We start from the raw sequence: 40,411 nt of genomic DNA on the forward strand, positions 1-40,411 counted from the left end.
GATCACGTGGTCGTTGGTCAGAATGTGTCCTCCGGACCGGATGATCGAACCGCTGCCGTTACCACCGGTCGACCCGTTGGACACCATCAATGTGACCACCGCGGGCAGCACGTCCTCGGCGACGGTGGAGGCCGCGCAGGAGGTCACGGCGCCGCCGGCCGCCGCCTTGCTGTCGGCCGTCCAGTGCACGATCGCGCCACCCAGCAAGCCCGAAACGAGCGCGATGCCGGCCCCCGCAGCGGCCAGACTCCACATCGGCAACGGGCCACGTCTGCGAGCCGGTGGCACCGGTGCGGCACCGGTATCCGAAGTTGTGCTCGACGATGTTCCCATCGACCCACTCTCGACAGACAACGCATCCGCCGCCTCGCCCCCGTCGGGTGATCTGCAGGGTGTGACCGGCCGTGCGGTAGGCCGGTGTCGTGGTCCGCGTGCCGGGCCCGTGACGGCCCGGCACGCGTCACCCCCCTCACCCCCGGCGAACGACCACCTTGCGGAGCTCCTCCAGCCAGAGGACGACGGATCCGGCCGCGACGCACAGCCAGAACTGGCCTCCGGTCAGGTACGCGGCCTCGAAGAAGTGGCGCAGCCACTCGACCTTCACGATGGCCAGTTGCGCGGCGGCGACCGAGAGCACCGAGATCCACAGGTACCGGTTGGTGAAGAAGCCCGAAAGGAACGTGGACGTGCGTTCGCTCCGCGCGTTGAAGACGTTGAACAACTGGGCGAGCACGAACGTCGTCCAGCCCATCGTGGCGGCCGTCGCCGCGTCGTAGGCGTGCTCGGCCCAGGCGACCACGCCGAGCGTGCACGCGCCCATGATGCCGGCGAGCCACAGCAGCACCAGCAGCCGCGTCCCGGAGAGGATCTGCGCGCTCTTCGGACGCGGCGGCTCGTCCATCGCCTGCGGACGGGGCCGGTCGACGCCCAGTGCCAGCGCGGGTGGCCCGTCACAGATGAGGTTCACCCACAGGATCTGGATCGTCGTGAACGGCGCCGCCATGCCGAGCAGCACGGTGGCGAGCACCGTCCCGATCGCGCTGAGGTTCGTGGAGAGCTGGAACCGTACGAACTTCACGATGTTCTCGTAGATCGTGCGGCCCTCGCGGACCGCCGACACGATCGTCGCGAAGTTGTCGTCCAGCAGGATCATGTCGGCGGCTTCCTTGGTCACCTCGGTGCCCGTGATGCCCATGGCGACGCCGATGTCCGCCTTCTCCAGCGCCGGCGCGTCGTTGACCCCGTCGCCCGTCATCGAGACCACGAGGTCGAGCGCCTGCAGGGCGCGCACGATGCGCAACTTGTGCTCGGGCGCGACGCGGGCGAAGACACCGATCTCGCGGACGCGCGACGCCAGCTCCGCGTCGTCCATCGTTTCCAGGTCGACGCCGCGGACGACGTCACCGGTGATGCCCAGCGCGCCGGCGATCGCGTGCGCGGTCGTCGGGTGGTCGCCGGTGATCATCTTGACCCCGATGCCGGACCGGTGGGCCGCCGCGATGGCGTCCTTCGCCGCCTCGCGGGGCGGGTCGACGATCCCCACGATGCCCAGGAACGTGAGGCCCGTCGCGGCCTCGACCAGGGTGCCGTCGAGGTCTCCGGCCGGGCCTCCGTCGAGGTCCCCGCCCGGGTCTCCGCCCGGGTCTCCGCCGGGGCCTCCGGCCGGCTCGACGCGGGAACGCGGTACCCAGTCGCCGGCGGCGGCGAGCACGCGCTGGCCCTGGCCGGCGAGGTGGTCGACGGCCGCCCGGATGGCGGCGCGGCCCTCGTCGGTGAGCGGCTCGCGGTTACCGTCCCGGTCGGCGAGGTGGTCGACGCGCTGCAGCACGCTCTCGACCGCGCCCTTGACGCACACCAGCACCCGATCCGGATGCTGCCCGAGACGGTCCTCGTGGAAGGTGGCCATGTACTTGGTGGCCGAGTCGAACGGGATCTCGCCGACCCGGGGCAGCCGGTCCCGGGCGCCGGCGACGTCGATGCCGGCCTTCGCGCCGAACACCAGCAGCGAGCCCTCGGTGGGGTCGCCGATGCAGGCGCCGTCGCGGATGACCGCGTCGTTGCACAGCAGCAGCACGGCCGCGAGCTGGCGCAGGTCCGGTGGACCCCGGTCGATGTCGGGCGACGTGATGCGTCCCTCGGCCGCGTACCCCTGCCCCTCGACCGCGTACTCCTCCGCATCGCGGACGACCGACCGCACGGTCATCTGGTTAAGGGTCAGCGTTCCGGTCTTGTCGCTGCAGATCACCGACGTGGACCCGAGCGTCTCCACGGCGTGCAGCCGCTTGACGACCGCCCGCCGCCGGGCCAGCCGGCCCATGCCGATCGCCAGGGTGACGGTGACCGTCGCCGGTAGCGCCTCCGGAATCGCCGCGACGGCGAGCGCGATCGATCCGACGATCAGCTCCTCCACGTCCTCGCCGCGGATCAGCCCGATCACGAACAGCAGCACCACGGCGGCGCCCGCGATCATCGCCAGGCGGTGCCCGAGTTTGGTGGTCTGGCGCTGCAACGGCGTCGGTTCCGGCTCGACCTCGCCCATGAGCGTGGCGAGCTTGCCGATCTCGGTGGACATGCCGGTACCGGTGACGATCAGTTCGGCGCGGCCCGCGGTCACCGCCGTGTGGGTGAACGCCATGCCCGTCCGGTCGGCGAGGACGGTGTCGGCCGGAACCGCCCCGGTGCCCTTGTCGACCGGTACCGCCTCACCGGTCAGCGCCGCTTCGGCGATCGCCAGGCGGTGGGCGGCGGCGAGCCGCCCGTCGGCCGGGACGGTGTCGCCGGCTTCGAGCAGCACGATGTCACCCGGAACCAGGTCCTCGGCGGGCACCTCCTGCGTGATGCCGTTGCGGCGCACCCGGGTCAGCGGCACCACCATCGCCTCGATCGCGGCGAGCGACCGCTGCGCCTTCGTCTCCTGCCAGAAACCGAGCAGCCCGTTGAAGACGAGCAGCGCGGTGATGAACACGGCCTCCTCGATCTCGCCGATCACGAACGACAGCACCGCCGCGCCCAGCAGCACCAGGATCAGGCCCTCGGTGAACTGGGCCAGCAGCAGCTTCCACCACGGCGGCGGCGGTGCCGACACCAGGCGGTTCGGACCGTGCCGGGCCCGGCGGGCCGCCACCTCGTCGGGCGGCAGCCCGCGCAGCCGGTCGACCGACAGTGCCCGGGCCACCTCCTCGACGGTCATCGCGTACCACCGGTCCCGGCCCGCGCCGGCGACGTCGGGTTTCAGGTCGACCGACATCACGGTCCTTCACCGGCGGGCGCGGCCCTCGGCACGGGAACCGCCAGGCCCCGGGCCACCAGCATCAGGGCGTAGCCGATCACGCCGATCAACACGCCGATGCCGGCCGCCATCGCCGCGATCCCGAAGGCGACGACGGAGGTGAACAGCGACGCGCGCAGGAACGACGCGTTCATCACGGTGGCCCGGGCCGGATCGGTGCGGTCGAGTTCGGCGTAGGTCTTGCCGCCACTGGCTTCGAGCGCGTGCTTCTCGATGACCTCGGCCTGCGCGTAGGCGGTCAGCGGTCCGTCGACCTTCTCCCCGGCGAAGTTCGCGGCGTCCTCGGACACCGTGATGTTCTCGTCGGCGAGCTGGTTCTGCACGGTGATCCAGGTGACGACGCCGGCCACCAGCAGCACGGCACCGGCCACGATCAGCAGGACGCCGAGGAGGCGCACGGCACGGGCCGGACCCGGGCGCGGGCCTCGTTCGTTGCTCATCGGAACCTCCGGTTCTCCTGTCGCGGGCTCACAGCGGTGGTTTCAGGTCGTTCGCGCCGCCGTAGTCGCCGGCGGGCGTCACCACGGTGCCCGCCTTGCCGGTGAGGATCAGTTCGGCGTCGGCGAGCGCGCCGATGCCGGCCATGTCGCCGGTGATCTCGACGAACCGGCACACGGCTTCGACCTTCGGGCCCATCGAGCCCGCCGGGAACTGCTCCCGGCGGAGTGCGGCCGGCGTGGCGCGCAGGATCGGCTCGGCCTCGGGGGTGCCGAACCCCCGCATGACGGCCGGAACGTCGGTCAGCAGCAGCAGCGCGTCCGCCTCCAGCGACTCGGCGAGCACCGACGTGGCGAGGTCCTTGTCGACGACCGCCTCGACGCCCTCCAGGTGGCCGTCCTCGTTGCGGACCGCCGGCACGCCGCCGCCGCCCGCGCACACCACGACGGCGCCCGACGAGAGCAGGAGCCGGATGATGCGCGTCTCGACGACCCGTTTCGGCGCGGGTGACGGGACGACGCGGCGCCAGTACGCGCCGTCGGCCTTCACGTGCCAGCCGCGCTCGGCCGCCAGCCGATCGGCGGTCGCCTGGTCGTAGACCGGGCCGACGAACTTCGTCGGGTTCTCGAACGCGGGGTCGGCGGCCGACACCAGCGTCTGGTTGACGATGGCCGTCACCTGCCGGCCGGGAAGCGCGTTCTGGAGCGCCTGCAGCAACCAGTAACCGATCATTCCCTGCGTCTGCGCGCCGAGCACGTCCAACGGGTAGGGCCGTTCCAGGGCCGGGTCGGCCGCGCTCTCCAGCGCGAGCATGCCGACCTGTGGCCCGTTCCCGTGGGTGATGACGAGTTCGTGCCGGGCCGCGAGCGGCGCGAGCGCCTCCACCGCCCGCATCGCGTTGGCCCGTTGGGTGGCGGCCTCCGGCTTCTGGCCGCGTTCGAGCAGGGCGTTACCGCCTATCGCGATGACGATCCGCATGGCCGGTTCACCCGCCGAGGGTGGCGACCATGACGGCCTTGATCGTGTGCATGCGGTTCTCGGCCTCGTCGAAAACGATCGAGTACGGCGACTCGAACACCTCGTCGGTGACCTCCAGCGCGTCGAGCCCGGTGTGCTCGAAGATCTCCTCACCGACCTTGGTGCGGCGGTCGTGGAACGCCGGCAGGCAGTGCATGAACTTCACCCGCGGATTCCCGGTCGCCCGGATCATGTCCATGTTCACCTGGTACGGGTGCAGTTGCTTGATGCGCTCGTCCCACGCGTCTTTGGGCTCGCCCATCGACAGCCACACGTCGGTGTAGAGGAAGTCGACGCCGCGCACGCCCTCCTCGACGTTGTCGGTCAACGTGATCCGCGCGCCGGTGGTCTCGGCGAGCTGGCGGGCCTCCTTGACGACGTCGTCGGCGTTCCAGCGCGTGTTCGGTGCCACGATGCGGACGTCCATGCCCATCATCGCGCCGGTGACGAGCAGCGAGTTGCCCATGTTGTTGCGGGCGTCGCCGAGGTAGGCGAACGCGACCTCCGAGTCGTGCTTGTCGGTGTGCTCGCGCATCGTCAGGATGTCGCAGAGCGTCTGGGTCGGGTGCCACTCGGTGCTGAGACCGTTCCACACCGGCACACCCGCGTAGCGGGCGAGGGTCTCGACGTTCTCCTGGCCGAAACCGCGGTACTGGATGCCGTCGTAGAAGCGGCCGAGAACCCGTGCCGTGTCGGCGATCGACTCCTTGTGACCGAGTTGGGTGCTGCCGGGGTCGAGGAACGTCACGTGCGCGCCCTGGTCGTGGGCGGCCACCTCGAAGGCGCACCGGGTGCGCGTCGAGGTCTTCTCGAAGATGAGGGCGATGTTCTTTCCCCGCAGGCGGGGCTGCTCCGAGCCGGCGTACTTCGCGATCTTCAGCTCGGCCGCGAGATCGAGCAGGAACCGCCATTCGGCGGGCGTGAAGTCGAGTTCCTTGAGAAAGCTGCGGTTGCGCAGGTTGAACGGCATCTGTTCGATCTCCTAGGCTGCGTCGCGTTCGATGGGGCAACTCATGCAGCGGGGACCACCGCGGCCGCGACCGAGTTCGCTGCCGGCGATCGTCACCACCTCGATACCGTGCTTGCGGAGGAACGTGTTGGTCGTGACGTTGCGCTCGTAACCGAAGATCACGCCGGGCTCGACAGCGAGGAAGTTGCTGCCGTCGTCCCACTGCTCGCGTTGCGCGGCGCGCTCGTCCTCGTCGGTGCGGAGCACCGTCACCCGGTCGAGACCCAACGTCTCGGCGATCGTCGCGAACAGGTCGTCGTTCTGCACGACCCGCAGCCCGTCCGCCTCATCGGGCAGCACGGTCCACGACCGCAGGTCGTCCTTCAGGTACGGGTACATGACGAACGTCTCGCGGTCGATCATCGTCATCACCGTGTCGAGGTGCATCATCGCGTGCGAGTGCGGCAGCTCGATCGCGATCACCTTGGTCGCGCCGCCCCGGGCGAACAGGGACCGGGCCAGGTTCTCCACGCCCATCGGCGTGCTCCGCTCGCCCAGGCCGATCATCACCGCGCCGTGGCCGAGCACGTGCATGTCGCCGCCCTCGAGCGTGGCGGGTTGGTGCGACGCGTCGTCGTCGCCGTACCAGATCTGGAACTCGCCCTTGGCGAACATCGGGTGGTACCGGTAGATCGCCGTGCTGTGCACCGACTCCCGCATGCGCGCGGGCATCGCCATCGGGTTGATGCTGACCCCGTTGTAGAGCCAGGCCGAGTTGTCCCGCTGGAACAGGTGGTTCGGCAACGGCGTCAGCACGAAGTCGTCCGCGCCCATCAGCTCCCACCGCAGGCTCCGCGGAGACACCAGCGGCGCCAGTTCGCTCTTCAGGACACCGCCGATCATCAGCTCGGCGAGACGGCCGGCGTCGGCCTGGTCGGCGATGCGATGCAGCGGATCGACGAGGGTCGGTCCGACCGTGTCCTCGGTGATGACCCGCTCGATCACCCAGGTGCGGCCGTCCGGCTGGCTCAGCACCTCGGCGAGCAGTTCGGCGAAGTAGTGCACGGTCACCCCGCGGTCGCGGAGCGCCTGTGCGAACGCGTAGTGCTCCTCGCGGGCCCGCTTCGCCCACAGGATGTCGTCGAACAGCAGATCCCGGACGTTGTCCGGGGTCAGCCGGCTGAGTTCGAGGCCCGGCTGGTGCAGGATCACCTGTCGCAGCCGGCCGACCTCGGAGTCGACATGGAATGTCATCGCGGTCATCAGTCCTTTGCTGGAAACGGCGTTCAGCGGTAGGGCGGGACGGGTGGTGGTTCGGCCATCCGGGTGCGCATCGCGAGATAGACCGGGACGCCGATGAGCAGGGCCACACCGGCCATCAGGAACGGGCCCCAGACCTCGTACCAGTTGTCCTGGCCGGTGTTCCGGGAGTAGTAGATGAACAGGATCGAGAAGATCAGCGCGACGACGGCCACCCCGGCGTCCCGCGCGAACCTCGGTGTGTGCAGCTCCTTCCGGTCCCGCAACCGCCATTTCAGTTGTGCGAGCGCCGAGAACGCGTACGGGATCGCCGCGGTGATGCCGCTCATCAGCACCAGCGTGTTGAACACGCTCGCGCCGCTCGTCCCCATGAAGCTCACGGCCATCGCGACGCTCGCCAGAACGGTGGACGCCACGATCCCGACCGCCGGTACCCCGCGGCCGGACAGCCGGCCGAAGACCCCCGGGAACAGGCCGTCCTTCGCCGCCGCGAGCGGCATCTCGGCGCAGATCATCGTCCAGCCGTTCAGCGCGCCGAACCCGGAGATGATGACCGCGATCGCCACCGCGGTGCCGGCCCAGGAGCCGCCACCCACCATCGCGTCGGCGGCCGCCGAATACGACGCCTTGTTCTCGTCCTTGGCCAGGTCCGTGGTGGGCATCGAACCGAACACGGCGATCATCGACAGCAGATACACCACCGCCGCCGCCAACGTCCCGAAGACGGTCGCCTTCGGGATGTTCGTCTCCGGGTCGCGGACCTTGGCCGCCGCGACCGCCGCGGTCTCCACACCGAGGTAGCTGAAGAGACAGATGGCCATCGCGCTGCCGATCGCCGACACGGTGGAGTCACCGCTGACGTTCCACGGCGTGAAGTTGCCCGAACTGATCGCCAACAGGCCGACCGTCGACATGATGGCCAGCGGCACGAACTTGATCACCGACGTCCACAACTGGACCGCGCCCATGTTCTTCACGCCGGTGAGGTTGACCAGCGCCGGGATCCACAACCCGACGAGCGCGATGAGGATCGACCACATCGAGGCGTGGTCCTTGTTGAGGAACTTCTCCACGTAGAAGACCCACCCGGTGACGATCGCCGCGTTGCCGGCCCAGGCGGTGATCCAGTACGACCAGGCGTTGGTGAAACCGATGCCGTTGCCGAAAGCGGCGCGGGCGTACGCGTACGGACCGCCGTCGGCGGGCAACCGCCGCGACAACGCCGCGAACATGAGCGCCAACGCGAGGGCGCCGACCGTGGTCAACGCCATCGCGACGATGCTGATGGGTCCGATCGACGCCAACGAGTACGGCAGGTTGAAGATGCCGACCCCGATGATGCTGCCGAGAATGAGCGCGGTCGCCTGCGGGAGCCCGAGCCCCGGTGCGGTCCCCTGTCTCGGCGGCGCGGATCCGGTCCTGGACATTTACTCCTCCCGACTGGTGTCGTTGACGGTCCGCGTCCGCGCCGAACGTCGTTTCCAGCCGAGGTCGATCCCCGCGCTGACCGCGATGATGCCCAGCAGGGCCGCCATCGAGGTCGGCGAGTGGATCAGATCGGTGAACACGAACGTCACCAGCACCACGCCGGCGGCGGCGATCGCGAGGACGAGCATGGCGGTGTTGGCACCGGTGTCGGCGCGCACGCGGAGGTGGGCCACGGTGACCAGGATGAAGATCATCAGCGCCACGGCGCTGCCGATGGACGCGATCGCGGTCAGCCGGAACAGCAGCACGAGCGCCAGGCACACGCCGGTCTGCACCAGCAGCCCCGCCGACGCCCGGCCGCCGAGCCGGCGCGCCATCACCGGCGGGAAGTGCCCGGTGACGACCAGCCGCTCGGACAGCCCGGAGGCCGGGTACAGCCCGGCGTTGGTGGCACCGGCGGTCGCGAACAGCGCGGTGATGGCCATCAGCGTGTAGCCGAAGTCGCCCAGGGACGGCTGCGCGGCGACGGCAAGCGCGGTGGCGCCGGCGTCGACCACCTCGTTCGCGGGCAGCGCGCCGAACACACCCAGCGCGATCGCGACGTAGATCGTCGTGGCGATGCCGAGCGCCAGGAACATCGCCCGCGGCAGCTGGTGTGCCGGCCGTTCCAGGTCCTTGGCGGTGAACGTGATGATCCCGAACCCCAGGAACGCGAAGAACGTCAGCGCCACGCTGGAGACGATGTCGCGCAGCGGCGGATACTCCGACGGCGCCAGCAGCGACGGGTCCATGTTCACGAGCGTGACGACGGCGAAGACCACCAGGATGCTGAGAACCACGTACACGATCACGGTCTGCGCCCGGGCGACCAGCGTCGATCCGACGATGTTCACCACGGTCATCAGGAGGATGATCAGAACCGCGAAGGCCTTGGACCAGGACGCGTTGTCGTCGGCGAAGACGGCACTGGCGTAGTCGCCGAACGACACCGCGACCATCGCCGTCACGATGGCGTTCGCCAGGTAGGTGAGCCAGGCGGAGATGCCGGTGAGGTGGCCGTCGCCGAAGCCCTTGGCGACGTACTCCAGCAGCCCGCCGGCCGTCGGGTAGCGCGCGCCCAGCTTGGCGAACGAGTAGCCCTGCAGTATCGCGACCGCACCCGCGATCAGGAACGACAACCACACCGCCGCGCCGGCCACCGAGCCCGCCGCACCGAGCAACGCGAAGATGCCCGCTCCGACCATCGATCCGACGCCGATGAACGCCGCCTGCCGGATCGTCAGATATCGCTGGACCTGCTGGTCCGGGGTCGCCATGTATCCACGATCGCGGACGCGACAGCGACCGCCTCACCCCGCGCGGATGACCCGCTTGCGAGGTTCGTGCCGGCCCGTGCTTCGTCCACAATGGACAGCTTGTTTGAGGTAGGTTTAGGAATTCTTGTCGTACATACGTGCGAACATTTCGGCATGGAGGATCGACTCGAACCCCTACTCACCGCCCACCCGTGGGCACTGTCACCCGACGACGTCGTCGCCGACCTCGACCTGCTCGTGCCGTGGCTCGTCCAGGCCGAGGCGGCACTCCTCGCCCGCGTCCGCGAACTCGTCGGCCAGGGCATCGCCCGCCGCGACGGTGCCACCTCGGCCGCCGTCTGGCTCCGCAACCGGTACCGGATGGCCCTGCCCAGGGCCCAACGCTACGTCCGGCTCGCCGCCGCCCTCGACACCGCAGCCACATCGGTCCAGGACGCCGTCGCCACCGCCGACATCAACCTCGACCAGGCCGAAGCCATCATCCGGGCACTCGACGCCCTGCCCAGCGACCTCGGCATCGAGGTCCGCGCGCTGGCGGCCAAGGAACTCGTCCGGGTGGCCGGCGACCTCGACCCCCACCACCTGACCATCGTCGGCCAACGCATCCTGCACATCGTGGCACCCGACGCGGCCGACGAAGCCGACCGCCGGGCCCTCGAACGCGCCGAAGCCAAGGCCCGCGAAGGCCGCGGGTTCACCATGACCCCCGACCCGTACGGCTTCGGCTACCGGATCACCGGCCGCCTCACCAACGAGGGCGCCGCCGTCCTCCGCGCCGCGATCGACCCGCTGTGCGATCCCGCCCGGAAGCACGACCCCGTCGAACCCGCCCGTGACGGCCGCACCGCCACCCAGCGGCGGGCCGACGCCCTCGTCGAGGTCGGCCGCCTCGCCCTGAACACCACCGAGCTGCCCCGCAACGGCGGCGACCGCCCGCAGATCGTGGTCACCATTCCCTACAACGTGGTCAAGCGGGAACTCGGCGCCGGCACGCTCGACAACGGCGACCGGGTCACCCCGGAGTCCGCCCGCCGCCTCGCGTGCGACAGTCGCCTGCTCCCGATCGTGTTCGACGGACCGGGCCAACCCCTCGACGTCGGCCGCACCAGACGCCTCGTCACCAGCACCCTCCGGCAGGCCCTCACCTTCAGGGACGGCGGATGCGCCTTCCCCGGCTGCGACCGCGGTCCACGATGGACCGAGGCACACCACGTCACGCCCTGGGCCGCCGGCGGGCCGACGTCGCTCGACAATCTGACGTTGCTGTGCGGCTTCCACCACGGCCTGATCCACGAACCCGGCGGCTGGACCGTCCACACCGCCGGTGACGGCCTCCCCACCTTCACCCCGCCCCACCACGTCGACCCGCGGCGGACCCCCCAACGGAACCGCTACCACCAACCGCCGGTCGGCTAGCCGAGAGCACCGCGCTCGCGGTGGCGAGAGCCGCGCCGGCGGCGAGCACGCACAGGGCCGGTCCGTAGCTGGCGAACCGGTCGAACGACGCTGCCATCAGCAGCTGGCTCACGAAACCGGCCACCCCGGCGACGGCGGTCACCACGCCGACGACGAGACCCACCATGTCGGCCGGCACCGTGGCTCCGATCTGGGCCAGCACGGCGGTGCTGGCGATGCCCAGCCCCACGGCGAGCACCGGCAGCGTGCCGAACACGACGACCGCCACCGGCGGCGTACCGGCCTGCACGGCGGTGGCCACGGTCACCGCGCCCAGGGCGACGGCCAGTGGCCGGGGCGGCGACAGGCGGTCCGCGAGCCGGCCGCCGACGGGCCGCATGAACACAGCCAGGAGCACGAACGCGGCCATCAGGTCGCCGGCCCGGGCGGCGGCGAGGTCGTAGGCGTTGGCCAGGTACAGCGGGAGGGCGTTGGAGAACGTGACGAACAGCGCGACGAGCGCCGAGTACCAGGCGGCGGCGTGCCAGGTGGTCCCCCACCGCAGCGCGGTGGCGAGCCGGCGCCGCACGCCCGGCGGCTGCCCCGGCTGGCCCGGCTGGCCCGGCGGGCGGGCCGGTCGCGGCGCGTCCCGCACGACGGAACCGGCCAGTGCCAGGAAGGCCACCAGGGGGACGGCCGTGACGAGGTAGGGCGCGACCATGCCGTGCGCCTCGGCCAGCCGCACGGCGGTCAGCCCGCCGATCGCGCTGCCGCACAGCCCCGTGCCGAGCACGCCGAGGGCCAGGCCGCGATGCGGGCCCGGAAACCAGGCGCTCACGAACGGCACGGCGACGGCGAACGTCGAACCGGCGACGCCTACCAGCACTGCTCCGGTCATCAGCCCCGGCACCGACCGGTGCCCGAACACCGCCAACTCCAGCAGGGCAACCAACGTCGCGGCCGCGACCAGCAGGAAGACGACCCGACCACCGAACCGGTCGGCCAACGCGCCGGCCGGGATCCGCCCCAGCGTGCCCACCACCACCGGGACCGCCACCACGAGCGCCTGCTGCAACGGACTCAGCCCGAGTGGCCCGCGCAGCAACGGCACCAGCGGGTCCACCAGCGCCCACGCCCAGGCGGTGACCAGATAGCCCAGCAGCGCGACGGCGAGCATCCAACGGCGGTCCGCGATCGACACAGCGCAATGTCACCGGGCGGCGGCCACCTCGTCAACCTTGTGCACCGTGTGCGTGGTCGTGGCGGCCGCGGCGGCGTAGTCGACGGCCCGCGGCCGGTGCATCCGGTGCCGGGCGGCGAGCAGGGCGACGACGATACCCACGGCGGACACGACGGTGAGCGCCAGGGACGCGCGCGAGAAGCCGTCGGCGAGCGCGTCGGCGTCCGCGGCGCCGGCCGAACCGTACAGGGCGGCCGCGACGGCGACCAGGACGGCCGCGCCGACGTAGCGGGCCATGTTCGACACGCCCGAGGCCGCGCCCACCTCGTCGGCCGGCACGGCACTCGTCGCGACCGACGAGCACGGCCCGTTCGACAGGCCCAGACCGACCGCCACGAGCACCATCGGCACCACAAACGCCAGGTACGTCCACGAGCCTGCAACGAAGCACAGCACGAGGAAGCCGGCGGTGCTCAGCGCGAAGCCGGCACCGACGACGGCGCGGACGCCGAACTTGTGGGCGAGACCCACCACCAGCGGCGCCGTCGCGACCAGCGCTGCGGTGAGCGGCAGCGTGGCCAGACCGGCCGCGAGCGGCGACATGTCGAGCGTGGCGGGGTCCTGGAAGTAGATGCTCAGCAGGAAGCCGAGCCCGTTGACCGTGCCGGCGCCGATGAGGATGCCGACGGTCGCCGTGACGAGCACCTTGTTGCGCAGCAGGGCCAGGTCGACCAGCGGCGCGGACACCCGACGCTCGGCGACGACGAACCCGTACGTCGCGGCGACCGTGACGACGAAGCAGCCGATCGTCGCGGGCGACGTCCAGCCCCATGCGGAGCCCTGGCTCACGGCGAGGATGAACGGTGCCAGGATCGCGGCGATCAGGACCGTGCCCAGCCAGTCGATGGAGCGCGGCCGGTTCGGGTCCCGCGACTCACCCACCGAGCGGAGCGTCACCGGGATGCAGGCGGCGGCCACCACCGCGTCGATCCAGAAGAGCCCCTGCCAACCGGTGAAGTCGACGAGCACGCCGCCGACCAGCGGGCCGGCCGCCGCCCCCACGGCGGACGCCGCACCCCACAGCGACACCGCGCTCATCCGTCCCTGACCGGCGGATCCCACGGTCAGCAGGCTGAGCCCGCACGCCAGGATCGTGGACCCGGCCGCGCCCTGGATCAGGCGCCCACCGATCACACCCGCCGCGTTGTTCGAGAGCCCGATCAGGACGCACGACGCCACGAACAGCACGAGCCCGAGAATGAAGACCTTCCGCCGGCCGTACACGTCGGCCAGCGCGCCCGACGTCACGATGACGGCCGCGCCGACGAGCGAGTAGCCGGTGACCGCCCACTGCAGCACGGAGATGGGCGAGCCGACGTCCTCGCTGATGGCCGGCAGCAGGATCGACACCGCCGACGTGTTGGCGTTGACCACGAGCGTCGACAGGCATGCGGTGAGCAGCAGCCCGCCGGCCGGGCGCCGGTCGACCGCCGCCTCCGGACGGTCCTTCCCTACCTCGGTCAACGACGCCTCCAGCCCTGCGGTGTGCGGCCCATCGGTCCGGCGATCGTCGCCCGGCACCGGGCACGGGGCATCGTCCGCGATGGGTGACCCCGGCCGGCCGCCGCGCCGGGTTCACCGGCACCGGCCGCTGCTCACCCTCGGCGGGTGATGACCACGGGACGCGCGGAAACGACTCTCGTCACACCCGATGCAACGGAGGCGGAACCATGGGATGTCTGTTCGCGATCTTCGCCGGAGTCTTCCCCCGGCTCGCCCTCTTCATGGTCTGGATCGTCCGGCCGAAGTTCGTGGACGCCGCGTTCGACACCTGGATCTTTCCGCTCCTGGGACTCATCTTCCTTCCGTTCGGGACCCTGATGTACGTCCTCTTCTACACACCCGGTGTCGGCCTGACCGGCTGGGAATGGTTCTGGGTCGTCATCGCGGGGATGCTCGACGTCGCACACCTCGCCGCCGGCGCCCGGCAGCGGATGCGCGGCGGCTGGAACTGACGACCGGTGACCGCCGCCGCACCGACCGGGCCCCGGGACCTGCACCGCCGCACGGTGCGGCGGATGGTGCTCCGGCCGCTCGGCACCGTCGGCCTGTCGGTGGCCGTCTACTACTGGCTGCCGCTGTCCGACCGGTCCGACGTGGCCACCGTCATGCTGCTCGTCGGCGGCCTGGCGACCGTGGGGGTCGTGCTCGCCTGGCACGTCCGGGCGATCATCAGGTCGGACTACCCGCGGATGCGGGCGATCGAGACGCTCGCGCTCGCGGCGCCCATGTTCCTGCTGGTGTTCGCCGCGGCGTACTACCTGATGGCCCGCTCGTCGACCGACAACTTCGGCTCGGCGCTGAGCCGCACCGACACGCTCTATTTCAGTGTCACCGTGTTCTCGACGACGGGTTTCGGCGACATCACGCCGCACAGCGAGGATGCCCGGCTGCTCGTCACCGGTCAGATGATCGGCGACATGATCTTCATCGGCTTCGGCATCCGCCAGCTCGCCACCGCGACCCGGGTGGGCCTGGAGCGGCGCGCGTCGGCGGTGACCGATCCGGTGACCGATCAGGTCGTCGATCCGGTCGCCGACGGCGAGCCTGGCCGGCCCGGTTAATCCACACCGGATGATGCCTGGCCCCGCGCGTCGCGCCCATGATGCCGATCAGCCGCACCACCCGAACGGAAGGGAAGCGACGTGAGCGAGGCGATCGCATGAGTGCGATGGAAACTCCCGCCCCCCGACCGGGATCCGTACCTGCCGAGGCGCAGGCCGCGGCCCGGCCCGCCCGCGCCACCACCACCAGGTACATCTCGTGGGTGGCGCTGGCCCTGATGACCACGAGTTCGGTCGCGAGCCTGCGACCGTCTCCCACCATGGCCGTGTACGGCCTCGCCTGCATCTTCCTCTACCTGATACCGGCCCTGGTGTTCCTGTTGCCGACCTCGCTGGTGTCGGCCGAACTGGCGTCCGGCTGGAGCGGCGGTGTCTACAACTGGGTCAGCGAGGGCATCTCCAAGCCGGCCGGTTTCCTCGCCGTCTGGTGCCAGTTCGCCATGACGATCTTCTACTACCCCAGCCTGCTCGGGTTCGTCGCGAGCACGCTGGCGTACGTCTTCAACCCCGACCTCGCGGCGAGCGGCGTCTGGACCGCGCTCGTCATCATGGTCTGCTACTGGACGGGCGTGTGGGTGTCGTCGCGCGGCACCAGCGGCGTCGCCGGCCTGGCGAGCGGCGGCCTCATCATCGGGACCCTGATCCCGGGCGCCCTGCTGGTGATCCTCGGCATGGCGTTCCTGGGACAGGGCAACGAGTCCGCCGCCCCGATGAGCGCCGACCACCTGCTGCCGGCGTGGGCGGGCCTGGCGAGCCTCGTGCTGATCGTCAACAACTTCCTGTCGTACTCGGGCATGGAGATGAACGCGGTGCACGTCGGGTCGCTGCGCAACCCGGCGAAGGAGTTCCCGCGGGCCATCTTCATGTCGATGGGTCTGGTGCTGGTCATCTTCATCCTGCCGGCGCTGGCCATCAGCTGGATCGTGCCGGCCGAGCAGTTGTCGTTGACGGCCGGGATCATGCAGGCCTTCGACGCCATCTTCGCCGAGTTCGGGTCGCAGTGGTTGACCCCGATCATCGGCATCATGCTGGTGATGGCCTCGCTCGGCGGCATGCTGACCTGGCTCGCCGGACCGTCCCGGGGTCTGCTGCTGATCTCGCGCAAGGAGGGCTACCTTCCTCCCTTCCTTCAGCGCCTCAACAAGCACGGCGTGCAGCAGAACATCCTGGTGACCCAGGGTGTCGTCACCACCGTCATCGCGATGGCCTACGCGTTCATCCCCGACGTCTCCAGCGCGTACTGGATCTTCTCGGTGATCACGACCCAGGTGTACCTGATCATGTACCTGCTGATGTTCGTGGCCGCGGTGAAGCTGCGGCGCAAGCACCCCGACCACCCGCGCGGCTACCGGGCACCGATGCTCGTCGGCCTCTGCGGCATCGGTTTCGCCGCCTCGCTGGCCGCCCTGCTGATCGGGTTCATCCCGCCGTCCCAGTTCGAGTCCGGCAACGCCGGCATCTACGTGGCGGTCGTCGCGGGCGGTGCCCTCGGCCTCGGCCTCCTGGTCCCCTACCTCTTCTACCGGGCCCGCAAGCCCTCGTGGAAGACCGTCGACGAAGGAGCGGAGGAGGTGACGGCATGACCGCCTGGGTGGACCACTCCGACCGAAACAGGAAGATCACCTACTGGGTGCTCGGACTCATCTTCGTCGTCATGGCGGGAACCGCACTGCTGATCTTCGATTCGTCCCGGGACCAGCAACAGGCGGAGGCCAAGGCAGACCAGCTCATCACCGAGCTGAACTCGGCCGGGCTGCGCTCGCCCTCGAAGGACCAGATCGTCGCCGTGCTCGGTGACGACGGCGGCGCCACCTGCGCCGACCCGGTGAGCGCACTCGGCCGCGGGACGGTGTACGGGATGATGACCAACGGCGCCGGCGGTCCCGGCACCCGGCCGGTCATCGCCGACAACAACATCCTCAAGGGACAGCTCCTGGTCATCAAGGTCTACTGCCCCCAGTACATCGAGGAGTTCCAGAAGTTCGCCGACGACCTCAAGACCGCAGACGTGGCGAAGGGGTGAGCCCCGTGGAGCTTCGGGAACGGGTCGCCGGGCTGATGGACCGGGCCCGGACGGACCTGGCGGAACTGGTCGCGCACCGGTCGGTGGCCGATCCGCGCCAGTATCCCGCCGAGGAGTGCGGTCGGGCGGCGCGGTGGGTCGTGGACCGGTTCACCGAGGTGGGCTTCACCGACGTGCGCCTCGTGGAGACGGCCGACGGCAGTTCGGCGGTGTACGGCGAGCGCCGGAGCGCCACCCCGGACGCGCCGACCGTGCTGCTGTACGCCCACTACGACGTCCAACCACCGCTGGACGAGCACGCGTGGCGGACGCCGCCGTTCGAGCTGACCGAGGTGCGGGGGCGCTGGTACGGGCGGGGAGCGGCCGACTGCAAGGGCAACATCGTCATGCACCTCACCGCGCTGCGCGCCCTCGGCGACGACGTACCCGTGAACCTCAAGCTGATCGTCGAGGGCAGCGAGGAGCAGGGCACCGGCGGCCTGGAGGACTTCGTCCCCCGTAACGCCGATCTCCTGCGCGCCGACGCGATCCTGGTGTGCGACACCGGGAACGCCGCCGTCGGCGTGCCGGCCGTGACGGTGAGCCTGCGCGGTCTCGTCAACGTGGTGGTCACGGTGCGGGCGCTCCGGTCGGAGGTGCACTCGGGCATGTTCGGCGGCGCCGCGCCGGACGCGCTCGCGGCGCTCATCCACATGCTGGCGTCGCTCCGCGACCGGGCCGGCAACACCACGATCGACGGCCTCGACTCGACGTTGACGTGGTCCGGCGAGGACTATCCGACGGACCGGTTCCGCGCCGACGCCGGCGTCCTCGACGGCGTCTCGCTGCTCGGTGACGGCGCGGTGCCGGACATGATATGGGCGCGTCCCGCCGTCACCGTGCTCGGCATGGACTGCCCGCCGGTGGTGGGCTCCGCGTCGGCGGTGCAACCGGAGGCGCGGGCCCGGCTCAATCTGCGGGTACCGCCGGGCATCGATCCGCACAAGGCGGCCGACGCCCTCGTCGCGCACCTGCACGCCGCCGCACCGTGGGGCGTGCGGGTCACGGTCGAGCGGGAGGGGTTCGGCGAGCCCTTCCAGGCCCAGACGGGCGGCCCGGCGTACGCGGCGCTCGCCGACGCGATGCGCCAGGCCTACGGCCGGGAGATGGCCTCGCTGGGGCAGGGCGGCTCCATCCCGCTGTGCACCGTGTTCGCCGACACCTACCCCGATGCGGAGATCATCCTCATGGGTGTCGAGGACCCGATGTGCCTGATGCACGCCCCGAACGAGAGCGTCGATCCCACCGAGATCGCCGGGATGGCGTTGACCGAGGCGTTGTTCCTTCGTACCTACGCCGACGGACGGTAGGACGGCGTGCGCGCGGTGCGGGCGTCCCGGCGTCCGCACCGGGCGATCGTCAGGACGACCATCCGGGCGACGGAACGGAAGCGGCAGGATCTCCAGCAGTTCCTGCTCTACCTCGGCAGCGCGTTGACCGCCTCCGGTGAGGCGGTCAACGAGATCGAGGACCACCTGGGGCGGGTCGCCCGCGCGTACGGCGCGCCGGACGCGCGGTTCGGCGTGCTGCCGACGTCGATCGTCGTCGCGCTGGATCCCGGGCGCCCGGTGACGCTCGAACCGACCGGCCAGTTGCGCGGCGGGCTGCGCCTCGACCAGACCTCGGCCGTGTTCCAGGTGCTGAAGTCGGCCGAGCGCGGTGACCTGTCGCCCCGCGAGGGAACCCGGCTGATCGGCCGCATCGTCAACAGCCCGCCGCGGTTCGGCCTCGCCGCCACGATCGTCGGCCACCTGGTGCTGACCGTCGGCATCTGCCTGGTCCTGCAGCCCACCCCCGCCGACCTCGCGCTGGCGGGGCTGTTCGGCATTCTGGTCGGACTCCTCAAGCGGGTCGGCCAGCGCTGGACGAGCACGCAGATGATCATGCCGGTCGGTGCCGCGTTCTTCGTCGCGGCGGTCACGTTCTTCCTGTCGCACCGCGGCTGGGCCGACGCCGACGTGCGCTCGATGGTGGCGCCCCTGGTGACGTTCCTGCCGGGAGCGACGCTGACGATGGCCGTCGTCGAGCTGTCGGCCGCCCAGCTCGTGACCGGTGCCAGCCGCCTGGTCGCCGGCGTCCTGCAGCTCCTGCTGCTCGCGTTCGGGATCGTCGCGGCGGCGCAGGTGGTGGGGCTGCCGGCGACGGACGAACTGGTCGACGACAAGACGAACCTGGTCGGCTGGTGGGCCCCCGGAGTGGGGGTGCTCCTCGTCGGGATCGGCAGCTACCTCTACAACTCGGCGCCGCCGCGCTCGCTGCCCTGGCTGTGCCTGGTGCTGTACGTCGCCTGGGCCGGGCAGTACGTCGGCGACCTGCTGTTGGGCGGCTACCTGAGCGGCTTCGTCGGCGCGCTCGTGATGACCCCGGCGGCGTACCTGGTCGCCCGCCTGCCGTCCGGGCCGCCGGCGCTGGTGTCGTTCCTGCCCGCGTTCTGGCTGCTCGTTCCCGGCGCCCTCGGGCTGATCGGGATCGCCGAGTACCTGGGCGAGGACGCCGCGACCGGCCTGCAGGACTTCCTCGGCATGATCGGGTCGATGATGGCCGTGGCGCTCGGTGTGCTGTGCGGGTACCCGCTCTACCGGTCGCTGGCGGCCACGCTCCGCGGCCTGCGGCGACAGGCTCAGCTGACCGTCAGGCCGTGGATCGGCTGACCATCAGGCGCCAGATCAGCTGACCGTCAGGCCACCACGTGCAGGTCGCGGCTGGTGTTGTTCAGCCGCTGCCCGCCGTTCGGCGTCACCGTGACGATGTCCTCGATGCGCACGCCGAACCGGCCCGGCAGGTAGATGCCGGGCTCGATGGAGAAGCACATGCCCGGCACGAGCGGCTGCTCCTCGCCCTCCACGATGTACGGCGGCTCGTGCGTCGTGACGCCGATGCCGTGCCCGGTGCGGTGAATGAACCGCTCGCCGTAGCCCGCGTCGGCGATCACGCGGCGCGCCACGCGGTCGATGTCCTGGCAGGTGGCGCCGGGACGGACGGCCTCGAACGCCGCCTGCTGCGCGCGCCGCACGATCGAGTGCACCGTGCGGACCTCGTCGGAGGGCTCGCCGACGCTCACCGTGCGGGTGGTGTCGGAGCCGTAGCCGTTCATCAGGCCGCCGAAGTCGAGCACGACGGTGTCGCCGGGCTCGATCGTCCGCGGGCCCGCCTCGTGGTGCGGGTTGGCCCCGTTCGGCCCGGATCCGACGACGGTGAAGTCGACCTGCTCGTGCCCGAACTCGCGCAGCAGGTCCGCCAGGTCCGCGGCGACGTCGAGTTCCCGGCGGCCGGCGAACGTCACCGAGACGATCCGTTCGAAGCTGGAGTCCGCCGCGGCGCCGGCGGCGGTGAGCCGCTCGAGTTCGTGCCGGTCCTTGATCGCCCGCAGCATCGGCATGCAGTCGGTCAGCGCGGCGAAGCCGGCATCCGAGCCGGTGCTGAGGCCGGCGTCGGCCCGGAGGCGCTGCAGGCCCAGCAGGTGCAGGGCCCAGGTGGAGTCGGAGACCCCGAACCGGCCGCCCCGGCCGAGCAACGGCCCGACCGTGCCGTACGGGTCGTCGCCGTCCCGCCAGTCCACAATGGACAGTGCGGGGGCGCCGACGGCGGCCTCGACGTCCGGGCGTTCCAGCGCCGGCACGACGATCGTCGGCTTCTGGTCGGGCGCGAGGACCAGCAGCGTGAGCCGCTCGGTGATCGCCGTGGGCTGGTAGCCGGTGAGCCAGACCAGGTCCGGACCGGGCGCCACGAGCACCCCGCCGAGTCCCGCCTCCCGGGCCGCCCCGGTCGCCCGCGCCATCCGCGCGGCGTAGTCGTCACTGGTGAACGGCGTCATGGTGACCTCCTGGACGGCGGGTCGTCGGTGGCCCACCCGGCACCGGTCTGTGCCCGGTAGGTCGCGACGGCATCCTCGATGGTGGGGAAGAAGTGCGCGGGATCGATCGTGCGGGTCAACTTGTAGCGGTCGATCTTCTCCCGCACCGGGTCCTTCAGTTCCGCGAACACCAGGGAGATCCCCTCGGCGTTGAGGTCCTCATCGAGGTCCTCGAGCATGTCCGCGGCGGTGGTGTCGATGTCGGTGATCGGCTCGGCCGCCACCACGATCCAGCGCGGTCGCGGATCGGTGCGGGAAAGCCGGCTGACCTCCTCCCGGAACGATCGGGCGTTGGCGAAGATCAGCGGCGCGTCGAAGCGGAACAGCACCAGGCCGGGCAGGCGTTCGGCGTCGGGGTAGGACCGCAGGTCGTGATAGCCGGCGACGCCCTCGGCCCGGCCGAGTTCGGCCTGGTAGGGCCACCACGCCCGGCGGAAGACGTTGAGGACGGACAGCGCGACGGCCACCCCGATGCCCGGCAGGACGCCGAGCAGCGCCACGCCGAGGAACGCCGCCATGCACAGGATGAACTCCACCCGCCGCTGCCGCCACAGCCGCTTCACACCCGACAGGTCAGCCAGCGACAGCGACGCGACGATCACCACGGCGGCCAGCGTCGGCTGGGGCATGTTCCGCAGCAGGCCGGGCACGAGGAGCAGCATCAGCAGGATCAGTGCCGCCCCCACCACGCCGGTCAGCTGGGTCTTCGCGCCGGACCGCATCGCGACCGCGGTGCGCGATCCGCTGGTGCTCACCGGGAAGCCCTGGAAGAACGACACCGCGAGGTTCGCCGAGCCGATGCCGATCATCTCCTGGTTGCCGCGTACCTCCTGGTGGGCTCGGGCGGCGAACGACGACGCGGTCGAGATCGTGTCGGTCACCGAGACCAGCGTGATGCCCGCGGCGCCCACGATCAGCAGCGGCAGGTCCGACCAGGACAACCAGGGGATCGTGAACGGCGGGAAGCCGCGCGGCAGCTCGCCCACCAGGTCGACGCCGCGCGAGCTCACGTCGAACACGACGGCCGCGGCGATCGAGGCGACGACGGCGACCAGCACGGCCGGCACCTTCGGCAGCCACCGTTGCAGGGCGAGCATGACGACGATCCCGGCGGCGCCGATGGTGACCGCCGCCGGAACCGTCTCCCCGTCGACCAGCCCGCGGACGAACCCGGCCGCCTCGGCGATCAGGCCGTCACCGTCGACCGAGAAGCCGAACAGCTTCGGCAGCTGGCCCACCAGGATCGTCAGCGCCAGCCCGTTCATGTAGCCGATCTGGGTCGGCCGGGACAGCAGGTCGGCGATGAAACCGAACCGGCCGATGCCGGCGAGCACCGTCATCAGCCCGACCAGCAACGCCAGCATCGAGGCCAGCGCCACCGCCCGGGCGGGATCGCCGCCCGACCCGACGATCGGGATGATCACCGCGGCGATCATCGGCCCGAGCGACGAGTCCGGCCCGAGGACCAGCACCCGCGACGGCCCGAACACCGCGTACCCCAGCAGGCAGAAGATCGTGGTGTACAGGCCCGTGATCGCCGGCAGGCCGGCCAGTTCCGCGTAGGCCATGCCCTGCGGCACGAGCAGCGCGGTCAGCACGACCCCGGCGATGATGTCGCGGGGCAGCCAGGCCGGCTTGTACGTCAGCACGGCGTCGAGACCGGGGATCCAGCGCCGCACGTCCGCGCGGCGCGAGGTGTCCGCGGTCACGGACCGGCCTTGTCGGTACGCATGGCGACCATCCTTCGGTGCGCGGCCCGCGCCCGCATCACCCGGCAGGGACGAGCACCGGAATCGCCCGTCCGGGATGAGCCCGTCACGGTCGCCGCCGGTGACTCTTGGTCCGTCCGATCGAGGTCGGACCCACGTGGACAGCCGCAACAGGGAGGACCGCGATGCCCAGACCGCCGACGACGGCAAAGACCGACCTGGAGGACCTGCTCCAGGCACTCAAAGACGACGGCGGCCCGGTGGCCGCGGAACTGGCCCGCCTGAACGCCACCGCGCTCACCGCGTCAGGGCTCGACGAGCGGACGGCGCTGCTCGTCAGGCTGGCCGCGCTCGTCGCGCTCGACGGGCCGACCGGGTCGTACGTGGTGCATCTCCGGCTCGCCGGGGACGCCGGGCTCGACCCGGCGACGATCCGGGCCGTTCTCGTGGAGCTCGCTCCCCTGGTCGGCTCCGCCCGGATCGCGTCGGCCGCCAACAAGGCGGTGCAGGCGGTGAACACCATCTGAGCGCAACGCGCCGCAGGCCGGTCCGGAACACCGGATCGGCCTGCGGCGTCTGTACGGATCGGTCACGCGTCGGCGGCGGTCTTCTCGCCGTGCAGGGCTGCCTGCAGTTCGGCCTCGGTCTCCTTGGACAGCGACGACTTGAGCACCGTACCGCCGTAGCGGGCCAGGCCCTCGACGGCCTTGTCCGGGGTGACCTTCTCGACGACGAGGAACAGCGCCGACGTGCCGGGCTGCACCAGGTCGCGCACCTGGTCCTGGAACTCCTTGTTGATCGCGCCCTTGGTCATCTTGCCCATGAGCGCGCCCATGCCGGCACCGACCGCCATGCCGAAGAACGGCACGAAGAACAGGAGGCCGAACAGGAAGCCCCAGAACATGCCCCAGGTCGCGCCGGCGCCCACCGCGTGGTGCGTCGTCGTGACGTGGAACTTGCCCTCCTTGTCGCGGATGATCACCGCGATCGCGTCGGGCTGGATGATGAGGTCCTTGGCCATCCGACTCGCTTCCAGCGATGCGGCGGTGGCGGTGGTCTCGTCGGGATACCCGATGGCGACCAGTGTTGCCATGACGTGCACTTCCCTTCGTTGCTTATCCCGGGGTACCGCCACCGTGCGGCGGCGACTGCGTTGCGCCGCCGTTCACCGCCACGGGGGAGACGGTGAACGGCGCCCGCCCAGTGAGCCACGGCCCCGACACCGCCCACCTCACTCCGGGGGAATGACCCTGACCGCGTCCCGGGAGGTGGGTGTCGAGCCCAGCCCGGGGGTCATCCACCCCGGATGAGGCACCGGCACCGCGCCTCACGGAGGGTCGGCAGGACGCCGTACGGAGGAGGACCGCATCATGTACGAACCCCAAGCGGCACCACAGCGCCCGTCGGTGAACGCGGGTCGGCTGTGGTCCGGTGGCCTGGCCACTGCCCTCGTCGCGGGGCTGATCTCCGTCGTCGGCATCCTCCTCACCCGGGGCCTGTTCGACGTGCCCATCCTCGCGCCGAAGGGTGAGGGCGTCTGGGGCAGCGCCAACACGTTCTGGTACGCGTTCGGCGCGGCCTGCGCGGCCCTCGTCGCGACGGGACTCATGCACGTGCTGCTGCTCACCACGCCGCGGCCGATGCTGTTCTTCGCCTGGGCGATCGGCCTGGCGACGCTCGCCGGCATGCTGGCGCCGTTCATGGTCGAGGCCGAGACCGCGTCGCGCGTGTGCACGTCCATCCTCAACCTGGTCATCGGAGCAGCGATCGGTTCCCTGGTGGCCGGTACCGCACGGGCCGCCATCCAACCGCCGACGCCGCGGGTGCGGCCCGTTCCCCGCGCGTACCCGTGATGACGCCCCCGACCACCAGCCGCCCTGCCCCACGCCTGACGCCCTGGGTCGGCTGGATCGTGTTCGCGGGTCTCGTCATGATCGCCGGTGGCGTGCTGAACATGATCCAGGGCCTCGTGGCGCTGCTCGACGAGGACTACTACGCCGCGCAGTCCGACCTGATGGTCGACGTGAGTTACCAGGTCTGGGGCTGGACGCTGCTGCTGTTCGGCGCGTTCGTCGCCGCCGCGGGTTATGAACTGCTGAGCGGACGGATGTGGGCCCGCTGGGTCGCCGTCGTCCTGCTGGCGTTCGACGCCCTGCTCAACTTCGCGTTCGCGGCCAGTTACCCGTTCTGGAGCGTCATCGCCATCAGTCTCGACGTCATCGTCATCTACGCGCTCGTCGTGCACGGACGCGAGGTGTCGCGATGACCTCCCCGGCCACCGACGTCGACTCCGACGGCACCGCCGACGAGGAACTGGACCGGTTACGCCTGGAGGTGTCCGCGTTACGGGCCAAGCTGGACACCCGCCAACGCCGCGCCGCGGTCGTTCCCGCGATCCGCCGGGTGACCGCCGCCGTGCTGGTCGCGATCGGCGCGTTCGCGCTGGTGCTCAGCACCGTCGGGGTGTGGGCGGCGAGGACCGCGTTCGACACCGACCGGTGGGTGGCGACGGTGGCCCCGTTGCCGCGCGATCCGCAGGTGTCCGCGGCCATGTCCGAGTACGCGACGACCGAACTGTTCCGCGTGCTCGACGTCGAGAACCGGTTACGCGAGGTGCTGCCCGACCGGGCCGCGTTCGTCGCCGGACCGTTGACCGGCCAGATCCGCGAGGTGGTCCGCAAGACGGTCAACGACGTGCTGGTCAGCGACCGGTTCCAGCGGATCTGGGTGGAGGCCAACCGGCGGGTGCACACCCGCGCGCTCGCCATCCTGAACGACACCGACGGGCTCGTGATCGTGCGCGACGACCGCATCGAGATCGACCTGCTGCCCCTGATCAACCAGGTGCTCCGCGAGCTGAGCTCGAACCTGCCCACGCTGTTCGGCAAACAGATCTCCCTGCCCGACCTCGGCACCAGCGAGATACCGGACAACCTGCGGACCCGGGTGGAGGACGCCGTCGGCGTGTCCCTGCCGCAGAACTTCGCCCGGTTCACCGTCTACGACTCGGGCAAGCTCGCCGCTGTGCAGGACGCCGTCGCCACCGCCCGGCGCGACCTCATCCTGTTCGTGGTCGCCACGATCGCGTTGCTGCTGCTGGCCCTGCTCGTGTCGCCGGGTCGCCGCCGCACGCTGCTCCAGTTCGGGCTGTGGCTCGTGGTGGCGGCCGTCGCGGTGACGGCGGTGCTCCGCCGCGTCCGCGGCGAACTGCTGCTGGAGGTGCCGGACGGCACCTACCGGAACGGCGTCGACGCGACGCTCACGACCGTCTTCGCGGGCCTGCGGACCCGGGGCACCCAGCTGATCTGGATCGGCGCCGTTCTTGCGGTGCTGATGTACCTGATCGGCCCCGGCCGCGCACCGGTGTGGCTGCGCGGACGGATCGCCGCGGCCACGCGGGCAACCGGTCGCGGACTCGGTCGCGGCTCCCGGGTCGCGGCCGCCCGTGGACCGGGATGGATCGCCCGGCACCTCGACGCGGTCCGCATCGGCGGTGTCGTGGTCGCCGCGCTGTTCGCGCTGATCCTGTCGTCCTGGATGTCGTTGCTGGTGATCATCGTCGTCGCGGCGGCCTTCGAGGTGCTGGTCACGGTGGTGGCCCGGCGGGCCGGGCCCGCACAGCCGGCACTGCCGGCGGCACCGCCCCCGGCGCCGCCGCCGTCGACGCCGCAGCCCTCCGCGGCGGGATGACCGTGGGGTGGTCGCCACGCCGCACCGGTCGGCGACACTTCATGCCCACCGGCGCGTCGGAGGAGGAGACCGCGGGGGGCATCTACGGGGTCATCGTGAGTGCCGCCGTCATGGCGGCGTCGCACGCCACCACGGCCATCGCGGTCGACCTCGCCGTGCTCGCCACGCTGATCGTCTACTGGTCGGCGGAACGGTTCGCCCGGCTCGTCGCCGAACGGATCCACCAGGGTCACCGCCCGGACGTGCGGAGCGTCGTCGCCCACCTCACCTCCGGCTGGGAGATCGTCACCGCCTCGTTCATCCCGCTGGTGGTCCTCATCCTGGCGCGCCTTCTCGGCTTCGCGATCGACACGGCGGTCCTCATCGCGTTGGCGAGCAGCACGCTCCTGCTCTGCCTGGCGGGCTGGGAGATGGGACGGAACGGGCAGCTCAGCACCGGCGAGCGCATCGGGGTGACGGCGGTCGCCGGAATGTTCGGGATCGTGCTGATCGGACTGAAGGCCCTCCTGCACTGAGGTCGCCGGTCAGATCAGGCCGCGCTCGCGGGCCCACACGACCGCCTCCCGGCGCCGCGTGACGTCGAACTTCCGGTAGATCGAGCGGAGATGTGCCTTGACCGTGTTCACCGACACGTGCAGGTCGTCGGCGATCTCCGCGGCGGTGAGCACCGTCGGCAGGTACCGCAGCACCTCCAGTTCGCGTTCGCTGAGGTCGGTGTCCGGGGACGCGGCCGGGGCCGCCCTCGTGACGGTGGTCTCGGCGAGCAGGTCGGCGACGAAGTTCGCGTTGTCCCGCACCAGCCAGCGCTGCCGTTCCAGCAGCGTGGCCACCCGCCGGTCGCCGAGGCTGACGAACGGCCGGCGGATGCCCTCCCGTTGCGCGATCCGCACCGCGCTCGCCAGCGCGTCGACCGAGCGGTTGCCGTGCCCCTGCGCGTCGGCCACCAGCGCCGTCACCGTCCACGCCCACACCGCCACCAGCTTGCCGGGCGACGCCGAGCGGGCCCGGCCGGCGAGCGCCTCGGCCAGGTCGAGGTTGCCCAGGGCCAGCTCGGCCCGGGCCAGGCACACGGTCTCGGCCGGCAGGAGGCTGTCGGTGTGCCGGCGGTAGCGCGCCACCACCGTCTCGGCGTGACCGGACGCCAGGTCGACCTCGGACTCGGTGAGCCGGTGCCACCGGTCGAGGGCGGGCGCCACCATCAACGGGTCCGCGTCCCGCCGGGCCTGCCGGAGCGCCACGCGGGCCGCCTCCAGGTCGGCCGCCGCGAGGAACAGCCGCGCCTCGACGATCGACGCGACGAGAACCTGGGCCGCCTCCGGGTCGGCGCGGTGCGTGTCGACGGCCTGCCGGAATTCGCGGTCGGCCTCGGCGACGTTGTTGTGCTCCAGTTCGACCAGCGCCAGGGCGAGCTGGCCGGCCACCGACTGCAGGGACTTCCGCACGCCGCGCCGCTCGGCGAGCTCGACCGCGAGGGTCGCGTGTTCGTACGCCTCGCGCAGCGATCCGCGGAGCACCGCGAGCAGCGCCAGGTGCCCGATCGCGTTGATCTCGACGAGGATCAGGCCGGCCGCCCGGGCCGCGGTGACGCCGGCCCACAGGTAGCGGTCGGCCCGGCTGATCTGCCCGGTCCACAGCAGGCCCACGCCCTTGTTGTTCAACGCGATCGCCCGGTACTGGAACAACGCCGGCAGGTCCGCGAACCGGGTGGCGGACAGCCGCCCGAGGACGTCGGTCGTCGCCGCCACCAGACCGGGCATGTCGCCGCGGACCCGGCTCACCACCGCCGCCTCGATGGTCAGCAGAGCGATGTCCAACGCGAGCCCCTCGCGGCCGACGGGCTCGGCGCGCAGCTTCCGGGCCGCCGTGATCCGGGCCGCCACGGTGGCGTAGTCGCCGGCGTTGAACAGCAGCAACGCGTCGGACAGGAGCAGTTCCGGGGTGGTCGACAGCTCGCTGCCCGGGATCTGCTGCAGCACGTGCACGAACGCGGCCCGGTCGGCCGACACCATCAGCGGAACCCAGCAGACCGCCTGCTGGGCGAGGTACACCCAGTCGCGAGCGGCGGCCGCGTGCCGCAGCGACTCGATCACCGTGTTCTGGTCGGCGTACCAGCGGGCGGCCGTCCGGTGCAGCTCCTGTACCAGGTCCGGTGACTCCACGGCCAGCTCGTTGCGCAGCACGTCGCGGAGCAGGGGGTGGTACCGGAACCACCGCGGGTGCGAGCCGAGGCCGTGGACGAACGCGTTCGCGCGCTCCAGCATCTCCAGGATCCGTTGGCTGTACCGTTCCCCGGTCACCGCGGTGGCCAGGTCGGCCGACACCTCGTCGAGGACGCTCGTGCGTACGAGGAACTGCCGGACGTCCTCCGGCAGGTCGGCCAGCACCTCGCGGGTCAGGTAGTCGGTCACGCCGTGGTCGGTGGGGAACTCCTCGATCCGCCGGCCCTGGCGGAGGAACGCGGCGGCCAGCTGCAGACCGGCCGCCCATCCCTCGGTCTGGTGCAGGATGAACGACAGTTCGTCGGCGGTCAGCCGCACGTCGCGGCTGTGCAGCAGCGCCGCCGCCTCGTCGGACCGGAAGGTGAGGTCGGGGGTCCGGATCTCGGTGACCTCACCGGCGGCCCGCAGCAGGTGCAGCCGCACGGTGGGTTCGGTCCGGGTGAGCAGCACCAGCCGCAACCGGTCGGGCGGGTACCGCAGCAGTTCGTCCAGGTCGTCGAGCACCGCGCCCGGTTCGAGCTCGTCGAAGTCGTCCAGGACGAGAACGACGGGGGTGGCGAGCGCGTCGAGCTCGTCGAGGATCTGGGTCAGGACCGCGTCGGTCACGCCACCGGCGGGTTCCAGCTCCGCCAGCAGGCCGCCGGAACCGGTGGCGCCCGACGCGCGGAGCGCCGCGACGACGTGCGTCCAGAACAGCGTGCGGTCGTTGTCCTCGGGCCGCAGCGTCAACCACGCCACGCGGTCGGTGCTGGTCGCGGCCCACGAGGCGACGAGCACGGTCTTCCCCCAGCCCGGACCGGCGCACACCAGCGTCACCGGCCGGTGCACGCCCGCGTCGACGTGGTCGGTCAACCGGCGTCGCAGCACGAGCCCGGAGGTCAACCGGGGGCGCGAGTGGCGGGCGGCATGACCGCGTTGTGGCGTCACGGCAGATCCTGTCACGGGAAACTGACTGGCCAACGTCATCTGCCGACGGCCATTACCGGCTTGTATCCAACCGTCCTGCCCCTTCACGTCGCCCCCCTGTCCCCTGCAACATGGGCCGGGGTCGGCATCGCATAGCGGTGCACCCGGTGTTTCGCGGCCACCGGGCCGAATCGCAACCGTCAATGCTCGGTCTGGCTCGTCCGCATTCTCCGTCCGTCATCTGAACATGCCCGTCGCGCATCGACCCCGGTCATGACAAAGGATGGTCCCACCTCTGGGCCCGAACATCACCCCCTATGAGTGACCCCGGGCTGCCGGATTCGGAGCTTGCTGCAACAACCATCCAACGTGGACGAATCGCGGACCGCCGGAACGGCGCAACCTGGAACCACGAACCGGGGCGTGCGGAGGGGTGACGGCACCATGGACAGCAGATACGAGATCCGGATTCTGGGCTACCTCGGCCCGGTGCTGCGCGCCGCGGTCGACGGCATGCGGTATGAAGTCGTGCCGACCCAGACGACCATCCGCGCCAAGTTGTCCCCCGGTGACCTGCGCCGACTTCTGAAGCGGCTGGACGCGCGCGGCGTCACGCTGATCCATCTCGCCCGCACCGGTGAACGGCTCCGGCGGACACCGATTGATAGTCGTCGATCTCCCTCATCCACGCAGGGGGATGTGGCGCAGACCGCTCCGGCGCGAGGCTGACGGTCGTCCATCTCACGAAGGGCGGCGCAGATGGCCATCGGACCGGTGCAGCTGATCGTCCTGGGGTTCCGCCGTCCCGACTTCCACGGCGAGATCGTCGCCGAACTGGAACGGCTACGGCAGTCCGACACGATCCGGGTGATCGACGCGCTCGCGGTCTACAAGGACGCGGCCGGTGAGATCGAGGTCGAGCATCTGAGCACCCTGTCGTCCGAGGAGGCGGTGGAGCTCGGCAGCAAGGTGGGCGCGCTGATCGGGCTCGGCATCGCCGGCGAGGAGGGACTGGAGGCCGGCGCCGTGCTCGGTGCGCAGGCGGCCGCCAACGGGGTCGAGGTGTTCGGTGACGAGGACGCGTGGGACGTGCTGGCCGACATCCCGAACGACACCGCCGCCGCGCTGCTCCTGATCGAGCACCACTGGGCCGTGCCGCTGCGGGACGCCATCGCCCGCGCCGGCGGGTTCCGCCTCGGCGACGGCTTCATCAGCCCCGTCGACCTCGTGGCCATCGGACTGGTGACCAGGCAGGAGGCCGAGCAGCTCGACACCCTCCTCGAGGCCCGCACCACCGCCTGAGAGACGGCGGGAGAAAGGAGACGACCATGTTCAGATCACGCAGGTTGATCCGGCGCACGGGCCGGCGGGCCGTCCGGCGGATGGGCCGACGGGCACAGTGATTCCGGGACTGATTCCGGGACTGATTCCGGGACTGATTCCGGGACTGATTCCGGGACTGATTCCGGGACGCGGTAACGCGGCGACCGGTCAGGATCGACGGTCGAACCGCACGGTCCGGGTGGTCCGCCAGCCGCTGCCGGTCTGACGCCGCTCCCGGACCTCGACGGCGCATCCGTCGATCACGATCAAACTCCAGGACCGGCCGGCGCCGTCGCGGGTGCGCAGGCTGGTCGCCGTTCCGGCGACGACCTCGATGACCCGGTGCGTCCGGCCGCCGTGGACCAGCTCCACCTCCCGGGCGACCGGAACGTGGGTGTGCCCCGCGAGCACGAGGTCTACCCGCGCCCCGGCCAGGGCGGCGGTCAGGCGACCCCGGCCGCCCAGCCGGGCCAGCCCGCCGACGAACGGCGGATGGTGCAACGCGACCAGGCGCACGGCGTCCGGTGGCACGGCGTCCGGTGGCACGGCGTCCGGTGGCACGGCGTCCGGTGGCACGGCGTCCGGTGGCACGGCGTCCGATCCCGCCGCGGCTCCCGGCGCGGCGCCGAAACTCGCGGTGATCGCGGCGGCCTGCCGGCGGGTCACCCGGCCGCTCTTCCATCGCCACCGCGGCATGGAGTTCAGCCCGAGCGCCTCCGTCCCGGCCGACCGGGCCGACGGCCACAGCACCGACGGGTTCGGATCGACCCCCAGCGCCGCGGAGTACCGCCGGTACGGCTCGGTGAGCCGCGGAACCGGACCCAGCGGAACGTCGTGGTTGCCCGGCACCACCAGTTGCGGCTCCGGCAGCCGGGCGAGGAGCGCGACGGCCAGGCAGAACTCGTCGGCCCGGGCCCGCATCGTGATGTCGCCGGTGACCACCGTAAGCGTCGGCCGGGCCGCCGCGACGTCGGCCGGCAGCGTGTCGACCGCGACCGGGTCGTGGGCGCCGAGGTGCAGGTCGGAGACGTGCGCGATGACGATCGGCGGGACGATCGGCACCGTCACACCGTTCGCCGGCCCAGGGCCATCCGGCCCAGCACCGCCCAGTCCAGGCGCGGGCGGGGCACCGGCGCGCCGGGCCGCCGGCGGGGGACGCGCACCCGCAGCGCCGCCGGCCGCACCTCGCACCGCACCGGGGTCGGCAGGAGCAGTGCCTCGCCGTCGACGCCCACCGGAAGGTCCGGCACGTCCGCCTCCACCACCACGGTGTCGGCGGTGATCTCGGTGAACGCCCGCGACCGCCGGCCACCGACCAGGCGGGCCGCGTCGCCGGCCCCGCGCACCGTCACAGCCACGACGCCGAGTATCCCCCCGTCCAGCCGGGGCCGGCTGCCCAGCCCCGCCATGTCCGTCCACGTGTACGGGTTGTTGCTCACCAGCACGGCGCGCGGCCCGGCCAGGTCCAGCTCACCGGCGTGCACGACGAGCCGCGCGCCGCCGGCCCCGTTGAGCAGGTCGGGCAGGAGATCGAGGGTGGTGGCGGTCTTCGCGTCACGGTAGGTCGGGCTCTGCACGACGGCGGCGTACGCGCCGAACGACGCGTTGTTGACGAACGTGCGGTCCCCCACCCGGCCGAGGTCGACCAGGATCTCGACGCCGTCGGACAGGGCGTCGAGGTTCGTCGCGGGGTCGTCGCGGTCGAGCCCGAGGTCGAGGGCGAAGTGGTTGCGGGTGCCCGCGGAGATCACCATGAACGGCACGCCGTGCTCGGCCGCGACGCCGGCCACGAGGGCCTGCGTGCCGTCGCCGCCGGCGACGCCGAGGAGGTCCGCGCCGTCGCGCACCGCCTGCCGCGCGAGCGCGACGATGTCGACCGTGCCCTCCAGCACCGCCACCTCGGCGCCGAGCGCGCGGGCGCGGTCGACGAGGTCGAACCGGGCGACCTTCCCGCCACCGGACCGCGGATTCATGATCAGGAACGGTCGCTGCGGCGCGGGGGTCTCGTACTCCGGCTGCCCGGTCGAACCGGCGGACCGGTCGGCCAGCGCCGCCCGTCCCGCCGCTGCCGCCCCCGCCCAGAGCGTCGCGGTGACGACGACCACCCAGACCATTTCCGCGCGTGCGAACAGGACCGCGACGGCCACCAGCGCCGCCACGGCCGTGACGGCGGAGAGCCAGCGGATGATCCGGCGGTGGGTGAGAAACCACCAGGTGGCGACCAGTGCCGCCGCGACGGCGGCCACGGCGGCACCGATCAGCAGGAGGCTGCCCCGAACACCGGCGGCTGCCAGTGGGACCAGGGCCGCGGCACCCGCCACGAGGAAGGCGAGTCGGGACAGCCACCGTTGCGTCGACCGTGGCACCGGTGCCGGGTTCGACGGATGAATCGCCGCGTCGGGCATCGTGACGCTCCCTTCGCTTGCTGCGATCCGGTTCCCCCTGCCGGTATGACCTTCCGCGCCGGGCACCGATGGCGACATCACCCCGGCTGGATGAGGCGGTGCTCCGCCCCGACGGAGACGGTCTTCCGTAACAGCAAGAAGGTGTCCACCGCCGCGCGGCGGGGAACAGGAGGAACGCCGTGACCACGCGACCCGCGCCCGCTGCCGGCCGGCTACGGCACCCGGCCGAGGTGCCGTTCTTCGTCTTCATGGTCGTGCTCAACGTGATCATCATCGCCCTGATCCTGCAGGCCGCGGCCACCCTGCCGTTCCTCCCCGAGCGGTTGCACGACACCGGCTGGGCGAACACCGTGCGCGGCGCGCTGATCGGCCTGCTGCTCCTGATTCCGACGCTGGTCATCATCCGCGAGACGCAGCGGGCGGCGACCCGCGGCACCGCGGTCGAACTGTCGCCGCGCCAGTACGGCGATCTCTACCAGACCGCCGACGAGTTCGCCCACCGGCTGGGGCTGCGGCGCCGTCCGCAGATCTTCCTGGCCAACGGCAACGGGACGCTGAACGCGTTCGCGGCGCAGGCGACCGGCCACGACTACGTGGTCCTCGCGAACGAGCTGTTCGTGAACCTGTACAACGGCAACCGGGAAGGGCTGCGGTTCATCCTCGGCCACGAGCTGGGCCACATCCGGCTGCACCACGTCGCGCTGTGGTACCAGCTCGCGGTCGCCTACTCGGAACGGATCCCGCTGCTCGGGCCGTGCCTGTCCCGCCTGCGGGAGTACTCGTGCGACCGGCACGGCGCGCACCTCTCGCCGAACGGGGCGACCGGGCTGGTGCTGCTGGCGTCCGGCCGGTACACGGAGAACAACGTCGACATCGACGAACTGGTCCAGCAGGGCCGGCGGCTGCGGGGGTTCTGGGTGGGGCTGGCGCAGCTCCCGCGGTCGCACCCGTTCACGGTGCGGCGCCTCGAACGGCTGTACGGGATGGGGCTGTTCAAGTCCCACGTCTCGGGCAACAGGACCGGAGCGCGGACGCCCGCCTGACGCCGAGTAGCGGAGAAGCCGCAGGCCGCGCCCCTCACACGCGTTCAATCGACGCTGGTGAGGGGCGCCTCGTGATCGATATGTTTCATATGCAGCAATTATTTCACCGTCACGCGGAGTCAACTATCCGATACGTGCGATGTGGGCGCCATCGATACCCCGGGAGGCTCCGTCCTAAACCACCCGCTTCCCAATTCCCGGGGGTCCTCATGACAGACGTCGCAATCCGGAGGCCCCTACAACATCCACCACCGGATGACGACGACCCCGTTCTGGCCTCCAAGTTCGTGGTGCCCGAGCCGCCCCGTTTCATGGTGTCCCGGCCCCGGCTGCTGCGGCAGCTCTCGCCCGGCGACTCCGAGCGCGTCACGGTGGTCACCGGTCCGGCCGGCGGCGGGAAGACGCAGCTGGTGGCCTCCTGGGTGCTCGGCACGTGCAAGGCCGACCACGTCGTCTGGATCACGATGGAGGACGAGGACAACACGTCCCGCATGTTCTGGACCTACGTGGTGGAGGGCCTCCGGCGGGCCGGGCTGGCCCTCTCCTCGCTCGCCACGCCGGTGCCGGCGACGTCGGTCGACCGGTCGTTCCTCGTCCGGTTGGCCGCCGGTCTGGCCGACGTACCCGGCTCGGTGGTGCTGGTCCTCGACGGGGTCTCCGCGCTGAGCGACCCGCAGTGGGCCACCGACCTCGACTTCGTGGCCCGGCACGCCGGCCCGGGCCTGCGCCTGGTCCTCGTCGGCCGCTGGGACCCGCCCCTGCCGATGCACCGGTACCGGCTCGACGGGACGCTGACCGAGGTCCGCAGCGCCGACCTCGCGTTCTCCCGGGAGGAGGCGGCGGAGCTCCTCGACATGCACGGCATCAACCTCAGCCCGCCGGCGCTCGGGTCGCTCATGGAGCACACCGAGGGATGGGCCGCCGGCCTCCGGCTGTTCGCCCTCGCGCTGCGCGGCCGCAACGACGCCGACCTCGTCGTCGACCGGATCACCGGCGAGGAGGCGACGATCGCCGAGTACTTCACCGTCGAGGTGCTGCGCACGCTCCCCGCCGAGGTGCGCGGTTTCCTGCTCGACACCAGCATCCTCGACACGTTCACCCCCGATCTCGCGCAGGCGCTCACCGGACACGTCGACGCCGCGCAGATCCTCGCCGAACTGGAACGGGAGAACGCGTTCGTGCGGCCGACGGGCGAGCGGTCGCTGGCCTACCGGTACCACCGGCTGTTCGCCGAACTCCTGCGCGCCCGGCTGGCCGGCGCGGACCCGGACCGGATCCCGCGGCTGCACCGCCGCGCGGCGCAGTGGTTCGCCGAGCACGGCCAGGTCGTCGACGCGGTGACCCATGCCGTCCGGGCCGGTGACTGGGGCACCGCGGCGGCGACCATCGTGGCCGACCTGTCGATCGGAACGCTGCTCATCGAGGGGCGGACCGGCCGGCTCGGTGTGCTGCTGCGCGGCATGCCCGACGACCTCGACCACCCGGAGGCCGCGATCGTGACCGCCGCGCTCGCGGTGGCCGACGGGAACCCGGACCTGTGCGTGGCGCACCTGTCCCGCGCCGAGAAGATCATCGCCGGCGACGCGACCGCACCGACCGACGCGATGACGCTGGCCCGCGTCCTCGTCGAGGTGCGACTGGCGGAGGCGTGCCAGGACCCGGCGCGGGTCATGCGGGCGACCTCGATGGCCGAGGCCCTGCTGGCCACGGTTCCGGCCGACCGGCTCGGCCGGCACCCGGACCTCCACGTGCTCGTGCTCGCGGCCAAGGGCATGGCCAAGAGCTGGATCGGCGACGTCGACGCGGGCACCGCGGCCCTCACCGAGGCCGCCATGTCGGCCGGCAGCGGCTGCGAGACCGTCAAGATCGCGTGCCTGCAGCATCTCGCGCTCATCCGGGCCTACGAGGGCCACCTCCGGGAGGCCGAACGGCTGGCACACCAGGCACTCGAACTCGCCGACCGGTGCGGGCTCGCCCCCGACCGCCGGCCGGTCGGTGCGGCGGTCACCCTGGCGTGGGTGGCGGTCGAGCGGTACGACATCGAAGCGGCCGCGCACCACTTCCGCGTCGCCGATCCGCGCAACGGCGGCCCCGCCGGCGGGCCGGCCGCGGTGGCGTACGCCCTGGCGAAGTCGCGCCGGCTGCAGTCGCGCGGCGAACTGCGCGGCGCGATGCACGCCCTGCGCGACCCCGAGCTGACGAACGGTCCGCCGCCGCCCGTGTGGCTGGCGGAGGAGACCGCGCTCACCCGGGCCCGGCTGCTGATCATGATGGGGATACCCGACGAGGGGCTCGCCATCGTCCGCGGACTGCCCGATCCGGGCCACCCCGGCGCGGCCGTGGTGCGGGCGGCCGCGATGCTGGCGCGCGGTGAGCCGGAGCAGGCGGCGCTGGCCGTCGGTCCGGTCACCGAGGCCACCGGTGTCCGGACGCCGGTCGCCGTCGACGCGTGGCTCGTGCTGGCCACCGTGGCGGTCCAGACGGGCGACCCGGGCCAGGCCCGGACGGCCCTGCGGCGCGCCCTGCAGCTCGCCGCTCCCGAGAGCCACCGGCGCTCGGTGTACCAGGTCTGGGCGCAGCTGCGCCGCGGGCTGCGCGACGACCACGAGCTGGCCGAGCAGTACCGGGCGCTCGCCGGCGGTACGGCGGCCGCGACACCGGCGCGGGCCCGTCCGGCACCGGCGGATCCGAACCAGCTCGTCATCGTGGAGCCGCTCAGCAAGCGCGAGATGGAGGTTCTCGGCGGAATGGCGGCCATGCTGCCGACCGAGGAGATCGCGGCATCGATGTACGTCTCCGTCAACACCGTCAAGACACACGTGCGGAGCATCCTCCGCAAGCTGTGCGCGTCCCGGCGGAACGAGGCCGTCCGCCGGGCCCGGGCCATCGGTCTCATCTGACCCGGAACGCCTGTCACCCGCGCGGGATGAGGAGTTGAACCGCCGGTGTACGACAGGCTTACGGGCGGGGATGGAGGCCAGCGATGACGTTGATACCGCTGCCGGCGCACCGCCCGGCGTACCGGACGCGAAGAGGCGTCGACGACCACCCACTACGTGAACTGGCAGCAGTACGACGCGAACTGGCGGCGGTCCGGCGCGAGCACACGGCGCTGACCCGCAAAATGGCCGGGGAGGTACGCCTGCGCCCGTGGCAGGTGGAGCTGCTCAAGCTCCAGGCGCACCTGGAGTCGAACCGGATGCGCATGATCGTCCTCTTCGAGGGGCGGGACGCCTCCGGCAAGGGTGGCGCGATCCGGCGCGTCACCCGGTACATGAACGCCAAGCACTACCGGGTGGTCGCCCTCGGGAGACCGACGGACGAGCAGCGGGCGCAGTGGTACTTCCAGCGCTACGTCGCCCACTTCCCGACCGGCGGCGAGATGGTGCTCTTCGACCGCAGTTGGTACAACCGCGCGATGGTCGAGCCCGTCCTCGAATTCTGCACGCCCCGCGAGTACCGCGATTTCATGCGCGGCGTCACCGGTTTCGAGCGCGACCTCGTCCGGCAGGGCACCACCCTCGTGAAGCTGTACTTCAGCGTCACGCGGGAGGAGCAGGCCCGCCGGTTCGGCCGCCGCGGCGAGGATCCGTTGCGGCAGTGGAAGCTCAGCGAGGTCGACCTGCAGGCGCAGGACCGCTGGGACGACTTCACGCAGTACAAGTACGACATGCTCCGCCGGACGGGCACCCGGGCCGCGCCGTGGGTGATCGTGCGGTCGAACGACAAGCAACGGGCCAGGCTGAACGCCATGAAGGTGATCCTCAACGCGGTCGACTACAAGGACCGGAGCTCCGAGCTGGATTTCGCCCCCGACCCGACGATCGTGGTGTCCGGTGCCGACGAGATCGCGTTGATGGAAGCAGAACGCCGACGCAACGGCAGGTTCGCCGGCTGAGCCGGCGCACCGGGAAGCAGGGGGCGACGTGAGTGAGGCAACGTACCAGGTGCGGATCGCCGGAGCGGTCCCGGCCGAGTTGCTGCAGGAACTGAGCGACCTCACGGTGACCGTCGAGCCGCCGGAGACGGTGCTCTACGGATGGCTGCCCGACCAGTCCGCGCTGTTCGGCCTCATCGTCCGGCTCCACGGCTTCGGCCTTGAGGTCATTGAGGTTCGGCGGCTGGCCGGTGGCGAGGACCAGGATCAGGATCAGGATCAGGAACCGGAACAGGACCAGGACCAGGACCAGGAACCGGAACCGGAACCGGAACAGGACCGGTCGGGGTGGTAGCGGGGGCCGGCGTCCGCCGGCCCATCCACACCAGCAGTTGACGGTGGACCGCGTCGGCACCGACGAGGTCCCCCTCGACCGGCCACCCGGCCGGACGCACCAGGAACGGCCGGTTCTGCCAGCCGCCGAGGCCGCCGTGCGACCCGATCAGCTCCTCGAACGCGTAGACCTCGTCGGTGGCGGGGTCGAGTGCGCTGTTGACCACGACGTCGCCGACGTGCGGCAGGCTGTCGTGCCGGCGCACGTCGTCGGCCGCGCGCGGACCGAACGGACCGAGCGGATCGACACCCTCGACGAGGCCGGTGGCGAGGAAGTGCCGGCCCGACGGTCCCAGCACGACGGGCCCGCGGGCCCGGGTGCGGACCATGACCCAGCCGATCCCCGGGTGCCCGGTGAGCCCCGGCAGCAGGCGCGGGTGCGCCTCGTCGAGGTCCTCCATCGTCAGCCGGCCCGGCCGGTCGATCAGGTAGACCATGCCGAGGTTGCCCGAGGCGACCACGACCGTCGGCTCCGGGGTGAAGGTTCGGACGAGCCCGTCCAGGCCGACGCCGTACCGCTGCAGGAACGTGGCGCCCTGGCTCTGGCCGTGGTCGGACAGCACCACGATCCGGTACGGACGCGGTGCCGCGTCGGCGACCAGCTCCAGGGTCGCGAGCACGCCGTCGAGGCCCTCCAGCGCGGCGAGCGACTCGGGCCGGGCCGGGCCCGCGTGGTGGGCGATCTCGTCGTAGTCCACGAAGTCGCAGTAGACGGCGGGCGCGCCGCGCATCAGGTGCTCGGCGATGATCGACAGGTTGATGTGCCGCATCAGGACGTTGGTGACGCCGCGCAGCACCACGTACGCGGCCGGCCGGGGCGTCCGCGGCTCGACGTTCCGCACCCGCTGGCGGCGGGCCTGGTGCAGTTCCTTGACCATCTCGCCGGCGGTCAGCACCAGCGCGTGCGTGAGCCCGAACGGGTCGAGCAGGAACGTGGTGAGGTAGCGGGCCGGGCGGCCGGGGCCGCCCCGGCGACCGGCCGAGCTCATCGTCAGCAGGCTGGTCGGCGCGTCGCCGGAGAACACGTTGCTGACGCTGACCCCGCCGTCGGCGAGCAGGCCGCGCCCGGTCGACATGCGCGCCTCGACCATCGCGCTGTCGGCGGGACGGTTGGTCACGACGAGCCGACCCGCGTCCTTCTCGTACCAGCGGAAGGCCGGTATCTGGTCGCTGGTGCCGTGCAGAAGGCCCGCCTGGCTGGCCGGCGTCGTGGCGGGAAGTTCGGCATGCCACTCGGTCAGGACGTGGCTGCCCGAACGCAGCCAGCGTCCGAGCGTCGGCAGGTTGCCGCACCGCACCGCCCACTCGGCCAGCGGCGCCGACAACCCGTCGACCTGGATCAGGAGCACGCCCGGCACCGTGGTCGCCGGAGCCGCCCGCCGGTACCGCCGGTTCACCCTGGTCAGGTGCCGCGCCATGACGGACAGGTCGCCGGCGGTCACGAACCACAGCACCAGCGAGACGAGCGCGCCGTACAACCAGGACGCCCAGAACGCCGACCAGAAGTCGTCGACGCGCACCCCCGGCGTCACCGACAACGCCACGTAGACGAACAGGGCCTGGCTCAGCAACCAGCCGAGCCCGACGCCGGCCCAGCCGACCCGGGTCAGCAGCCGTACGAGCGCCGGACGCAGCACCGCGGCCAGGGCGCCCAGAACGGCGGCCAGCACCAGCACGGTCCACCCGCTGTCGGCCGAGATCCCGGGCACGAGCCACACCGTGGCGCCCAGCGCCGCCCAGTCGAGCAGCACGATGCCGAGCAGCCGCGGCAGGTGCCGGGCGGTGAGGACGTCAACGTTCTCCATGGGCCGCCTCCGGGTGCCGTGGTTCCCCCGGCACCGGACGGCCGAGGCGGGACGTGGATCTCGGGGTCGGGGCGTCCGTCGCGGCGGCATCGCCGGTCGCCATGCGGGCGCCGAACCGCTCCGCCAGCGGTGACGCGGTGAGACCGTGTGCCACGACGCTCAGCAGCACCGTGGTCACCACCACCGCGACGGCCGCGCCCGCCGCGTCACCGACTTCCTCGATCGCCAGC

At 71.5% G+C, this 40,411-nt stretch carries 34 protein-coding genes and 2 pseudogenes (1 of these 36 cut by a window edge); 18 read left to right on the forward strand and 18 right to left on the reverse strand.

Going from position 1 to position 40,411, the window contains the following annotated elements; translation table 11 throughout:
• From Vau01_RS15380 to Vau01_RS15415, 8 genes are all read right to left on the reverse strand, one after another.
• Positions 1-255, reverse strand: partial view of a S1C family serine protease gene (locus Vau01_RS15380; protein WP_203992679.1) — the 5' end (the start) only. Its footprint begins 798 nt before the window's first position; 255 of the gene's 1,053 nt are visible here — the first part of the coding sequence; it begins with the start codon at positions 253-255; its stop codon lies off the left edge, out of view.
• A 214-nt stretch (positions 256-469) separates the two neighbouring features.
• Positions 470-3,247, reverse strand: coding sequence for a cation-translocating P-type ATPase (locus tag Vau01_RS15385; RefSeq protein ID WP_203992587.1), 2,778 nt, complete (start codon positions 3,245-3,247; stop codon positions 470-472).
• A complete protein-coding gene (locus tag Vau01_RS15390) occupies positions 3,247-3,729 on the reverse strand; it encodes an aromatic ring-opening dioxygenase LigA (RefSeq protein WP_203992589.1) in 483 nt (160 codons plus the stop codon). Before Vau01_RS15390 ends, Vau01_RS15385 begins: the two co-directional genes overlap by 1 nt.
• Positions 3,730-3,757: 28 nt before the next feature.
• Positions 3,758-4,705, reverse strand: coding sequence for a carbamate kinase (gene arcC, locus Vau01_RS15395; RefSeq protein WP_203992591.1), 948 nt, complete (start codon positions 4,703-4,705; stop codon positions 3,758-3,760).
• A gap of 7 nt (positions 4,706-4,712) precedes the next feature.
• On the reverse strand, positions 4,713-5,714 hold the full coding sequence (gene argF / locus Vau01_RS15400) for an ornithine carbamoyltransferase (protein WP_203992594.1): 1,002 nt from the start codon (positions 5,712-5,714) through the stop codon (positions 4,713-4,715).
• A 12-nt stretch (positions 5,715-5,726) separates the two neighbouring features.
• A complete protein-coding gene (locus Vau01_RS15405; RefSeq protein WP_203992596.1) occupies positions 5,727-6,947 on the reverse strand; it encodes an arginine deiminase in 1,221 nt (406 codons plus the stop codon).
• 32 nt (positions 6,948-6,979) lie between these two features.
• Positions 6,980-8,380 carry an amino acid permease gene (locus Vau01_RS15410; protein WP_203992599.1) on the reverse strand — a complete coding sequence of 467 codons (1,401 nt, stop codon included), beginning with the start codon at positions 8,378-8,380 and terminating at the stop codon, positions 6,980-6,982.
• Complete coding sequence (locus Vau01_RS15415; RefSeq protein WP_203992602.1) at positions 8,381-9,697, reverse strand: APC family permease; 1,317 nt, start codon at positions 9,695-9,697, stop codon at positions 8,381-8,383.
• 153 nt (positions 9,698-9,850) lie between these two features.
• On the opposite strand from Vau01_RS15415, the gene Vau01_RS15420 reads away from it, so the two are divergent.
• Positions 9,851-11,113: an HNH endonuclease signature motif containing protein gene (locus Vau01_RS15420; protein WP_203992605.1), complete on the forward strand. Its 1,263-nt coding sequence runs from the start codon at positions 9,851-9,853 to the stop codon at positions 11,111-11,113.
• Here the strand turns inward: Vau01_RS15420 and Vau01_RS15425 are convergent.
• Together Vau01_RS15425 and Vau01_RS15430 are read right to left on the reverse strand one after the other, a co-directional pair.
• Entirely contained in the window at positions 11,040-12,293 is a 1,254-nt protein-coding gene (locus tag Vau01_RS15425; protein ID WP_203992608.1) for an MFS transporter, read from the reverse strand. The two genes, Vau01_RS15420 and Vau01_RS15425, sit on opposite strands and share 74 nt — an antisense overlap.
• A 9-nt stretch (positions 12,294-12,302) precedes the next feature.
• The gene (locus Vau01_RS15430) at positions 12,303-13,796 is read right to left on the reverse strand and encodes an MFS transporter (RefSeq protein WP_203992611.1); all 1,494 of its coding nucleotides are present in this window, start codon (positions 13,794-13,796) and stop codon (positions 12,303-12,305) included.
• A 206-nt stretch (positions 13,797-14,002) separates the two neighbouring features.
• On the opposite strand from Vau01_RS15430, the gene Vau01_RS15435 reads away from it, so the two are divergent.
• The 6 genes from Vau01_RS15435 (at position 14,003) to Vau01_RS15460 (ending at position 19,609) form a co-directional block, all read left to right on the forward strand.
• Complete coding sequence (locus tag Vau01_RS15435) at positions 14,003-14,287, forward strand: hypothetical protein (RefSeq protein ID WP_203992613.1); 285 nt, start codon at positions 14,003-14,005, stop codon at positions 14,285-14,287.
• Positions 14,288-14,293: 6 nt separating this feature from the next.
• On the forward strand, positions 14,294-14,896 hold the full coding sequence (locus Vau01_RS15440) for a potassium channel family protein (protein WP_203992615.1): 603 nt from the start codon (positions 14,294-14,296) through the stop codon (positions 14,894-14,896).
• A gap of 107 nt (positions 14,897-15,003) precedes the next feature.
• Entirely contained in the window at positions 15,004-16,479 is a 1,476-nt protein-coding gene (gene gadC, locus Vau01_RS15445; protein WP_203992617.1) for a glutamate/gamma-aminobutyrate antiporter GadC, read from the forward strand.
• Entirely contained in the window at positions 16,476-16,919 is a 444-nt protein-coding gene (locus Vau01_RS15450) for a hypothetical protein (RefSeq protein WP_203992619.1), read from the forward strand. Before gadC ends, Vau01_RS15450 begins: the two co-directional genes overlap by 4 nt.
• Positions 16,920-16,924: 5 nt before the next feature.
• Positions 16,925-18,268: a dipeptidase gene (locus Vau01_RS15455; RefSeq protein WP_203992621.1), complete on the forward strand. Its 1,344-nt coding sequence runs from the start codon at positions 16,925-16,927 to the stop codon at positions 18,266-18,268.
• A 6-nt stretch (positions 18,269-18,274) separates the two neighbouring features.
• On the forward strand, positions 18,275-19,609 hold the full coding sequence (locus Vau01_RS15460) for a threonine/serine exporter family protein (protein WP_239151603.1): 1,335 nt from the start codon (positions 18,275-18,277) through the stop codon (positions 19,607-19,609).
• A 26-nt stretch (positions 19,610-19,635) separates the two neighbouring features.
• Here the strand turns inward: Vau01_RS15460 and Vau01_RS15465 are convergent, their stop codons facing one another.
• Entirely contained in the window at positions 19,636-20,772 is a 1,137-nt protein-coding gene (locus Vau01_RS15465) for an aminopeptidase P family protein (protein WP_203992623.1), read from the reverse strand.
• The gene (locus Vau01_RS15470) at positions 20,769-22,520 is read right to left on the reverse strand and encodes a SulP family inorganic anion transporter (protein ID WP_239151604.1); all 1,752 of its coding nucleotides are present in this window, start codon (positions 22,518-22,520) and stop codon (positions 20,769-20,771) included. Before Vau01_RS15470 ends, Vau01_RS15465 begins: the two co-directional genes overlap by 4 nt.
• Positions 22,521-22,705: 185 nt before the next feature.
• Between Vau01_RS15470 and Vau01_RS15475 the strand changes: the two genes are divergently transcribed.
• Positions 22,706-23,047, forward strand: a complete 342-nt coding sequence (locus Vau01_RS15475) for a carboxymuconolactone decarboxylase family protein (protein WP_203992624.1) — start codon at positions 22,706-22,708, stop codon at positions 23,045-23,047.
• Positions 23,048-23,109: 62 nt separating this feature from the next.
• Here Vau01_RS15475 and Vau01_RS15480 read toward each other — a convergent pair whose 3' ends face one another.
• Positions 23,110-23,613 carry a DUF1269 domain-containing protein gene (locus Vau01_RS15480; protein ID WP_203992627.1) on the reverse strand — a complete coding sequence of 168 codons (504 nt, stop codon included), beginning with the start codon at positions 23,611-23,613 and terminating at the stop codon, positions 23,110-23,112.
• A gap of 277 nt (positions 23,614-23,890) precedes the next feature.
• Here Vau01_RS15480 and Vau01_RS15485 point away from each other — a divergent pair, with 277 nt between their 5' ends.
• From Vau01_RS15485 to Vau01_RS15500, 4 genes are read left to right on the forward strand one after another with little or no spacing between them, the layout of a single operon-like run.
• Positions 23,891-24,373 carry a DUF6069 family protein gene (locus Vau01_RS15485; protein WP_203992630.1) on the forward strand — a complete coding sequence of 161 codons (483 nt, stop codon included), beginning with the start codon at positions 23,891-23,893 and terminating at the stop codon, positions 24,371-24,373.
• On the forward strand, positions 24,373-24,786 hold the full coding sequence (locus tag Vau01_RS15490; protein ID WP_203992633.1) for a DUF7144 family membrane protein: 414 nt from the start codon (positions 24,373-24,375) through the stop codon (positions 24,784-24,786). The genes Vau01_RS15485 and Vau01_RS15490 overlap by 1 nt, the downstream gene beginning before the upstream one ends.
• Positions 24,783-26,210 carry a hypothetical protein gene (locus tag Vau01_RS15495; RefSeq protein WP_203992635.1) on the forward strand — a complete coding sequence of 476 codons (1,428 nt, stop codon included), beginning with the start codon at positions 24,783-24,785 and terminating at the stop codon, positions 26,208-26,210. Before Vau01_RS15490 ends, Vau01_RS15495 begins: the two co-directional genes overlap by 4 nt.
• 41 nt (positions 26,211-26,251) lie before the next feature.
• Positions 26,252-26,725: a hypothetical protein gene (locus Vau01_RS15500; protein WP_203992638.1), complete on the forward strand. Its 474-nt coding sequence runs from the start codon at positions 26,252-26,254 to the stop codon at positions 26,723-26,725.
• 9 nt (positions 26,726-26,734) lie between these two features.
• Here Vau01_RS15500 and Vau01_RS15505 read toward each other — a convergent pair whose 3' ends face one another.
• The gene (locus Vau01_RS15505; RefSeq protein WP_203992641.1) at positions 26,735-29,356 is read right to left on the reverse strand and encodes a winged helix-turn-helix domain-containing protein; all 2,622 of its coding nucleotides are present in this window, start codon (positions 29,354-29,356) and stop codon (positions 26,735-26,737) included.
• A 423-nt stretch (positions 29,357-29,779) separates the two neighbouring features.
• On the opposite strand from Vau01_RS15505, the gene Vau01_RS15510 reads away from it, so the two are divergent.
• A complete protein-coding gene (locus tag Vau01_RS15510) occupies positions 29,780-30,064 on the forward strand; it encodes a DUF8691 family protein (RefSeq protein WP_203992644.1) in 285 nt (94 codons plus the stop codon).
• Between the two features lie 30 nt (positions 30,065-30,094).
• Positions 30,095-30,637 carry a hypothetical protein gene (locus Vau01_RS15515; RefSeq protein ID WP_203992647.1) on the forward strand — a complete coding sequence of 181 codons (543 nt, stop codon included), beginning with the start codon at positions 30,095-30,097 and terminating at the stop codon, positions 30,635-30,637.
• Positions 30,638-30,826: 189 nt separating this feature from the next.
• Here the strand turns inward: Vau01_RS15515 and Vau01_RS15520 are convergent, their stop codons facing one another.
• Entirely contained in the window at positions 30,827-31,720 is an 894-nt protein-coding gene (locus tag Vau01_RS15520; RefSeq protein WP_239151605.1) for a metallophosphoesterase family protein, read from the reverse strand.
• Positions 31,721-31,722: 2 nt separating this feature from the next.
• On the reverse strand, positions 31,723-33,063 hold the full coding sequence (locus tag Vau01_RS15525; protein ID WP_203992650.1) for a diacylglycerol/lipid kinase family protein: 1,341 nt from the start codon (positions 33,061-33,063) through the stop codon (positions 31,723-31,725).
• A gap of 179 nt (positions 33,064-33,242) precedes the next feature.
• On the opposite strand from Vau01_RS15525, the gene Vau01_RS15530 reads away from it, so the two are divergent.
• From Vau01_RS15530 to Vau01_RS65765, 4 genes and pseudogenes are all read left to right on the forward strand, one after another.
• Complete coding sequence (locus Vau01_RS15530) at positions 33,243-34,106, forward strand: M48 family metallopeptidase (protein ID WP_239151606.1); 864 nt, start codon at positions 33,243-33,245, stop codon at positions 34,104-34,106.
• Positions 34,107-34,315: 209 nt separating this feature from the next.
• On the forward strand, positions 34,316-37,006 hold the full coding sequence (locus Vau01_RS15535) for a winged helix-turn-helix domain-containing protein (RefSeq protein ID WP_203992653.1): 2,691 nt from the start codon (positions 34,316-34,318) through the stop codon (positions 37,004-37,006).
• A gap of 83 nt (positions 37,007-37,089) precedes the next feature.
• A complete protein-coding gene (gene ppk2, locus Vau01_RS15540) occupies positions 37,090-38,004 on the forward strand; it encodes a polyphosphate kinase 2 (RefSeq protein WP_203992654.1) in 915 nt (304 codons plus the stop codon).
• Between the two features lie 49 nt (positions 38,005-38,053).
• Positions 38,054-38,164: pseudogene (locus tag Vau01_RS65765) on the forward strand (DUF8691 family protein); the annotation flags it as partial.
• Between the two features lie 46 nt (positions 38,165-38,210).
• On the opposite strand, the gene Vau01_RS15545 reads toward Vau01_RS65765, so the two are convergent.
• Both Vau01_RS15545 and Vau01_RS15550 read right to left on the reverse strand, forming a co-directional pair.
• Complete coding sequence (locus tag Vau01_RS15545) at positions 38,211-40,181, reverse strand: phage holin family protein (protein ID WP_239151607.1); 1,971 nt, start codon at positions 40,179-40,181, stop codon at positions 38,211-38,213.
• Positions 40,168-40,411, reverse strand: a pseudogene (locus Vau01_RS15550) (hypothetical protein); the annotation flags it as partial. The gene Vau01_RS15545 and the pseudogene Vau01_RS15550, both read right to left, overlap by 14 nt.

Origin of the sequence: Virgisporangium aurantiacum (assembly GCF_016863635.1) — a bacterium.
Lineage (GTDB): Bacteria > Actinomycetota > Actinomycetes > Mycobacteriales > Micromonosporaceae > Virgisporangium > Virgisporangium aurantiacum.

Coding starts and splice junctions, on each gene's coding strand:
- Vau01_RS15385 (WP_203992587.1), bottom strand. CDS start 3,247: ATGTCGGTCGACCTGAAACCCGACGTCGCCGGCGCGGGCCGGGACCGG.
- Vau01_RS15390 (WP_203992589.1), bottom strand. CDS start 3,729: ATGAGCAACGAACGAGGCCCGCGCCCGGGTCCGGCCCGTGCCGTGCGC.
- arcC (WP_203992591.1), bottom strand. CDS start 4,705: ATGCGGATCGTCATCGCGATAGGCGGTAACGCCCTGCTCGAACGCGGC.
- argF (WP_203992594.1), bottom strand. CDS start 5,714: ATGCCGTTCAACCTGCGCAACCGCAGCTTTCTCAAGGAACTCGACTTC.
- Vau01_RS15405 (WP_203992596.1), bottom strand. CDS start 6,947: ATGACATTCCATGTCGACTCCGAGGTCGGCCGGCTGCGACAGGTGATC.
- Vau01_RS15410 (WP_203992599.1), bottom strand. CDS start 8,380: ATGTCCAGGACCGGATCCGCGCCGCCGAGACAGGGGACCGCACCGGGG.
- Vau01_RS15415 (WP_203992602.1), bottom strand. CDS start 9,697: ATGGCGACCCCGGACCAGCAGGTCCAGCGATATCTGACGATCCGGCAG.
- Vau01_RS15420 (WP_203992605.1), top strand. CDS start 9,851: ATGGAGGATCGACTCGAACCCCTACTCACCGCCCACCCGTGGGCACTG.
- Vau01_RS15435 (WP_203992613.1), top strand. CDS start 14,003: ATGGGATGTCTGTTCGCGATCTTCGCCGGAGTCTTCCCCCGGCTCGCC.
- gadC (WP_203992617.1), top strand. CDS start 15,004: ATGGAAACTCCCGCCCCCCGACCGGGATCCGTACCTGCCGAGGCGCAG.
- Vau01_RS15450 (WP_203992619.1), top strand. CDS start 16,476: ATGACCGCCTGGGTGGACCACTCCGACCGAAACAGGAAGATCACCTAC.
- Vau01_RS15465 (WP_203992623.1), bottom strand. CDS start 20,772: ATGACGCCGTTCACCAGTGACGACTACGCCGCGCGGATGGCGCGGGCG.
- Vau01_RS15475 (WP_203992624.1), top strand. CDS start 22,706: ATGCCCAGACCGCCGACGACGGCAAAGACCGACCTGGAGGACCTGCTC.
- Vau01_RS15480 (WP_203992627.1), bottom strand. CDS start 23,613: ATGGCAACACTGGTCGCCATCGGGTATCCCGACGAGACCACCGCCACC.
- Vau01_RS15485 (WP_203992630.1), top strand. CDS start 23,891: ATGTACGAACCCCAAGCGGCACCACAGCGCCCGTCGGTGAACGCGGGT.
- Vau01_RS15490 (WP_203992633.1), top strand. CDS start 24,373: ATGACGCCCCCGACCACCAGCCGCCCTGCCCCACGCCTGACGCCCTGG.
- Vau01_RS15495 (WP_203992635.1), top strand. CDS start 24,783: ATGACCTCCCCGGCCACCGACGTCGACTCCGACGGCACCGCCGACGAG.
- Vau01_RS15500 (WP_203992638.1), top strand. CDS start 26,252: ATGCCCACCGGCGCGTCGGAGGAGGAGACCGCGGGGGGCATCTACGGG.
- Vau01_RS15510 (WP_203992644.1), top strand. CDS start 29,780: ATGGACAGCAGATACGAGATCCGGATTCTGGGCTACCTCGGCCCGGTG.
- Vau01_RS15515 (WP_203992647.1), top strand. CDS start 30,095: ATGGCCATCGGACCGGTGCAGCTGATCGTCCTGGGGTTCCGCCGTCCC.
- Vau01_RS15525 (WP_203992650.1), bottom strand. CDS start 33,063: ATGCCCGACGCGGCGATTCATCCGTCGAACCCGGCACCGGTGCCACGG.
- Vau01_RS15535 (WP_203992653.1), top strand. CDS start 34,316: ATGACAGACGTCGCAATCCGGAGGCCCCTACAACATCCACCACCGGAT.
- ppk2 (WP_203992654.1), top strand. CDS start 37,090: ATGACGTTGATACCGCTGCCGGCGCACCGCCCGGCGTACCGGACGCGA.
- Vau01_RS15545 (WP_239151607.1), bottom strand. CDS start 40,181: ATGGAGAACGTTGACGTCCTCACCGCCCGGCACCTGCCGCGGCTGCTC.